This window comes from Vibrio sp. N418 (assembly GCF_000222565.1).
GTDB lineage: Bacteria > Pseudomonadota > Gammaproteobacteria > Enterobacterales > Vibrionaceae > Vibrio > Vibrio scophthalmi.
Map to the genome: position 1 here is coordinate 173,015 of NZ_AFWD01000045.1, position 43,113 is coordinate 216,127.

Below are 43,113 nucleotides of genomic sequence, written 5' to 3' on the forward strand. Positions count from 1 at the left end.
TTGAGTTATTTGAGCTCGCGCCAAATGAACCGCAAGCAGAAGCGATTGTCCAAGCCAGTGCGCAAGCTATTGCCACCTTATGTTGTAACCTTAAAGCAACCCTTGATTTAGATATTATCGTATTAGGTGGTGGGGTCGGTCTTGCCAGTGGGTATTTAGCCCGCGTCGTTGAACATATTGCTCAGCGTCCACACGCATTCCAAGTGCCGATTATTGCCGCTCAAGGTGATTATGACGCCTGCTTGCTCGGCGCTGCTTTCCAATTTAATAAGGACTAATTATGGGAATGAAAGCCATTTCTGCTGCACGTCTTTTTGATGGAACTCATTACCATCACGATGCCGCACTCATTTGGAATAACGATGTGATTGAAGCGATCCTTCCGATTGCCGAATTACCTAGCGACATTGAGCATCAACATTATGCTGATGCCTTAATTGCACCAGGCTTTATTGATTTACAAGTTAACGGTGGCGGCGATGTGATGTTCAACAGCGACATCAGCGCCAGCGCGATTGATACCATTTGCCGCGCACACCGCAAACATGGCACAGCGTACCTATTGCCAACGCTGATCAGCTCTACCCCGCAAGACATTAGCCAAGCATTAACCGCCACCGAACAAGCAATTGAAGCGCATGTGCCGGGCGTGATTGGCGTGCATCTTGAAGGCCCGTGGTTAAGCAAAGAGAAAAAAGGCGCGCATAACGCCGAGCTATTTTACTCTCCTACCATCAACGATCTCGCTGATTTTCCTTGGCCAAAACAGGCCAAAGTATTGGTCACCGCGGCAGTGGAGAACATGAGTGATGAAACGCTCGATTGGCTACAGCAACAAGGTGTAACCCTCTCTTGCGGCCATAGTAATGCCACCGCCGCACAATTAACCCCACGTAAATTAAGCCGCATTGACGGCTTTACGCACCTTTTCAATGCCATGTCGGCGTTTGAGGGGCGCGAACCCGGTGCCATTGGCACGGCACTGCACACCGACCATGCTTGGTGTTCAATCATTACCGACGGTATTCATGTACACCCAAGCAATGTCATGCTGGCGCAAAAAGTAAAACCTGCGGGTAAGCTGTTGATCGTCACCGACGCGATGGCAACGCTGGGCAGCGAAACCAACCGTTTTGAACTGGATGGGCAAATTATCGAAGTGATCGATAATAAACTGGTCAACAGCGAAGGTCGCTTAGCGGGCGCACACATCGGTATGGATGAATCGGTCGCCAATGTGATTGCATGGGGTGTAGAGGAAGCAGAAGCGCTGAGAATGGCTTCGACCTACCCTGCACAAGCGATGAACCTAACTCAACTAGGCCAGCTAAAACCGGGCTACCGTGCCGCAGCAACGGTACTCTCTAACGATTACCAATCACAAGCCGTATTGGTGGATGGTCAGTTGTTGTAAGCCGATTTTGTTTTGGTGAATATGGAAAGGCGCTCATGATGAACGCCTTTTTTGACTCGTTTTAAATCACCGTATGTCAATAATTGAGCTAAATTGACGGCTCGATTTAGACGTTCGCTTGAAACTGTTCAATAAAATAGTTCGTACAAACCTGCTGAGCCTGCTGATTAAATGCAACCTCTTGCAGAGTTCTAAGCTCAAGATAGATCTTAATACACTGTGTCATCGCCTTAATCAATGACTGACGTTCTGGTAATGCCACCGTTTTAGACAACTGCTGAGCAAACTCAGGTAAACGCTTTTCTATTGTTCTCACCCCTGATGGAGTCATTCCAGCTTGTTGTAGCGCAAGCGGTGAAAGGACGTTTTGGCGAAGGAATGAGATAAATTCCAGCGCTTCAAAATACTCTCCGCGTGCGATCTTGGTTGCTGCATAGTGAACCCAAATCCAAAACCTGTCTTCCACCCACTGTAATTCAGGGCAAGGATATTGTGGTTTAGCCTTTGAAAAAATATCAGTCAATACCCCCTCTCTCTCCCACAAAACTTTTGTGTCATCGACTCTTATTGCAGCATCTGGTAGAGACACAAATTTGAAGTCCACATGGACAGCATTCGGCTCAAAAAGAGAAATAATAAGCCTTGGTTCGCCAACATGTTCACCAGTAAAGGCGGCAACATTCCCCTCTACCAATTGGATCAACTCAAATCGATGGGCCATTACCTCAGTAAAGCTCTCAGGCTCGATGGCGATAACAAGGTCTAAGTCGCTGTATTGGTCCATGGAATCTGAAGCATAGGAGCCACTAGCACCGATGCCACACACTCGGGGATCTTGAGAAAATACATCAATAATTTGCTGTAAAAGAACTTGATGAGAATGAGGAAGAGATTGAGGATATTTCATATTTTACCTATTTAGAAAATGGTTGACGATCGCAACTGCTGGTGCGGTAAAATTTACGCAGCATTACAGAATCTCTAAAAACCACCCCAAAAGCAATATCTAAAACACTCTAATTTCTGAGATCATCCCGCAAAGTAATAAAGGGCTTAAAGGGACAGACACCCTAAAACACCCTCACCACCATTATTTTAATAACGTCTGTCCTGTGTATATCCTACGAGGACACACACTCTAAAGTAACCAAAGTATGGTTTGCTGATAACCTCGTGGTAAGTTCGAGCATTGAGTCTTGCCGCTCTCTTTCTGCCTTTTATTCTTGAGAGATTAAACACCACCCGAGAACAATAATGACGACAGCCAGAAGACAACAGATATCCGTCGATGCAACGCCTTATTATCACTGCGTTTCTCGCTGCGTTAGGCGCAGTTTATTGTGTGGTATTGACCCGTTAACAAAGCAAAACTTTGAGCATCGCCGCGAGTGGATCAAAAACAAAATATATGCACTCTCGCAAGTCTACTGCATCGATATTTGTGCTTATGCGATTATGAGCAACCACTATCATCTGGTCGTGCATATCAATCGAGACAAGGCTGCAGCTCTTTCTGACCATGAAGTGGTCGAGCGCTGGCAGCGAGAGCACAAACTTCCAAGTATTGTTTCACGCTGGTTATTGGGGCAATTAACCACTAAGGCGGAAACAGAAGCTTGTCTGTTAATCATTGACTCTTGGCGCTCTCGCTTATGGAGTCTTAGCTGGTTTATGAAAGAGCTCAATTTTGATATTGCTTGCCAAGCCAATAGAGAAGAAGATTGTAAGGGGCATTTTTGGGAAAGCCGCTTTAAAAGTCAGGCATTACTCGATGAACAAGCACTCGCTGCGGCGATGGCTTATGTCGATTTAAACCCATTGAGAGCGGGCATTGCCAAAACGCCAGAAACCTCAGAATTCACTTCGATACAAGCCAGATTGAAAGCATTAAACCATCAACAAGAAACCGCTCCTTGCTTACACCCATTTATCGGCAATCCCACTAATGAAAAACTCGATGGTATTCCCTTTCGACTGATGGATTATCTTGAACTGGTGGATTGGAGTGCGCGCCAATTTCGAGAGGGAAAAGCTTATTTAGGGGCAGGCGTGCCGCCGATACTACAACGGCTCAACCTAAACCAGCGCACTTGGCTCAAAGTCTGCACTGAACTAGAGCGTCATCGTAGTACCGCCGTCGGTTGTCTCTGCACTGTCGAGCTAGCCAGAAGTCACTTAAATAAAAAACGGATACATCTGTTTCGCTTAGATGGTTGAATATCGCCGATTTACTCTCTTCATAACACTGCCAATCCAACGAATAACCACCTTCGTTTATTTCCGTTCGCGCCAACCCAACTCTATTTAACCAATATTGTATTTTTCCACCAGATAAACGCCAAATGAACAATGCATTTTTAGAGTAGCGACAACCTTGAGGCTGCTCGACATATCAGTTTTATAGCGTCTGTCCTTTGTAGTTGTGCTTTGTAGTTGGGGTGTGTGTCCTTATATTAGGGTTAAATTAATCTATCGGCCAAAAACCGAAAAAAGCGCCCGAAGGCGCTTAGTGCTTGATACTTTAATCACGCTTAGCGCGTAAAAATAATCGCGTCAGAAACTTCCCTTTCGCTGGCGTCAGAAGAAGAGCCAGTGCGCTTGCCGTCGATCACCATCATCGAGGAGCCGCCACCATCAAGGTTGATGGCATTCTTCGTGCCAAGGGCTTCCATCACCGCCGCCACATCAGTAATGCTTGCGCCTTCTGTTACCGTTGGCGCACGGCCATACACCACCGCGGCGTATAAAACGTTATTGTCTGTTACGCCTAATGCGGTACGCGGATGACGGCGCAATACCCAACCGTTGTAAAACCCTTCACGGTTTTCCATCGCACCGCTCACACCCAGGCCATCATCATCTTGAGAACCTGCGTGATCGCCCGTTGATGGATAAGGGTTAAAACCTTGCGTGTTGCGAGAGGCAATATCGATGGCGAAATTAGTGACAAGACTAGGGCCTGCGTTGAGCATGGACACGCCTTTACGTAACTCAACCTCTTCACCATCAACCACCACTTTGCTTGCAAGCGTGAGGTTATCACCAAGTTTGACATCCAGCTTTGAATCACCGGTCAGTTGTACGTAGCTAAAATCTGCGTTAATCACGCTGCCGCGCTTTGCTGACACCTCAACCACCTTACCGTTGGCGTCAATCACGATCTCTTGGCCTTCCCCTTGCGGGGTTTGCGCAGCATAGGCCGAGTTGTAAACGATGATTTCGCTGTCGTCAGTACAGACGAAGTCATGTATCGCTTCAGTGGAAGGCGTATCATCAAGCCCACCACAGTTGAGGATCACGCCCGGCTTGCGGTTAATACCATCGATACGAACCGTATTTCCGTTAATGTTAAGCAGTACTTCTGTGGTCACTGAATTACCAATCGACACTTTAGAGTGTTTTCCTGAGTTATCAATGATCAGAACAGGTCGCTGGTTCGCCGCTTCTCGCAGCAATTGACCATCTTTCACGTACAAGCCCGCCGGTGCACCCATATCACCCACTTGATCGTTAAAGGCAAAGAAACCGCCATTGATCGCTGCCAGCGCTTGATTACGCTCCGCCATGCTTGATACGGTTTCTGCTGTGGTGATTTTATCGTTGGCAAGAATACTCTCCACTTTACCTTGATATTGGTTTAGATCGACACGCAACAGGCTAATATCAAACGGCCCTTTGGTGTCGTAACCATCTTGCGCTGAGAATCTTAGAGAGAAGTTCAGGCCATGCTCTTTCAGTACTCTGGCTTGCTTTTCCGCTTCACCCGACGACTCAAATCCTCTTATGCGAAGAATTTTGCCCATTTCCTGCCTATTGGGCGCGGCTTCTGGCGCGGTTTCTAGCTTGTAGGTTAGTTTGAGATCATCCAATTTTGCTGAGTAATCTTTGATGGTCTGCTCGTTCAAAATGCCACTAGAGAGCAGGTAGGCTTCTTCTTGCGACGTGCCACGTTGGATCTGGTAGTAATCGACACCTTTAACCAATGACTGATGCTCGACTGATTGTGGTAGCTCACCACCACCAATCGCTAAATCTGGTACATTCCACTGCGCAGCGTAAGAGCCAAATGCAACACTAGAAACGAGCATTGCTAGAATGGTTTTTTTCATTATTTTATCTCTTTTATTTCACGGATAAAAATAAGTGTATAAGCGCTTGGTTTTACTGTCTGTGAGAATAACCACACGCTTTTTGTCTCACATTTTCAAAGTGTGAAACTCTCCCCTATTTTCAGAAATAACAATAGCGTGATCCCCTATTGCAATGGGGTAACAAGAAACAAGAGCCCCCAACGAAGGCCAAAAATGAGCTATGTCGATTGGCTCAGTTCGATTAATTCCAACTTAGTGAAAAATAACCAAAGATAACAAAATTATTCATCTTCCATTCAGCTAGCGGGCGTTACATTAGCGTCAGTCTCAACACACAGTGGAAAAATAATAATGAAAACCAAATTACTAATAACAACACTTGCTCTTGCTGCTTCAACTTCCGTTTTCGCTCAAGGTTTTAACGGCCCACAAAAAGCATCAGGCTTTAATGGTCCAACTCAAGGTATTTCAACTGTTCAACAGGTGCTAGATGCGGGTATGTTCAGCGATGATATGCCGGTTACGCTAACGGGTAATATCAAAGCCTCACTCGGCGGCGAGATGTATATCTTCACTGATAAAACGGGCGAAATCACGGTTGAAATCGACCACGACAAGTGGTTAAACCAAACCGCAACCCCTGAAACAAAAGTGCAGCTAATCGGCGAGATTGATAAGAACATGTCAGGCACTAAAGTTGATGTGGATGCGTTAAGAGTTCTATAAGTCATTCCCTCACGACAAACTTAAAAAGAAAAAGGCGCTCAAAGCGCCTTTTTTGATAATTACTGATTAGGTTTATAGCCTTTACATACCAAGTGCTTTTTTCAAGCCTTCACCGTAAGCTTGATCGGCTTGGTAAGCGTGGTCAATGTGGCGCTGCTTGATGAACTCAGGCACACCATCCATTGCACGAGCGGTGTTATCAAACAACACTTGTTGCTGATCGGCATTCATTAAACGGAACAGGTCACCCGCTTGGCTAAAGTAATCTTCATCGACACGGTGATCGTAGTTAGCGCCTTGGCCATTAATACGCAGCGGCGGCTCAGAGAAGTCAGGCTGTTCTGCCCACTCCTGCTGTGAGTTTGGCTCGTAGCCGATTGTTGAACCAAAGTTACTATCAACACGCATTGCACCGTCACGGTGGTAGCTGTGTACTGGGCAACGAGGCGCATTCACTGGGATTTGGTGGTGGTTAACCCCTAAACGGTAGCGCTGAGCATCACCGTAAGCAAACAAGCGGCCTTGCAGCATTTTATCTGGCGAGAAGCCAATCCCCGGAACGACAGCAGCTGGGTTAAACGCTGACTGTTCAACTTCTGCGTAGAAGTTTTCAGGGTTACGGTTTAGCTCGAATTCACCCACCGGGATCAATGGGTAATCTTTTTGTGACCATACACGAGTCAAATCAAATGGGTTGAAGCTCACTTCATCCGCTTCTAGCTCAGGCATGATCTGTACGTACATTTTCCATTTAGGGAAATCTTGGCCTTCAATCGCTTCATACAAATCACGGTGGTGGCTTTCACGATCTTTACCACAGATGCTCTCTGCTTCTTGATCAGTAATATTTTTAATGCCTTGCTGAGTTTTAAAGTGGAATTTAACCCAGTAGCGCTCATTATTCGCATTGATGAAGCTAAAGGTGTGACTACCAAAACCATGCATATGACGGTAAGAAGCAGGAATACCACGATCACTCATCACGATGGTCACTTGGTGGAAAGCTTCTGGCAGTGATGTCCAAAAATCCCAGTTGTTGGTCGCGCTGCGCATGTTGGTGCGCGGATCACGCTTAACCGCGTGGTTTAAATCTGGGAATTTTAGCGGATCACGCAAGAAGAAAACCGGCGTGTTGTTACCAACCAAATCCCAGTTACCTTCTTCGGTATAGAATTTTAGTGCGAAGCCGCGAATATCACGCTCCGCATCTGCCGCGCCGCGCTCACCTGCAACCGTGGTAAAACGTGCAAACATCTCGGTTTCTTTGCCGATTTCAGAGAAGATTTTCGCACGGCTGTATTGGCTAATATCGTGAGTAACCGTAAAGGTGCCATAAGCGCCAGAACCTTTGGCGTGCATACGACGCTCAGGGATCACTTCACGATCAAAGTGAGCTAGTTTTTCCAAAAACCAAACATCTTGTAGCAATTGTGGACCACGAGGACCTGCGGTCATTACATTTTGGTTGTGGGCAACCGGACAACCAGCAGCAGTGGTTAATTTCTTACTCATCGTATCTTCCTTCCAGAGATGAATTAGGGATGTTGTTATTGGCGTTGGCCTTGTTTCTGCTATGAAGAGTAATCCTGAAAGTCATTTATTAAAAAACGCTTGTACTTATTAATTCAATAGGTTTTAGCGATGATTTAAACAATTGTGAATACGTGTTACCTATTAAGTAATATCGTATTGATTAGACCTCGGTAAAATGCAGAAAAGATTCAGTGATTAAATCGATGCATAGCAATCAAACCATAAAACGAAATGAGGGCCACTTTTGTGCTCTATGGAATGAATTTACTCACTCATCCCACAAACTCCTTATCCGTGACGATAAAAAATTCAAATCACAACAAACGTACGAAGAAATTTACCCTATGATTTTTTCCTTCTTGCCAAGCTATTTTTGGTGAAAAAAACAACTACACGGATTTATTTCAACTGGTCAGAGCGCCATTTTCTTGCTTAATAAACCATCAAAAGCTCGATATTTCGGGGGTTTCAAGCTTGTTTAGAATATTTATTCCACAAGATAGAAAATTTCTATGCGGTTTTTACTGATTTATTTGTTAGTCTTGGCAAATAAATTTTACACGTTGTTCTGAAATTATTTTCAGTAGGGGTCTTTTCTTTTGAATATGAAACTGTTTGGCAGTTCCTTAATCTTATCAGGAACTGCATTAGGCGCAGGAATGTTGGCAATCCCAATGGTATTGGCGCAATTTGGCTTTTTTGTCAGCGCAGCTTTGATGATCGTCATTTTCCTAGGCACCACATACTCAGCCCTACTGCTGGCTGAAGCATGCACCAAAACCCAAGAAAGCACAGGCATGAGCAGCATTGCTTATTTCACACTGGGTCGTAACGGTAAGCACTTCATCAACATTTTGTTCTACCTCTTACTGGCTTGCTTACTGATCGCTTACATCATCGGTATTGGTGACTTGCTGCACAGCATGCTGCTTGAAATTGGTTTCAACGTATCACCAGTCGTTGGTTACACCCTATTTAGCTTAGTGATGGGCTTGGTGGTGGTTGCTGGTAAGTCGTACATCGACAAGCTAAACCGTGGCCTATTTATCCTGATGATAGTGATGCTATTTGTGGTAATTTTCTCTTTGATGAATAACATTCAATGGGAATACCTCAGCCAAGAGAGCCACTTCACCACCAGCGATGTGGTGCAATACAGTGCAGTTATCTTCACCAGTTTCGCTTCGATGGTGGTGATTCCGTCATTGGTTAGCTACAACCACGATGCATCAGAAAAGCAAATCCGCAACATGGTCTTACTTGGCTCGGTTATCCCACTGGTGTGCTACCTAATTTGGCTATTTGCCGTCATTGGTAACTTAGGGGTGGAAGCGGTCAGTCAGTTTGAAAATATTTCTCAGTTAATTGCAGCCTTCGGTGGTGAAGCAAAACTACTTAAAGGCGTGGTGGCGATCTTCTCCGCTTTAGCACTGATCACCTCATACCTGGGCGTATCCATGGCACTGTATGACCAAAACAAAGACGCCATCACCAACAACACGCCTGCCGCTTATGGTTTAACGTTTGTTTTCCCTCTAGTACTGGCTACGCTGTTCTCTAACCAGTTTGTTAGCATGCTTGACTATGCGGGTATGGTGCTCGTCTTCCTCGCAATTTGGGGGCCGTTAGCCATGGTAGTCAAAGTCCGCCAACCAAATTTTTCCCACGCAAAATTTGAGCAAACCTACACCGCTGGCGGTGGTCAACCTGCGCTTGCTGCCACCTTCATCTTTGGTGCGTTGATTTTTGTTTCATGGTTTATGGGCTAACGTCATAACCACTGCGCAGATTGCTGCTGCGTACTGATTGTTCATTAAAATCAAACACTAGGCTAGCCGACCTTGGCTGGCCTTTTTTGATCTTCCCGCTGCCATTTTTAGAAAACTTTATAAATAAAACTAAATCCTTGAAGGGCTAAAGCGCTTTCTTTGCTAGGCTCGCTCGTCTCTTGTTACACGTCTCATAATAGATTTTAGGTAAGGTGTTTAGTTTTGAATATGAAGTTGTTTGGCAGTTCGTTGATTTTATCAGGAACCGCATTAGGGGCGGGAATGCTGGCCATTCCGATGGTATTAGCACAATTTGGCTTTTACGTCAGTGCTCTCCTAATGCTGGTGATTTTCCTCGGTACAACCTACTCTGCCCTGCTTCTCGCCGAGACATGCACTAAAACCAAAGACAACACTGGGATGAGCAGCATTGCGTACTTAACCTTAGGCTACAAAGGCAAGCACTTTATTAATGCGCTGTTCTACCTTTTACTGGTGTGCATGATGATCGCCTACCTAATTGGTATTGGTGATTTAGTGCATAACTTCTTGCTCGATTTAGGCATGGATGTTCCACCCGCTGTCGGTTATACCCTCTTTAGCTTGCTGACCGGTTTCGTCGTTGTCGCCGGTAAATCCCATGTCGATAAGCTTAATCGTGGACTATTTATCTTAATGGTCGCGATGCTACTCTTGGTGATTGGTTCACTGTTGAGCAATATCCACCTGAGTAATTTGAGCCAAGAAAGCGCCTTTAGTACTCGGGATGTGGTGAAATACAGCGCGGTTATCTTTACCAGTTTTGCCTCAATGGTGGTGATCCCATCATTGGTGATTTATAACCATGAAGCGAGCGACAAACAGATCCGCAATATGATTTTGCTCGGTTCGGTGATCCCACTGCTGTGCTACCTCATTTGGCTGTTTGCCATCATTGGTAACCTCGGTGTAGAAGCAGTCAGCCAGTTTGATAACATCTCACAGTTGATCGCCGCTTTTGGTGCAGAAGCGGGCATGTTAAAAGGGGTAATCGCTCTCTTCTCTGCCCTCGCCCTGATTACCTCTTATCTTGGTGTATCGATGGCATTGTATGACCAAAACAAAGATGCCATCACCAAAGGTAATACAGAAGCATACGGTCTCACTTTTATTCTGCCTTTGGTGCTAGCGACTCTTTTCTCGAACCAATTTGTCAGTATGTTGGATTATGCTGGCATGGTATTGGTGTTCTTAGCGATCTGGGGGCCATTAGCAATGGTTAAGCAGGTACGTAAACCTCACTTCGAACATGCCAAGCTTGATCATACTTACACTGCTGCTGGTGGACAGCCAGCTCTCGTGGCAACGTTTCTCTTTGGCGCGCTGATTTTTGTCTCGTGGTTTATGGGCTAAATGCCCCAAACCAAAAGCATCGTTGGAGAGCTTATTGGCTCTTTTTTATTCGATCGTTTTAATACCAATAACATCAAAGATAAAAAAAGCCCAGTGAAATCACTGGGCAAACGTCTTAAACCACGGCTTTTGAACACACGGGTTTTAAACGACAGATTTGAACTTGGAAAAAACCAAGTAATAGGACGGACTAAATTGAAAACCCTAGTTTAGCGAGACAAAGACCTGCCTATCATTACACGTCTTCACTCGCTATTTTGGGGGGATAAACACTGACCTTAGGAGAGAAAGCCAGTATTTGTTACAACATTTTCTAGGACTAAAACTAGAAGTTGTAAATCAATGCCAGTTCAATACGAGCAATGTCTTTACTATCTGGGCTGACTACGTCATCAGTGTAGTCACTTGCCAGAGCGTAGTAGGTATTTACTTCGCTCTTCAAGTTCGGCGTTAGATAGTTGTGGAATTGCAAGTAGAACTGGGTGTAAGCGTATTTCTCATCTGAGTCTGCGCCATACAATACATCTTGGTTCAAGGTGTAGATTGCATCTTCGGTGTTGGCACGCCAAGTCGACATAAAGCCAGTAATAATGCTCTGTTTTGGCTTGTACTCAATCACAGAGTAGCCACCAAATTGCATCGCGTTACCATAAGCACCATCGTGGGCGAAACCGAGCGGGTCTCCGGTCCACAATGGGTTAAAGGTGTTTACTTTATCGCTGTTCTTATCAGAACCTGACGCGTAATGCAGGTTAATACCCACACGGTAGTTCCAATCCGTTTTCCAGTTGTAGTTTAGGTCAGCGTAAGCCATATATGCTGAGATATCTTTACCGGCTTGATCACCAAACTGGTAGATACCATCAACCATGTACCCAAAGCCTTCGCTAACGAAATCGTGCGCATGTAAGCCCAGCACTTGGATGTCTACGTCACCATGAGGCGCATTAACAAAGCTTGAGTTAGTGAGCTCATTGCTCATCACGTAAGCTTGCATGGCGCCAAAGCTTGTACGCCAGTTGGCAAATAAGCCGGTCGATTTTTTACCGTTGGTTTTATCGTCCCAGTTACCACTCCAATCTTTGTCACCACGAACAGGGAAGATTTCTTCACCGTAGTACGCATCAAAATTGATGCCTGCGACTTTGTACTTAGCTGAAATTGCATTCCAACTGTTTTGTACTGGCGTCGGTTCACGGTTCATCATTTGCCATTCGTTAAGGTAGATCTCTTGGCGACCAAGGCGCGTACTCAGGAACTGCTCACCATCGTCGAGCAGCTTGAATTCAGCAAACAGTTGATGGAAGTCCGTACCAGCATCATCAACTGGGCCTGGGCTATCTAAGTTGGTGTAGTTGGTTCGGATCTCACCATATAGGCGCATCCAATCTTGGTAGGTCACATCGGTAGCAAACTGCAAACGTGAACGGAATTCATTATGTTTGCGCACTTCAGGATCGTACATATGGTTCCAACGGTTATCGAAAGAGGCCTTCACGTTACCCGAGAAAGAAACCTTCCAGTCACCGTCTTCTGAGATATCTAAACGCTTTAATTTCTCAGAGAAGCTTTTGTCATCTTCGGCAATATTATCTACGTATGACCAGTCTTCATTGGCACGGTCGCCCCAGAAAACAATTGGGCTACGCTCAGGCCATGTTGGGGTTGTGTCTGCCGCATGTAGAACACCAGAAACACAGACTGCAAGCAATGATAATGAACACTTTGTAATGGTTTTCATGATTCAATTTTCCATATTTAGGGTACAGAGATCCCGTCCTGTGACTTAACGTCACAGGCGGGTTGCTTTTGTTTTAGTTATGGTTTTTTGTAGGGTGTTGCAGGATGCTTAGTTATTGATCAGCTATGAATCAATACCTAAGGCATCTTTAAGACCTGAAGCGATGGTGATCACGTTCGCGCCGTAGATAACTTGGATACCTTTTGGCATACGAACCACACCGATTGCGTTCAGCTCTTTCTTCCAAACCTCATCGCTTGCAGCAAGAGATTCATCATGCAGTGACACACGTAGACGTGTTGCACAGTTAGAGATGTTTTCAATGTTATCCGCGCCGCCCAATGCATCGATGATTGCCACTGGTAGACCCGCTGTGTCTTGTTTCTGCTTCTTCTTGAAATCGTCTTTTGAGTACAGTGCGATATCAGCGGCATCGTCATCTTCACGGCCCGGCGTTTTCGCATCGAACTTCAAGATGAAGAACTTAAACGTGTAGAAGTAAATCACGAAGTACAGTGGAACAATCCATAGTAGTGCCCATGCGTGTACTTTTTCAGGTTGCAGCAGGTTTGGCACCATGAACAGCAACTGGTTACCGTGGATAGAGACACCAAACATTTCTGTAATCACGTAAGCAAGACCGTTTAGTGGTACGTGCACAGCAAAGAACAAGAATGGTTGAACGAATAGGAACGTGTACTCTAGAGGCTCAGTAATACCGATAACTGCCGCAGTAAAGACTGCGGGTACCATGATTGCCGCAACTTTCTTACGGTTCTGAGTTTTCGCCGTTACATACATTGCGTACGCCGCACCTGTTAGACCACCGATCTGAATTGGAATACGACCGCTAGTAAAGTTGTGCGTAATGTAGCCTGTTGCGTCTGGTGAGCTCATTTGGCCGTTCATGATGTTACGAACACCTTCGTAAACCACACCGTCAATTTCCATTACGCCGCCCACACGAGTGTACTCGATTGGGAATGCGATTAGGTGGTGTAGACCGAACGGTAGTAGGCCTTTATCGAACACACCAAATAGGAATGAACCGAAAATACCAGAGCTAGTGATTAGCGTAGTGATTGACTGCAATCCGCCTGCAATTGGTGGCCATGCGTAGTAAACAAACAAGGCGATTGGCATGATGGCAAAGTAAGCAAAGATCACAACAGCGCGAGGGCCAGAGAAGAAACTTAACAGTGCTGGCATCTCAAATTTGTAGTAACGGTTGTGGATCCACGCGGTGATACAACCAACTAAGATACCGCTGAAGATACCCATGTTGTAAGCGAAGATGCCGAGCGAATCACCCCAAAGTGAATTGAAGTTTTGCGCCGCAACTTTATCGTAGCCCGCTTCCATTAGCGCAGGAACGCTGGTCGTTTCTGCAGTCCAACCGTGGTAAGCGGCAATCGAACCGATCGCTACGTTGAAACACATAAACATGGTGAAACCTGTAAATGCCGCCCAACCTTTTTCCGATTTCGCCAGTGCAAATGCCAAACCAATGGCAAAGAATGGTGGTAGGTTACGCATCACCATCAAACCAAGATCCAACATCAGTTTGAAGAATGCGAAAATAACAGAGTCATGCGATGCCATCTGGTTGACAACGCCCGCGCCTATCCCGATAAAAATACCTGCGATTACTAGGACGATGATCGAAACCATCATACCGCCAGCAAGTGCTTGAACCTTATCTCTCATAATTTACTCCTGAAGTGATATGAGAACTTTCACGTATATCGTTATTGCTTTTATTAGCGACTCTAGATTGAGCTGTTCATTTGGCTCATGAACAAAAGTCGCTTCTCCAGGGAAAGTTGGTCCGAATGCCACTCCATACTCCAACGCGCGCGCATACGAAGCTGCGCCTTTGCTGAAGCACTGTGCGTCCATTCCTGTAACGTCGGAATAAGCTTTCCCCATCGTCTGGATAAGGGCACTTTCGGGTGAGAGGTAAGATAGAGGTAAGTACTGATGCTCGATAAAGTTCACGCCAGCTTGTTGGGATAAAGCGAGCAGTTGGGTACGAACTTGTTCGATTGTCAGGCCTTTAGGAAACCGAAAATCAAAATCCAAATTGTAGCCACGCGAATCCAAGTTAATCGCTGAGACACAACTGGTGGTTGTGCCCATTTCATCATCTTGGTGGCTTAAACCTAATTTCGAACCATCATGACTCTTTGTAAATTGGGAGTTTAACAAAGTGATCAAGTGAGCCGAATTGGCGTCTAAACCCTCGACGTGGCGCATAACTTCAACAAACTTGTCCATACAGTTGTCGACTTTATGCGGATTGCGGGATTTCTCCCACGGCGTTGATAACTCAACGCGACAATGTGATTGGTCATAAATCACATTAGCAAAAGTAGCAAATTGCTCAGCCACCTTTACCGCATCAGCTCCGGCAAGTTCAGCCACTAAGTGGTGACACGTGGATGTTCGGTCACGTTCACTCACTAGGCTTTTGATCTGACAAGAACCGTTATCACTAGAGGCTGGAAATTCCCGCTCCAGTGTTGCATACAGTATGCCTTTTTCACCATTGACGATTGGGAAGTCGCCGTCTGGAGAAAAGCCATAATCTGGCTGCGGATTGTGTTTAAAGTAATGCTCAACACATTCCCAAGTTGTCTCTTCTGCACCACCGATGATCACGCGGATCTTTTTATTCAGTGGCAACTCGAGCTGTTTAAACAACTTGAGGATGTATAAGCTGGCCATTAATGGCCCTTTATTATCGGTGACGCCTCGTCCATAAAGCATATTGCCTTCGCGCGTCATCTGATATGGCGCTGTACGCCATTGGCAATCATCGCCTGCTGGCACCACATCCACATGGTGCAGCAAGGCAATTTCTTGCTCACCTTGGCCGACACTGATATCCAGCGCATAGCCTTGGTGATCGCGCACTTCTAACCCTTGTTTTTCCGCAAATTCAATTAAGTAATCAAATGCTTGGCGAATCGGCTGACCAAAAGGAGCAAGCTCACCTTTGGTCGCTAAATCACGCACAGACGGAATAGCAATCAGACCAGATAAATCATTGAGAAAATCATCAATATGACAATAAAGATACTCGATAAATTCAGCTGAAAACTTGCTATCCATCATATTTATTCCTTAATTCACGCTTTAAAAATGGGGTTATTGATAAAGTTGTAATCAGTGTCTCATTTTAGAGATAACCAACGCACACCAAGGTGGTTAGAGAAAGCCATGTGCTTAGCTGGACACTGCGCAAAGATGCCGTTTTCCACCACACCCGGAATCGCATTTAAGCGCATTTCTAGCTCTGCAGGTTCACTCATATCAAGACCTGCGACATCTAAAATAATGTTGCCGTTATCAGTAACGCACCCATCACGTTGGACCGGTTTACCGCCCATCGCTTGCAGTGCTAATACCACTGGTGTTTTCGCCGCAGGAAGAACCTCGATTGGCAGTGGGAACTTGCCTAAGAACTCCACCAAACGGCCTTCATCAGAGATGGTGATAAAGCAATCTGCCATACACGCAATCACTTTTTCACGACCGAGCGCGGCACCACCACCTTTGATGGTAATGCCATTACTTAGACCTTCATCAATGCCATCAACATAGAAATCGACACGCTCGCAATCTGCCAGAGCGATCTCTTTCAGACCCGCCGCTTGAATCGCTTTGGAAGAGCGCTCAGAGCTCGATACACAGTGTGCAAACTCCACGCCTGATTGTGCCAACAGCTGCACGAACACTTCGGCGGTTGCACCGGTACCAATACCAATAACCGTCTCTGCGGTAATCGTTTGCGTAATATGGTTTAAGGCTGCCGAAGCAGCCTTAACTCTTACGCATTCATCCGCTGTATTTGAGATGAATGATTCCATTTATTTTTGCTCCATCAATTGGTTCGCTGTCTCCACCACGTTCGCCACGGTGAAGCCAAACATTTCAAATAGCTGCTCAGCAGGGGCTGACTCACCGAAGGTCGTCATACCGATGATCTTGCCTTGTAGACCCGCATACTTGTACCAGTAGTCAGCAATGCCCGCTTCAATCGCGATACGCTTAGTTACGTTTGCTGGCAATACTTGTTGTTGGTACTCAGCGCTTTGGGCGTCAAACACATCGGTCGCAGGCATAGACACAACGCGGCAACGAATATGGCTAAGTTGTGCTTGTGCTTCCATCGCTAAGGTCACTTCTGAACCCGTAGCGATCAAAATCAGTTCTGGCTCGCCTTCACAATCAGACAGGATGTAACCACCTTTCGCCACATTCGCCAGTACTGCCTCATCTCGTGGGTATTGCACCAAGTTTTGACGCGAGAAAATCAATGACGTTGGACCATCAGTTCGCTCAACCGCGGCTTTCCATGCCACTGCCGCTTCCACCTGATCACATGGACGCCATGTACTCATATTTGGTGTTAAGCGTAGCGATGCGATTTGCTCAACAGGTTGGTGTGTAGGGCCATCTTCGCCCAAACCAATCGAGTCGTGAGTGTAAACAAAGATGCTGCGTTGCTTCATCAGCGCCGCCATACGCAATGCATTACGCGCGTATTCCATAAACATCAGGAACGTACCGCCGTAAGGAATAAAACCACCATGCAGCGCGATACCATTCATCATCGCCGACATGGCAAATTCACGTACGCCGTAGCTTAGATAGTTTCCAGAAGCATCTTGCGCAGTAATTGCTTTAGAGCCTGACCAATTAGTTAAGTTTGAAGGGGTTAAGTCTGCTGAACCACCTAGGAATTCAGGTAGAGTGGCACCGAATGCTTCAATCGCATTTTGTGACGCTTTACGAGTTGCAATCGTGGCTGGGTTATCTTGCAATGTTTTGATGAAATCATCGCTGATTTGCGCCCAGTTTTCTGGCAATTCACCGTTTACACGACGTTTAAATTCTGCCGCCAACTCCGGGTAAGCACTTTGGTATTCAGCAAAACGGTTATCCCATTGTGCTTCGGCATCTTTGCCCGCTTCTTTGCCATCCCATGCTTGGTAAATGTCATGTGGGATCTCAAATGGAGCGTATTCCCAACCAAGGTTTTCGCGCACTAATGCCACTTCTTCTTCACCCAGTGGTGAGCCGTGGCAATCATGGCTAGCCGCTTTGTTTGGCGAACCGAAACCAATCACGGTTTTACAGCAGATCAACGTTGGTTTGTCGGTTTCCGCTTGCGCAGCCAGAATCGCTTTACGAATCGCTTCAGCATTATGGCCATCAACACCCGCAATCACATGCCAGCCATACGCTTCAAAACGTTTTGGCGTGTCATCGGAGAACCAACCTTCAACATGACCGTCAATTGAAATGCCGTTATCATCCCAAAACGCCACCAGCTTGCCTAAGCCAAGTGTGCCTGCGAGTGAACACGCTTCATGAGAGATACCTTCCATCATGCAGCCGTCACCCATAAACACGTAAGTGTGGTGGTCAACAACGTTATGACCTGGACGGTTAAACTGCTCTGCCAGTACTTTTTCTGCTAGCGCCATGCCGACACCGTTAGTGATGCCTTGGCCTAGCGGACCTGTGGTGGTTTCAATACCCGGCGCGTAACCATATTCAGGGTGACCTGCGGTTTTTGCATGCAGCTGACGGAAAGACTTAATGTCTTCCATGCTAAGATCGTAACCCGTTAAATGCAGCAAGCTGTAGATCAGCATTGAGCCGTGGCCATTAGATAGAATGAAACGGTCGCGATCAGCCCAATTAGGGTTAGTTGGGTTGTGCTTTAGAAAATCGCGCCAAAGCACTTCAGCGATATCTGCCATCCCCATTGGCGCACCTGGGTGGCCAGATGCAGCTTTTTGTACGGCGTCCATGCTAAGAACGCGAATAGTATCGGCCAATTTATTACGTGAAATCATTTGGTTCATATTCCTTACAGACGCGCTTCAATCATGGCTTCAAGTTTGCCTTGGTCCGCAGCAAAGTTACGGATACCTTCAGAGAGCTTTTCCGTTGCCATTGGGTCTTGGTTCATTTCCCAACGGAATTCCACTTCTGTCATCGCCGTTGGTGCAGCTTGAATCGTGTCACGAGCAGCAAATAGCGTTTGTTCAATTTCGCCTTCTTGCGCCGCAAGTTGATCGAGAATCGCAGGGCCAATGGTTAGACGATCACAACCGGTTAGTGCCAACACTTCTTCCGCGTTGCGGAAGCTCGCGCCCATCACGACGGTGTTGTAACCATGGTCTTTGTAATAGTTGTAGATTTGAGAGACTGACACCACGCCTGGATCTTCATGCGGTAGGTACTCTTTTTTATCGGTGTTGGTTTTGAACCAATCAAGAATACGGCCCACGAATGGGGAGATGAGGAATACGCCCGCTTCTGCACATGCTTTGGCTTGGGCAAAGTTAAACAGCAACGTTAGGTTGCAGTTGATGCCTTCTTTTTCTAGCACTTCTGCGGCGCGAATGCCTTCCCATGTTGAAGCCAGTTTGATCAGGATACGCTCTTTGCCAACGCCCGCTTCTTGATACATGGCGATCAATTTGCGCGCTTTTACTAGGCTTGATTCTTTATCGAATGAAAGGCGAGCATCAACTTCGGTTGAAATACGACCCGGAACGGATTTTAAAATTTCCACACCGATGTTGACCGCCAGTTTGTCACCCGCATCAATGATCTGTTGTGCTTTATCTGCGCTTTGCTTTTTCGCCCACTCGATCGCATCAACAATTAAGTGATCATACTGTGGCATTTCCGCCGCTTTAAGTACCAATGAAGGGTTGGTGGTCGCATCTTCCGGTTGGAAGGCAGCAATCGCGTCAATGTCACCGGTATCGGCAACGACTGTCGTGTACTTTTTCAGTTGTTCTAATTTATTCATTGTTCTGTCTCGATAAGTTGAATTATCAATTGCGCTAGCGATAGCTGACTCATCGATGACAACACCAAATTGGCGTGCGATACATCGAGGTGTTGAGTCAGTAGGTTGGTTACCGCAACCGTTGAAATACCTGCCGATCGAGCCGCTGTGATCCCTGGAGGAGAGTCCTCAAAGGCGATGGCTTGATGGGCAGAAACTCCCAGTTTTTTCAGGCTTTCTAAGTAGATATCTGGCTGTGGCTTACGACGTTCTAAAGCAATCTCTTCTGCGCCAGTAAAGCAATCAAAGTAATGTTCGAGCCCGAGGCGCTTTAGAATTGGCATGTAGTGTTCGTATTCAGAACTGGTGGCTAACGCCATCTTAAGCTGTGCTTTTTTGGCGGCATCGAGGTAATCTCGAACGCCGTCTCGCTCGGAGATATGAGCGATGAGTTGGTAGGCAATCTCTAACACTTGATCACGAATTTCGTTATCAGTGCAATCGTTACCAGAGCTTTGACGATAAAGCTGATAAAGGGCGGTTGCTGGCGCTGAGTTCCCAACTAGGCCAGCAACCTGGAGTGGCGAAACATCCACACCGTATGGTTTTAACAAAGCTTCCCAGGCTTTGTACATACAGCTTTCTGTATCGACTAATAGACCATCGAAATCGAAGATTAACGCTCTGATTTTGCCGCAGTTCATGTCCTCTCGTTCCACACTCTCTGCTGCGCATTTCATCAAGCTAACTCCGTTTTCCATGTTCTCATCTCCGTTTCACTCTGTTATGCCAAGCTGGCGCGCAGAATGGTTTTCATTTCGTCACCGCTGGTAAGCGGTAGGTTGAAACAAAATGCAGGCTCAAGAGCTGCCACATCTTCTTCCGTTACGCCAACTTGCGTCAGGTTATGCTCTAAGCCAATTTGCTGTAAGAACGTCACCATGTGTTGTGCCAACGATTGCGCTTTTTCTTCAGTGCTTCCCACGGCACCAAATAATTCCGCTACTTTGGCATAACGCTCTGGCTGTTTACGCCATTGCAGTTGAACATAAGCTGGGTAGACCACCGCCAACGTTAAGCCGTGTGGCAAGTTGGTTTTGCTACTACCTAAAATCTCACCCAGTGGGTGTGGTGCACCTGCACCGCCATTTGCCAGCGAGATCCCGCCCAAAGTATCCGCTGTCGCTAATCGACAACGACCTTCAAGATCAGAACCGTTGGCCACCACATGTGGTAGGTTTTCGACCACCAACTTCATTGCTTCTAGCGCTAGGCTATCCACTAATGGTGATGGTTTTGTTCCAGTGTATGATTCAAACGCATGCGAAAAAGCATCAAAACCGGTCATTGCTGTCATGCGCGGTGGCAGAGTTAGCATCAACTCAGGGTCAATAATCGCTTCACATGGGTAAAACTCTGGATGGAACAAAGTCAGTTTTGAGTGACTTTCTAAATCAGTGATCACCGCTGCATGCGTGACTTGCGAACCCGTACCTGACGTGGTTGGAATCGCAATTAATGGCATCGTTGGAGCTGGTAGCGCTTTAACATCACCAAATGGTGAATCGTAATTAGCAAACCAATGTGCCCAATCGATAGTGTCAACATTCATCGTTGCTGCAATGATTTTCGCCGTATCGATCGATGAACCACCGCCGATAGCAAGTACCACATCACAGCCCGCGGCAACACCAACTTGGCGACCAAGTTCAACAACGGTTGTTGGTGGGTTTGGTACCACGCCATCAAAGTGAGTCACTTCGATTTGTTGCTCAGCAAGTAGCGCAAAAATGCGCTCATAAGCAGGTTTTACTGCATCAAAAATAGGTTCCGATACCACAAGGCAGCGGCGGCCGTATTGTGCAACCATTTGACCAATTTGGTTCACATTGCCCGGGCCAAAGCTCAGCTTAGTCGGTTGGTAGTGATTGAAATGTGTCATGGTAAATCCTTGATTGGTGCCGAGCCGGAGCATATTGAGGGTGATTCAGCTCGACACCGTTTTTAGTTTAATTATGCTTTTTCAGCGGCAACGGCTTCTTCTGCTTTATCTAGTGCTTCACGGAAATCGTGAACACCTGCAGTGATACCGTCTTTGTGACCAAAGATGTTAGTAGAAGCAACCATGACGTCGATGTCTTCTTTTAGTAGCGCTTCTAGGTTGTGGTTACGGATACCACCATCCACACATAGCTCACAGTTCGGGTTACGCTCGTTGATCAACTGACGCGCTTCACGAATCATTTCAATTGCAGATTCACGCCATAGCCACTCATCGTTGTTCACGCCGTGGATAACAATGTGTAGACGGTCTAGGTAGTAAATCGCTTCTTTAACGAAAGAAACAGGGGTGAAACAGCCCACTGTTAGACCAAACTTCATGTTGTAGTCACGGCAGTACTTCATCATGTACGCCAGTGGTGCACCTAGGAAGTTTTCCGCAGGAAGGATCAGCATGTCTGCACCCGCTTTCGCGATTTTCTCTACGAATAGACGGTCACAATCTTTGAAGTAAGCGTGTACTTCGATTGGTTTGTCCGTGTATTGACGAATACCTTCAACGATTTGGTGGCCACCCATTAGCTGCATGTTTTTCAGATCGTGCATATCAGCTGCATCACAGTGGATGTAGTCTGCACCTGCATCAGACACTTCTTTTACGACGTCAGCGATGTGACCGTAATCTACGTGTGCTAGACCTGCTGCAATTTTTACTTTTTTCATGATATTTCCTTAATAGCTAAATGAGTGTTGGCAAGAGTGTTGACCTTCAGACACAACCAGTCTGAGATACTGTCCAATGCCGCAACCGTTATTATCTGTAACAATGAGGTTGGCTAAGCCGCGCAAAGCAGGGCTTGCATTTGCCATCGCTACGGGTTCACCAACAATACGGAACATTTCTGCATCGTTGTCGCCGTCACCAAATGCGATGGTTTGTTTAGGAGCGATATTTTGCTGATTCAACCAGCACAGCGTTGCTTGACCTTTATTGACACCTAAACCGGTAATATCCAGTTTGTTTGGCGCAGAAAGGTCAGCTTGCAGGCTGCTTGTTAGGGTGTCGCGCAATTGACAAAGTGCGATTTTGTCATCACTCGACACTAATACTTTGTACACATCACCACAGTGCGCTGTTAGCGCTTCTACCGCCTTAATGATGGCAATCTCACCTTGTGCATTATTCATCTCCATCTGCTTTTTCAAGCCAAGGAAATGCGCTGACTCTTGCGTGGCATAAATGCCGTTTTGTGCATAGATAGTGAAGTAGAACTGACCAAGATTGAGCATGTCGAGCAATTGAGTAAGTTGCTCGGTTTCAATAATGGTGCTGTGGTTAACACGTTGTTTCACTGGATCATATTGGTAAGCACCGTTGCAACAAATAATGGGAGCAGTCACTCCCAACTGGTTGACATAAGGCAGCATCAAATTATGAGGACGACCACTGGCAAGTGTGACTTGATAACCTTCACGCAGTGCGAGCTTTATCGCATCAATATTATTCGCGTTGATCTGATGTTGGTCGTTCAGTAGCGTTCCATCTAAATCAATAATGATTGCTTGATACTTCACCTTGGCCTCCAATGACTCTTTGTGACTCGAAATGACTATAAATGACCAAATGGCGTCACGTAAAGTCATTTATGACTTTTTATGACTAAAAACCAGCTAAAGATCACAAATTCAGGTCATTTAAAAATCAAAAAACGTCATAATGAATTTTTATTTGCTCAAAACGTCAAATTCGGTCAAAATAAACCAAACATAAAAATCAAGGGCTTAGTTATGAATGAAGTGCAACGTCATAGAAGATTGCTGGAGTATTTAGAAAACCATACTTACATCAGTACTAATGACTATGTTGAAATGCTTGATATCTCTCTTTCTACTGCACGCAGAGATATCACTAAGTTGGCAGAAGAAGGTCGACTGACTAAGATGCGCAATGGTGCCGAAGCAATTCGTCATGATGAGCAAGTAAGCAGCGCCCACGCGACCTCTCACTTCATTCCGGCAGAAATGGACATTGACAACTACGATGCCAAAGTGCGCATCGCGCGTGCAGCAGCCGATCTTTGTGAAGAAAATGACAGTGTGATTGTCAGTGGTAGCAACACCACCTTTTTAATGGGTGAACATTTGGCCGGACATAACATCCAAGTGATCACCAACTTTATGCCGCTTGCTTATCAATTAATTCAAGCCAATCACCCTAGCTTGATCATTTTAGGTGGTCAGTATCTGCCAGAGCGTCACATTACGATTTCACCAGATGCTGAATCAGCCGATGAACACTCCAGCCGCTTTGTTTTCTTTACTGGAACTGGTATCACCAAAGCGGGGGTTTATACCTCTGATATCTTGGTTTATATGGCCGAGAAAAAACTGCTCGAATACGGCGATCGTTTAATTGCTCTCATGGATAGCTCTAAGATTGGCAAACATGGCGGTAAGCTACTGGCATGTGCCTCGCAGCTTGATACGCTGATCACCGATGAGGCTGCAGATAAAGAAACGCTGCAATCGCTGGTAGAAGCAGGGGTGAAAATTATTCTGGTCTAATTTGAGAGACCACCTCCCTCTCTATGCTCAACCCAAAAAGCGCTTATTTCGATAAGCGCTTTTTTGATCTTCGATGATTGGCTCTATTGCGATACCGATGCTCTTGGCAAATGATGAGCGGGAGAAATTCGCTTTAGATTAATCAGTCTCACTTTTGAGAAAGTGAAGGGCTATAAGTATGAAAAAAGTACGTATAGGCAACAGCGTGAAATGCGCTTACGTGCGCTACTTTAATTATTAACCCTATATATCAAGTGGCTAAAACCAAGCCATCGCGATAATTGCTTACTTCCTTTAATTTAAGCGGTAAAAATTCCGTGTACCAACAGTGGCAATAATCCTATTGCTGTCCTATCTAAGAGAGGGACAAATAATAAATAGGGACACAATAATGACAAAACCTCTGATACTTTCGCTGCCATTTCTGCTTTTCTCACCTGACATTTTGGCTGACAATCATCAAGCGCCTGAAGAGGCCAAACGAGCACAAACTGTTGCCGATGTGATTGAACGACCGGGGGTTTTAACGCCAAAAGGACAATTTGGCGTAGAAGCGTCACTCAACTACTCACAAAACTCCTCTAATAAAGTCAATATCATCGGCTACACCGTGCTCCCTACTCTTATTATTGGCCGCATTGAAGTGAGTGATTCCGATCGCACCACCATCACTGCCGGCTTAACAGGGCGTTATGGCTTAACCAACGATACTGAAATAGAAATCCGCCTACCCTTTGTCTATCGCAACGATCAAATATCGGTGAGACCGATTCAAGATGGCGCAGCAGATGAAACCATTAACAGCGATTTAGATGGCGGAGGATTGGGAGATATTGAGTTTGCCATTCGACACCAATTTAACTTTGAGACCACACCTTACTGGGTTGGTAGCCTACGGATAAAATCGGATACGGGTAAGTCCCCTTATGATATCGACGTCGATCCGCGTACCAATGCACTCAAAGACGCCCCAACAGGATCGGGATTTTGGAGTATCGAGCCCGGTATTTCGATGATTTATCCGACCGATCCAGCGGTACTTTTCGCCAGTGCTTCTTATATTTATAACATTAAAGACGATGTAGATTTTGACGGGCAATCGGCAGAAATCGATCTCGGTGACACAATATCTCTTGGCGCTGGGCTCGGGTTTGCGATCAATCCCGATTTATCGCTATCGATCGGCTTTAGCCACCAAACGATCCTCAAGAGTAAAGTCGATGGAAGAACGGATGATGAAGCAAAATTGCTGCAACTTGACTCGATGACTTTTGGCGTAAATTATGCATTTAGCCCGACGAGCTCAGTTAACATCAGCGCGCAAGCAGGCTTAACCGAAGATACGCCCGACTTTCAGCTCAACGTGCGTGTGCCTTTCTCATTTTAAATCATCAATTTCAATCAATATAAAGTGCCAGCCTCATAAGAGAGCTGGCACTTTAAGTGTTCTAACCGTTACTGAAAACTGAATTGAAGCGCTTGTTGTAACTTGTTACTACGCTCAATTTGTTTCATCACTCCCCCAACCTGAGCATCAATATTAATGACGGTATCAAAGCCTAACACGGTATTATCCAACGAATTTTGAATGATACTGGTGATGGATGTTTGATTCACTTGAGGTAATGGTGCAACGACTTGGCTCACATTGACTTGAGGTTCAGGGCTTTGAGGTTCAAGGCTTTGCGATTCATTCGCTTCTAGCCCGTTAACTGGCGATACGTCAACTTGCTGAGCATTCGCTTGCAACGCTTCGGGCTCGTCATTAGCAGGTAATGGTGTGACCGTACTCACCGGCAGTGCTATTGAGTTTCCTCCTCCTACCTGTACAACCGTGGTCGTAGTAGGAGCCACCCTTTGTTGTCGCGCAGTAAGGCGACCGTTTTGAATCGTCAAATTCGCAATGTGATTGGTAAATAACATTTCTCCATTAATGGATGTACGGATGCTTAACCCAATATTGACCATAAAATCATCATTGAATTTAAAACCTCCACGATAGTTCGAGAGCTCGTGCTCTTGTAAAGGTACGAGTTGATTAAGTTGATAGGTCGCAGCATAGGCTTGCCCGCTAAAGCAAACCCCTATTACGCCGACCAACCAAAGTGTTCTAAACATTGTTAATACTCCCCACTTCCGGGCAGTGTAATGCTAAATACGCCTAATGAATCTCGGCTGATTCCCGATTCAACCGGCGAAGGCGCGTACAATGTGTAATTGTCATCAGAAATATAAGTGTTCTGTGCAATGTTGAGATGGTTACGAATAAGCAACACAATACCAGAGTAGTACTGAGAAAATTTCTCATATCTCATCTGTATTGTTCCACGCGAAGGATCACCCAAAATCACTGAGTGATTGTTCATGCCTTTAATCACCACAAAATGCATGTAGCCATCAAAGTTGACCAAGGTAATACCCGGAACACCAAGCTCGCGCATCTTTTCGAGTGGTACATTAAATCCATCCGCTTGATAACCTAGAGATTCCAAGTACAGTTTCATATCTAGTAATGAAAAACCGCTTTTTTTGATCTTACTTTGATCACCTTTCTCAAACATTACTTTGAAAATCGTATTTTCATCTGCTGGGTTATCGTAATGGTAGGTTAGAAGAGATGCGACCGCCGCCGAACCACAGCTAAAATCATACTGTTGGCGAACAACGTCGCCAAACAACATTTCTTTGTAGCTTTTAACCGGCACCGAGAATACACCTCGGCTGGGCATGTAATCTAACGCATGGGAGGATGCGGATAAAACCAGCATCCCCAATATTACTGTTCGCCAAAAAACCATATCATTTCAGTGTCAGGTTAACGACCATTGAGTTTTGGATCAGCACATTATTGCCGGTGTTTTGAATCACGCTGGTGACGCCAGAGCTGGTTGCTAAAGCACCCGCTGCAATGACGTTACCACCGTTGATCGTGTTGTTTGCAATATTGCCTTCACTCAAACCCACAATTTCCGAAGACGCTGTCACACTATCTAAATCTATGGTGTACTGACCACCTCGCGAGCTATCCATAACATCATTGGATAGCTCATAGTCGTCAGCCAGCACAAGATCATCAGCATAAGCGTTGACAGCGAGCAACATACTTAGTGCGATTAGTGCTAAGCGCATGACATTCTCCAGAGTTACTTCGTATGGACAGAAGCGTTAGTCACAACAGATTGTTGCACTAGTGACGCCGCACCCGCATTTTGACCAATGGTGGTAATACCCGCAGCACTTGCAAAACCATCAATTGAGTTTGAATTGCGAACATTCACGCCAGCGCCAGCACATTTACCGCAACCGCGACGATACATTGATCCAGCCTCGCCATACTCAACCGAAACATTTGAGATATGACCATCAAGATCCGATTTCGCCACCACCATATCGACTTCCATGCTTAGCTGATGTTTGTTCAACGTATTGGTTGTCGTAGTAGTTGTTGTGGTATTGGCACTGTTCTTCCACGTTTTATTGTTATCGTCTCCGCCACCGGTCGTTGTTTTAGTTTTCGTATTGCCACTGTTTTTCCACGTTTTGTTGTTATCGTCACCACCACCCTTATTCGATGTCAGCGTATTACCATCATTACCCGCGCCATTACCATTGTTATCATTGCCCGCGCCGATATTAGTATTGTTGTGACTTAAAAAGTCATTATGTTCGGTCGAGTCACCACCACCGCCGTAGCCATAACCAGCCAATGCAGAACCACTCATAACGAACGTTGCAATCGCAATTGCCATACCTGTTTTTTTAAGATTCATAACCTTTCACTCCGTTGTGTATCCGTGTCTGAATTTGATGTTTGTGCTGTGAAGCAACCGAAGTATAGGTAGGAGATTGACGTTGAAATTCTCAAAAATGAGACTTAAAAATTCTAGGCCGCGAAAAGGAGAAAAATCCATGATATGCACCTGATTAATTATGTTTATTAACAATGCATTACAATAAAACGCGAGGGGAAAATGGAATGAAGTATGAAGATGCTTGTGCAATTTGACCTAATTTTAGCCTCATACTTTTTAGGACAATATCAGCAATTTTTAATGCCATTGAGGACAAGATTGACTCCGTTACCTTCACTATCGGCTAATTTCAGCGGCTTATACGTAAAATAATGACAAAAGAATCAATTATTTTTTTATCACCTAAACTTACCTACTAACCGTTCATGGTAGTTTGATGATGACATCGTTTGAATTATCGCTCTCATACTCGGATTTTGAATATACTTGATTTTAAACCTTGCTCAGAACAAGGGCATAATTAGGGTTTACTTAGAAGTTGCGTCGAGGAGCTGTGAGTGATGGCTAAAAAGCACGTGGTGATATTGTCTGATAAAAATCTGCACTCAGGCTTAATGGAACGGCAACTTCATGATGAGTTGGATATCAATGTTTCGACCATTCCCCACCCCTTACTGGCTACGACGACCAATGACCAACAGACCGAGCTAGTTCTGCTTGATTTCGAGCACATAGAACCACTGATGCAAACAAACCAGATGCCTAATTTTGATCTGCTTGGCGTTGGCGTCCTCGTGCACAACACACCTGAAGCGCAACTGGAGCAACCCTTTCTCTACTGGCATTCACTCAAAGGGATTTTGATTAATACCTCACCAATCCATCATTTGCATCAAAGTGTCGGTTATATTCTTAACGGAGGGTTATGGCTACCGAGGAAGTGTTTAGAAAAATTGGTGCAGATAAAGCGTGATCCAAGCCTTTTGCGCTGTGCGATGTACAACAGCTTGACCACTCGAGAGCGTCAAGTCCTTGATCACGTTGCCGCTGGGCTCTCCAACAAACAAATTGCGAAGCAACTGTTTCTATCAGAGAGTACGATTAAATCGCACATTTATCGCGTTTATAAGAAGTTGGATATACATAAACGTAAGGATGCCATGCGTATGACAAAAGCAATCGATAATGAATCACCAAATTCGTCATAAAGCTAACTTTCGATGAAAAAAAAGCGCCTTACTCGGCGCTGTTTTTAGAATTTCTTCGGTGCAAAACCCGTCATCACTTCGATACGAAGCTGTTTACCCATTTTGGTCATCGGGTGAACAAGTACCAGTCCTTTCACTGACTTTTTAAGCTTACCTAAGTCCGCTTGTTCTTCTTTCGTGATTTCACGGTAGAACGGCATATCTTGCAGCTCTTTACGCTCTTTATTAAGATCGTAGGTTTGCTTACCTTTTAGTGATGCCTGCTTCTTCGTTAACGCTTCTAAGTCATCCGTAAATTTACTGATCATAGCTTGATCACCACGAGACTTAGCAGCATCAAGTTTATGGCGGCAAGTATCAATACGGTTAGTTAGCTTCTGGATGTCTTGTTTGATAGTCATGGTGATCAACTCTTCATATTTTGAGGGCGCGGAGTATAGCATAGGTATCACTCCTTCCGTAGAACAAATAATACCAGTGCACGACACGAAAAGAGACAATTTATTGTGCTAGCCTAAAAGCAACACATTTAAGAGACTGAGCCACCTCATGATGAAGAAAAAATATTCTACTTTATTCTTTTCTGTTGCCGTACTTTTCAGCCCACTAAGTTCAGCATTAGAGACGGTTGAATTCCAATACCTTTCGCCCACAAATCCCGCAGCTCGCCAAGCACAATCGGCAATAGAAGAAAGCCAGATAAATCAATTGTTCGCCGAACTTGCCAATCAATACTTTCCATTTAGCCAACGCTTGACGGTGCAATATGGTAGTGAGGAAGGGCCACTCTATGATCCAGACACTCATACAATCCACATACCCTACGAGTTTTACCAGCAGGCTCTGCAATATTTTATCAGCAACAATTATCAAGAAAAGTTTGGCCGTTCTGCCCAACTAGGCACCATCGATACGCTTTTACATACTTTATTGCACGAAGGTGGTCACGCCTATATTGCTGACCGGAATATCCCGATTTTAGGCAAAGAGGAAGATGCGGTCGATAACTTTGCCGCCATCATGATGATTGAATATGTCGAAGGAGGAGATGATGCGGCCATCAGTGCCGCCGATATGTTTGCCTTTGAATCTCAGCAGAGACCGGATTATTACGATTGGGGGGAGTATATTGATGAGCATAGTTTTGATTTACAACGCTACTTTTCTACACTCTGTCTCGTCTACGGCAGCGATACTGAAAAACACGCCGCGCTACTTGATGAAGTTGAAAAGGACTACCTCAGCGAAAGAAAACAATTCTGCCGTTATCAATTCCAAACCATCAGTCACAATTGGCATCGCTATCTGCATCATAGCGATCAAGAATGACGATAAATTGCACAACATTAATTAAACCGTAGATCAACATCAAACAAAGATAATTTACATCAATTATTAAATCTAAAACATTTAAGTTTCACATTTCTTTGCCGATAAATCTGTTAACATCTTTGCTACTTAATAAACAATTACTTACAAATTTGTCTATCAAGTCAAAATGGATTTAAAAAATTAGTGCAGGAAATAGTATGAATCTAACAATAAGAAAACGACTCTATATTTTATCAATTGTTCCCTTGTTGCTGATGGCCATCGGTATGATGAGTGTGGCCTATTATAAAACCACGGCGCTAACAGCGCAGCAAGTCGAAGCGACTCGCAACAATATGATGGAGATGAAACAAAACGAGCTCACCGCATATCTACAAATGGCAAAATCCTCGATTCAACCTTTCCTTGATCGCGGAGCTTCGCTTGAAGAAGCCTTACCAACGCTTAGAGAATTAGAATATGGTCAATCCGGCTACATTTTTGGCTACGACTCTAAAGGGATACGCGTCGTGGTTGGGAAAAACACCGACGGCATTGGTAAAAACTACATCGACCTAAAAGATCAAAAGGGTAATTACTTAATTCGCGATCTGATCAAAAACTCGAAAACAGGCGCCTTCACCACCTACTATTTCCCTAAATTGGGCGAAACCGTCGCACTGCCTAAACTCAGCTATTCGATTTTTATCCCTGAATGGGATTTAATGCTGGGGACGGGTTTTTACACCGACGACATAGATGCCGTTGTCGCTCAGATGAACCAGCGCTCAAATGAAGCGCTGGAAAGCACGCTCACCGCTATTGCTACCTTCTGTTTAGCCATTGCCGCTCTTGTGGCGATTTTCGCCGTTGCTGTCAATCGCACCATCATGAGCCCACTTGAACAGTTTGATCGTTCAATTCAATCCTTTGCCAATGGCGATGCCGATCTCACCGCCCGAATGGAAGCATTCAAAGCCCCTGAGTTTGCCCGCCTAAGCAGTAACTTTAATGCGTTTGTAGTCAGCCTGCAGAACATTATCAGCAGTGTCAGCCAAGTGGGCGTGCAAGTGGTCAGTGAAACCACCAACATGTCAAACCGCGCCGCTCAAGTGGATCAACTGGCAACTGGCCAGCGCGAAGAAACAGAGCAGGTGGCCACCGCGATGACAGAGATGACCACCACCGCTCAAGAGATTTCCAGTAACGCAAGCCAAGCGGCGGATTCTGCGAGAGAAGCCGATGACAATGCCAAAGAAGCGCAGCAAATCGTCAACTCTGCCGCTGCGTCAGTTGAAGCTTTAGCTGATGAAGTGCTAAGAGCGACACAAGTGATTTCTCGTTTAGAAGGCGATGTACAAAATATTTCCTCATCACTGGAAGTCATTCAGGACATTGCAGAGCAAACCAACTTATTGGCCTTAAATGCCGCCATTGAAGCCGCTCGTGCAGGCGAACAAGGACGTGGCTTTGCTGTAGTGGCAGATGAGGTTCGTAATCTGGCCAGCCGCACTCAACAAAGCACAGGTGAGATTCACAAAATGATCGAACAGCTCAAATCTGCGTCTGATGATGCGGTTAAAGCGATGGAATCGAGCCAGTCTCGAAGTTCAGATACTGTTGGAGAAGCCAATGCCGCTGCCGAAGCGTTGGTTAAAATCCAACATTCTATCGATACCATCATGGACATGAACGCACTGATCGCCACAGCCACTGAAGAGCAGAGTTTAGTCGGCCAAGAGATCTCCGAGCGAATCGTCATTATCTCCGATCAGAGCTCTCAATCAGCGAAATTAGCCAACGAAAACCGCGCTGGTAGTCAAACCCTCAATAGCCGTGCAAATGAGTTGTATGACTTGGTTGACCGTTTTACGGTGTAAATGACGCCAACCGATTTAGTCGTGCACTTCAAATGAAAAAGGCGAGCATCAGCTCGCCTTTTTCATACTAATCTATGATGCAAAATCACATAACTAGATAAACATGCCATCCGAACCTTTTGGATTTGGACCGTACTCGTTATGGCCTGGTGCACTGTCGCCCACCATGAAGTAAATCAGAACCACAATACCGATGATTGGGATCAAACTAATCAATAACCACCAGCCTGAGCGTCCAGTATCGTGCAAACGGCGAACACCCACAGCAATACTTGGAATTAGTACCGCTAAGCTATAAACAAAGCCCAATACAACCGTACCTAAAAGTCCATCAACGAACCCTAGTAGTAAGGTAAAAATAAGGTTAATTAAAAAAAACATCCAATATTCTTTACGTCTTGAACGACCACTAAATACGGCATATTTTTTTAATACTGCAAGATACCATTCCATCTATTTACTCCTAGTAACATTAACGTTTTAAACTGATCTTATAAGTATGTAAGCCATGACGAGCGTTGCTTGTTATCGTATGGGTTTTATCACTGATAAGTTGTACTTCTTTGTAGGCCGTAATCTATAGTGAGGCCCAGCTAAATTAAAGCACATCCAACAAAAAACTCGTCTGATATCAACAATATTACCGTCTATGCTGCTTCAATTCAGCACTTCAATTAATATGTGCAAAAATGATAGTTACTATGAGTACATGCCAATTCAATCAACCATCACTTCAACATTTACTGAATCACAATAGGGAAAACATCATGGGCAAGACCACGAAAGGCATCGCTTTTCGGGTACTCGTGTTTTAAACGAGCCCAGCCGAAGAGGTAAACTGGGAGCTGGGCGCTGAGATCAAAAATATCAAAGTAATTTATCAGCAAATCAAAATTTTACTTCACTATGCAACGACATCGTTCAGTCAACCTCTGCATATTCAATAGTGACCGCCTGATAAGCATGAACAATATGAGCAACGTCTTTGCTTTGTTGCATTCGGCGATAGTGCTCGAGAGTCCTAGCCAGATATTTAGTTGCCACAAGAGATTGTTCTTCGCAATGAGGTTGCCAAATGAACTCACCAACAGCATGGATCTTACGTGTCTTATCAGGCGCTGAAGACACTAGCAGGATCTCATAAATACGCTGGTTATCTTCCACTAGCGTTTCTTTATACAAACTAAAATCAAGCTTAATCAACGTTTGTCGTAGCGCGTAATGATGATGAACGGGACACAATAGAAAATCGATTGTCAGCTGGGGGAAAGTCGTATAAATCTGCTCAACAAATTGCATCATCAGATCCCCACCCACTCCAGCAATGATCACCAAGTGTCGGCCTTGATACTGTTGTAATGGCAAGGTAGCAACATCAATACAGTGCGTATGCCATTGGGAGATAGAATGTGGGTAAAAGCGTTGTAGATTCGCGGTAAGCTCTTGCATCAATTTCGGTACGATATCGACAAAATGGACGTGTTCTGCGGCCTGACGCGACAGTAATGTCATACCAAGGAAACCATGATCACAGCAGCAATCCCAAATATGGCTATAACCACTGCCTACCATTTGATCAAGGTGCTTTAATCTTTTGCTCAGTTTCAAGGATCATTCCGCCGTCATTATAAAATCCGGCGTATTGTAATGTTTTTCTGTGTTTTGGCTAATGTTACTTTGCTAATACGTTGTCAATATAACTTCACCCTTTCGAGCCATAGAACACAGGGGCACAGCTCTATCGATGAGACAAGAAAAAAGCAGCCCACAGGCTGCTTTTAAGATTTTATCGTCTATCGAATTTAAGCGATTGAGTGTAATAAAAACACTCGTCAATCACCCATTATTCTTGTTGTACTAATGTGTAATTGTCTGCCATCGGGCCTTCGACTTTATTACCATCAACATCCAGCATCATAAGGGCGTTTTCAGCCACAAAGAACTGTAGTGAGCCATCTTCCTTAGAGAGCGTGACAGTGTCACCCTTACTGTTCCAAATAAACTCACCGCTTGATTTATATTCGCCTTCTTTGCCTTTACCAAGATAGTTTTGATCGTACTCGTACGTACCATCAAAATTAAGCGTTAATGACGTTGCGATACCTGAACAATCTGCGCATGGTAATGTGCCGATGTATAAACCTTCCCAATCAAGAGAATTGCGCGCACTATGCTGCAAACGACCTTCCGCAGAACTGACCGCTTCCTCTGGTCTTACAACGCTGCTACTGGCTTCAGACAAGGTCGAGCTTGCTTGTGATATCGTTTGAACACCATCGGTAACATCAACGGTCACATTTTCCGTCACTTGCTCCGCAGGGGCTTGTGCGAGAGGCTTTTCTGGCGCTTCATCTTGGCAACCCGCTAGAACGAAAACAGCACTGCTTAGAATTAATAGTGTTTTATTCATCTTTCTTCCTTATTCAACGAATCAGATATCGTCTTCTAATATTAGAAGTGTTTGAGCCAATTACGTCAGAACAAACACAATTTATTGATCTGCGTTTGTCAGAAGAGGCTGAATTTAGTGGTTTTTTATAAACCTTACCTTCATATTTCTATCACTTTAACGCTGAAGACAGATGGCATGCAACTAACGATAACTGAATATTATTTTTTATTTTCAGTATGTTAATTACCTTTACACTGTAAACTGACAAACAATTCCATCAAGGTAAGAAGCATGATTAAGCCATTAACGCCCCATATCATTAATCTTAAACAGCCTGGCAATAACTCGCCCCTACTTTTCAAACAAACGCGTGTCTAGGCAAGATTCTAAAACCATCTGCGACGTGACATACTGGAAAATTGAATCGTTTGGCAGTTCATCATAGTGAGCCCATCTCAATCAACATCTTACAAATAAGACTTTTCCAAACATTTGTCTGTAAGTTTTTTGCTTCACTCTAACTTCCATAATCAATATGGCGTGTTCTTACTGATTACATTGAACCGTTATAAAAATAACCATATTTTCTGCCCTATTACACTATTAATAGGATGTCGATATGAATAAGCTCTCTACATTTTTTATATTGTTCCTCGTCGGATGTAATATTGAATCGGAGGAAAAGACTCAGAATCCACAGCCAACGCGTCCAATAGTGATAGATAAAACAGCTGAGCTCATTGAAGAATTGAAATCTCAAGCAACCATCGACGAGCAGTTTAACGTTATCTATGAAAACTTCGATCATCTGCTTGATCGGAATGACTCGTTAGTCGGTCCTGATGAAAACAATGATGGAATACGAGATGACATTGAAGCCTTTATCAACGCTTTGGAGGTCACAGAGCCGATTCGCAATGTACTGAAGCAAAATGCTCGTTATCAACAAGAAAACTTAAATTATGACTTTAGTGATAAGAGTGATGCAAACGCCAGAATAGCTTGGGAAATCAGCCGAAAATATGACAAGGTTATCGCCTGTAAAGCGTTTCTAGGAATGTCAGTTGATGACATAATTGATACATCGAGAACAATTGTTGCGTTTACCTACAACACCAAAGCGCGCACTATGGCATATTTGGCTTATAACCGCCTTCTTGATGGTTCGACGTATACTCCTCTCGAGTATGAGGAGCAATATTGTGAGTAAACTTCGCTCACCAAGGAAATGACTTCAAATAGAAGAATCATTGTCCATATAAGTGCCTTCAAAATCTATTTACAAAAAAGGCTTCGCAGTGCGAAGCCTTTTTTATACCAATTCAGCGCGAAAGATTAAACTTCAGCGTTGTGGTAAACCTGTTGAACGTCATCACAGTCTTCTAGAAGGTCTAGGAACTTCTGGAATTTCTCTTGGTCATCTGCCGAGATTTCTGTGTACGTTTGAGGTACGAACGTGATTTCTTCAACGTCTAGCGTTAGCTCTGGGTATTCAGCTGCTAGTGCTGTTTTCACTTTGAAGAACTCAGTGTTTGGTGCGTAAACTGTGATCACGCCATCTTCTAGTTCGATATCAGCAACATCACAATCCGCCATCATTAGGGCTTCAAGTACTGCTTCTTCATCTTCACCTTTAAACTGGAATACAGCTTGGTGATCGAACATGTGAGATACCGTACCCGCAACACCAATCTTAGCGCCTGTTTTTACGAAGCATTGGCGAACATCTTGGAACGTACGGTTGCCGTTGTCAGTAAGACAGTCAACGATCACGCTAGCGCCACCAGGAGTGAAACCTTCGTAACGAGCTGGTTGGTAATCTTCACCGCCGCCGCCATTTGCTTTATCAAGCGCTTTCTCGATAACGTGCGCAGGAACTTGGTCCTTTTTCGCTTTCGTGATCAAGTGACGTAGTGACAAGTTCATGTCTGGATCTGAACCGCCGTTTTTGGCGCTCATGTAAATTTCTTTACCGTACTTGGAATAAACTTTAATTTTTGCGCCTGCAGTTTTCGCCATAGAGGCTTTGCGCACTTCAAAACTTCTTCCCATTGGGATGTTCTCTCTAATTTCAATTTAACGCGAGGGATTCTAGCAAAAAATGAGGGCTTTTCAATTTCGCCTCATTTGCTTTGGGTCACGCGATGCCCATCATTCGTTTGTATTTCTCAACACTTTGCATAAACCAAGTGCGTTCTGCTTCATCAACCAGTTGGTTCGCCTGTTGTACTATCTCTTCAGGGCCAGATTTCGCCTCTCGAAGCTTCCACACTAAAAATGAGGCTTGCTTATCTAGCTCAACCTTATTTTTTTCATCTGCGGGTAGCAGCGACAAATTCACCGACATAGTAAGATCTCGAACAAAAAAAAATACAAAGCGGAAATATAGCACATAAGAGCGCAATGTTGAGAGAAGAAAACAGTGGTCAGATCAAAAACAACAAAGGGTGGCTTATAGATTAGCCACCCTGTTTACAAGTATATGCAATTAACGACTTAGTGAAGTAAGCCCAGTTCCTTTGCTTCTTCAATGGTTAAGCCACTTTCACGAATCTCACGCAACATTTCGATGCGGCGACGCGCTTGGGCAGTTTTGACAACTGTCACTGGCTTTAACGATTCAACTTCTTCCGTGAAGTCCCACTTATTTGCAATACTTGTCATTTCATCATGGTCGATAGAATTGATGGACATAGGAAACCTCCGAACAAACCATGCTAGGGACGCCCTAATCTTTAGCAAACTGAACCCTAGCTTGTTAAGTAGATTCGTTCGGGAATGTGATATCGCTAATAGTTCAAAACAGAGATATGAAAATCGGCTTTTTTTATTTTGCGCCTAATGAAATTGCGCAGTACAGTTAAAGGCTCCGCTGAAAATACTCCCTTTGTTCTAGATCATCTCAAGCACAAATAATCACCATTACTTCGATTAAATCCTTTCGTTCTTCCCAAGGGTTTTTGCGACTATTTTACGACCAGCTTCACTCTTTTATACCAGACTTCTTTTCTCGATCGAATTAAGAGTTAATGATAATCATTATCTTTATCATATGAGAATCGTTATGAGTGACCAAGCTCTTCAGCATGCTTTTCATGCTGACCCCATCATTAAAATTCGCAACTTATGCGTTGACTACATTACCGATACTGGCGATTTTAACGCCGTAAAATCGGTCAGTTTTGATATTGGCAAAGGTGAAATCTTTGGCCTAGCGGGTGAATCAGGCTGTGGTAAGAGTACCATTGCTTTTGCCATTAACCGTTTACATAAGCCGCCAGCCTTTATCTCAGCAGGACAAATACACTTTGAAGGTCGTGATCTGCTGAAACTTTCGGATAAAGAGATTGGTGCAATCCGCTGGAGTGAGATCGCCATGGTTTTCCAAAGCGCCATGAACTCTCTCAACCCTGTGCTTCCAATCAAAGAACAATTTGCTGACGTACTTCGTCATCACCGTGGCATGAACGAAGAGCAAGCGACCAAACGCGCCGAGCAATTGCTCGATTTGGTCAATATTCCTCGTGATCGTCTGTCTGAATATCCCCATCAATTCAGTGGTGGCATGCGCCAACGCTTAGTGATTGCGATCGCGTTATCGCTCAATCCCAAGCTGATCGTCATGGACGAACCCACGACCGCATTGGATGTGGTGGTACAACGTGAGATTTTGCAGCAAATCTATCAACTGCGTGAAGAATTTGGTTTCTCAGTCCTGTTTATCACCCACGACTTGGCGCTGATGAGCCAATTGTGTAACCGTATCGCGATCATGCGCCATGGCGAAATCGTTGAAGTGAACAGCTCAAAACAGATCCGCAATAACCCACAACATCCGTATACCCAAAAATTATGGGCCTCTTTCCCGAACATCCATGAAGGGAAGCACTCGACTGAAGGAGCAATGGCATGAGCGAACCAATCATTCAACTCAACAACGTCGTGAAGGAGTTCACCATTGGCGGTGGTTTCTCTTCTGTTGAGCGCTTTAAAGCCTTACAAGGCGTCAGCTTTGACATCCACAAAGGCCGCACGCTCGCTTTAGTGGGCGAATCAGGCTGTGGTAAAAGTACCTGTGCCCGCTTAATGACTAAGGTCTACCCTGCGACAAGTGGTGAGATCCTCTATCGTGGCAAAAATATCAATGACATCCACAGTCGTAAAGAATTACTCGATTATCGCAGTAAAGTTCAAATGGTCTTTCAAGATCCGTTTGGTTCACTTAACCCAACTCATACCATCGAGCATCACTTAACTCGTCCTTTGAAGATCCATAAACAAGTAAAGCGCGATAGTGATATCCCTGCACGCCTGCAAGAATTGCTTGAGCTGGTGGAACTCGCGCCGGACACCTTAGGTAAATATCCTCATGAGCTGAGTGGCGGCCAGCGCCAACGTGTGAATTTAGCGCGCGCCCTCGCAGTCGGCTCAGAAGTGATACTGGCAGACGAGCCAACCTCTATGTTGGATGTCTCAATCCGCCTAGGTGTACTGAATCTGATGCAACGAATGAAAAAAGATCTTGGTATCGGTTTTCTCTACATCACTCATGATCTTGCGACCGCGCACTACATCGCAGAAGAAACTGCAGTGATGTACAAAGGCCAAATAGTTGAATGGGGAGACACTCAAGCGATCCTCACCAACCCACAACATCCTTATACCAAGCTGTTGATCTCTGCGGTACCAGATCCCGATCTTCCATTTGGTCATTTGGTCGAAACTGAACCAAACTATTCAGTAGAGGCCGATCAAATTCGCGCAACCAGTGCGATTGTCACCCAAGGCGTGAACCAAGTCGGACCGAATCACTTTGTAAAACAGTTGGTTGAAGCTGCATGATGAAACTAGATACGTGGGTAAACGAGATCAGCGATTGGCATCAAAACCGAAAGCATGATCAAGAGAAACATCTTCAAGTATTGATCCTCAATGTACCCGATGCGGTATGGGGGCCATCGATCACCGAGCTCCAAAGTAAGGCGATCGCGTGTTGGCTCGACGGTTGCCTACGAATCTTTCATGCTTTTCGTTATCAGGATCCAAAGCTGGCTTACCAATACCTTCAATTGGCATATGCCAAGCTACAAGCCACTGTTTGCCAGCCCCTAGCAGATATTGAGCTCAAAGATTGGTCAATGAAGCGCATGCAGCACTTAACGGTGCTGTCTTTAGAGTTTTGTAATCAGCAACAACAGCATCAGTGGCAGCTTGAATCGAATAAGATTGTCGAGACACATGTGGAGTTCATGGCAGCTCATGCCTGGAATGAAGAACGAAAGCATGATCAAGGATCGCAACGGTTGCATTAACTTATCGCTAAATGATCGAATGTTACCTTGATCATCGTTCCGTTTTTTCCATTATGCTTCCGAGAGTTTAAAGGGCTAGAAGTCATTGAGTTAGACATCTCACTTTTTCATGCAAATCAAAGGTAGAGCAAAAGCAAAGGCCGAAGAAATCATCGCCAACCTTAAACGTGATCGCGCTTATAGTTGGCTATTAAAGCCAAATTATTGTGGTAGTCCTTCACTCACTGAGCTGATATTATCCAAGTCAATAGTCGGGGGGCCATTGCAATGGCTGAGATCGAAATTCGAGACCCGTTGAACCTGATTCAGTTAACACTGACGTAGGGAACTATCAACACTTTGCTACTAGCTCTGAAATATCAGTTAGCCTCGACGGTTTCGGTCCCAAGATTTTACCGTCGTTCAGTCAGTGTCAGTTCCTATACGTTATGTCATAGGAGCAACCATGGCACCATCACCATCAATTCCATCACATTTATCGTCATCATACATTCCAATCGTATTAACCATCGCGGGCTCAGACAGTGGTGGTGGCGCAGGCATCCAAGCCGATATCAAAGCGATCTCGGCAACCGGTAGCTTCGCCTGTTCAGTCATCACAGCCATCACCTCACAAAATACCCAAGGTGTCAGTGCTATTTTTCCAATTCCACTGACCCATGTAGAAAGCCAACTTGATGCGGTCTTTTCTGACCTAAATATTGTCGCCGTCAAAGTCGGTATGTTGGCCGATGCTAGTATCATCCGTGTGGTCGCCAATAAGCTGCGCCAATACGCTCCTAAATACTTAGTGATTGATCCTGTCATGGTCGCCACCAGCGGTGATCTACTGCTTGAGCAGTCAGCCATTAGCACTTTAAAGCAAGAGCTTATCCCACTGGCGAACATCATTACGCCCAATTTACCAGAAGGCGCAGCACTGACCGGTCTGCCGATCCCAAAAACAGAAACTGAAATGAACGCTATGATTTCGAGCCTTCAGGCACTCGACGCACAAGCGGTATTATTAAAAGGTGGCCATTTGCAAGACTCTGAAAACAGTAATGATCTACTGATCATGCCGGGTTGTTGCGAATTGATCAGTGCGAAACGTTTTCCGACCAACAATACACATGGCACGGGCTGTACCCTTTCGTCCGCCATTGCTTCGTATCTTGCTCAAGGTCATGCCATGCAAAACGCTGTGCATCTAGCTAAAGCCTATATCACTCAAGCCATTGCTCATGCCGATAGACTGAATATTGGTCAAGGACACGGGCCTGTTCATCATTTTTACGCCAGTGCGCATTTAGGAAAATATAACGATGAGTGCTAATGCGCTTGGCGTTCAACTCATTAATACCAGTTTGCAATACAAAGACAGCTCAACCCCAACCCTAGCCCAAGTGAACCTCACCATACCGGCCGGAAAATGGACCGTATTACTTGGCCGCAGTGGCTGTGGTAAAACTACGATTCTGCGTTATCTCGCCGGTTTATTGGACGACAAAGTCCATTGGCAAGGCGAGTTGCTGACCAGTGATAACCTAGTGCTTGATCAGCGAATTGCTTATATGGCACAACAAGATCTGTTATTACCTTGGCTAAATGTGCTCGACAACGTGTGCCTCAGCACGCGCTTTTCTGCCACACCAAGCAGCAATACGTTTCAAGGTTCCAATACGCAACACTGCAACAATACACATCAACGAGCGTTGCAACTGCTTGAGCTGGTTGGGCTAGGAGATCAAGCTGAAACAAGACCAGACCAACTCTCAGGCGGTATGCGTCAGCGAGTTGCGCTAGCGCGTACCTTGATGCAAGACAAGCCTCTCGTTCTGATGGACGAGCCTTTCTCCGCCCTAGATGCCGTAACACGCCACAAATTACAGAACTTAGCCGCTTCCTTACTCGCAGACAAAACCGTAGTACTGATCACTCACGATCCCCAAGAAGCGGTGCGATTAGCGGATCAACTTTGTGTTTTGCAAGGCACGCCCGCTCAAGCACAAGAGCTTCACGTACCTAAATCGCCACCGCCACGCACACTGGATGGTGAGTGCGCTCAACTGCAACAGGCAATCTTAGATCAACTGGAGAAAGATTATGGATGAGATAAGCCGATACCATGCAGCCAAGCAATACGTGAACAACAAAGAACGTGAAACGCCTCCAGCTCTGCGTATCACCATCAGTATTGCGGTTATTTTGGGCCTCTGGCAGTTAGTGGTGATGGTTTTTAATATGCCGAGCTTCATCTTGCCCGCCCCAATAGAGGTGCTGAGCAAGCTATTTTCACGCTATGACGTATTACTCAAACACTCTTGGGTCACTGCGCAAGAAATTTTGCTTGGCTTGCTACTTGGCCTTTCTATGGGGCTACTGTTTGCGTTGCAAATGCTGCTTTTTGAGCCACTCAAACGCTGGTTGTTACCAATATTAATTGCCAGCCAAGCCATTCCTGTATTCGCCATTGCCCCCGTCTTGATGCTGTGGCTCGGCTACGGTATTGCATCAAAAGTGGTGATGGCCGCGATCATTATTTTTTTTCCAGTGACCACCTGTTGCTATGACGGTCTGCGCAATACCCCAACCGGGTATCTCGATCTTGCGAAAACAATGGGCGCATCAAAATGGCAGCTCCTGCGTCATATACAGCTGCCCGCGGCATTACCAACCTTGGCGTCAGGTATTCGTGTTGCCGTCGTGATTGCACCAATTGGTGCCGTTGTTGGCGAATGGGTCGGCTCTAGTGCTGGCTTGGGCTACCTCATGCTGCAAGCCAATGCACGCATGATCATCGACGAGATGTTCGCTGCGCTTTTTATTCTCGCTCTACTCTCGATCGCGCTCTATTTCACCACCGATAAATTACTCAAAAAAGTCATCCCTTGGGAAAACAAATAGGATATTGAAAAGGAAGAAACCGATGATAAATAAGAAACTATTTTCTACCACAGCGCTGCTTGCTTCGCTGTTTTCAACTCATGCTCTCGCCCAAGAAAAAGAGTTAACGCTCATGCTAGATTGGTTCGTAAACCCGAATCACGGACCAATTATCATCGCGCAAGAACGTGGCTACTTCAAAGATCATGGATTACAGATCAATATTCAAGAACCGGCCGATCCAAGTACCCCTCCCAAGCTGGTGGCTGCGGGTAAGATCGATCTTGCCATCTCCTATCAACCAAACCTAACGATTGATGTTGCGGCAGGTCTACCATTGATCC

The 43,113-nt window shown here is 45.1% G+C and carries 43 protein-coding genes and 1 riboswitch (1 of these 44 running past the window's edge); of the genes, 19 read left to right on the plus strand and 24 right to left on the minus strand.

Going from position 1 to position 43,113, the window contains the following annotated elements; translation table 11 throughout:
- Together RH86_RS09260 and nagA are read left to right on the plus strand one after the other, a co-directional pair.
- A protein-coding gene (locus tag RH86_RS09260) for an N-acetylmannosamine kinase (RefSeq protein WP_009733769.1) crosses the window boundary here: on the plus strand, positions 1-278 show its 3' end. Its footprint begins 604 nt before the window's first position; the window shows 278 of its 882 coding nt (coding positions 605-882); the start codon falls outside the window, past its left edge; the stop codon is at positions 276-278.
- A gap of 2 nt (positions 279-280) precedes the next feature.
- Positions 281-1,414 carry an N-acetylglucosamine-6-phosphate deacetylase gene (gene nagA / locus RH86_RS09265; protein WP_009733770.1) on the plus strand — a complete coding sequence of 378 codons (1,134 nt, stop codon included), beginning with the start codon at positions 281-283 and terminating at the stop codon, positions 1,412-1,414.
- A 106-nt stretch (positions 1,415-1,520) separates the two neighbouring features.
- Here the strand turns inward: nagA and RH86_RS09270 are convergent, their stop codons facing one another.
- Positions 1,521-2,321, minus strand: coding sequence for an aminoglycoside 6-adenylyltransferase (locus RH86_RS09270; RefSeq protein WP_009733771.1), 801 nt, complete (start codon positions 2,319-2,321; stop codon positions 1,521-1,523).
- A 431-nt stretch (positions 2,322-2,752) separates the two neighbouring features.
- Between RH86_RS09270 and RH86_RS09275 the strand changes: the two genes are divergently transcribed.
- Entirely contained in the window at positions 2,753-3,631 is an 879-nt protein-coding gene (locus RH86_RS09275; protein ID WP_009733772.1) for a hypothetical protein, read from the plus strand.
- A gap of 314 nt (positions 3,632-3,945) precedes the next feature.
- Here the strand turns inward: RH86_RS09275 and RH86_RS09280 are convergent, their stop codons facing one another.
- Positions 3,946-5,523 carry a phosphodiester glycosidase family protein gene (locus tag RH86_RS09280; RefSeq protein ID WP_009733773.1) on the minus strand — a complete coding sequence of 526 codons (1,578 nt, stop codon included), beginning with the start codon at positions 5,521-5,523 and terminating at the stop codon, positions 3,946-3,948.
- Positions 5,524-5,856: 333 nt separating this feature from the next.
- On the opposite strand from RH86_RS09280, the gene RH86_RS09285 reads away from it, so the two are divergent.
- The gene (locus tag RH86_RS09285; RefSeq protein WP_005595664.1) at positions 5,857-6,231 is read left to right on the plus strand and encodes a NirD/YgiW/YdeI family stress tolerance protein; all 375 of its coding nucleotides are present in this window, start codon (positions 5,857-5,859) and stop codon (positions 6,229-6,231) included.
- Between the two features lie 81 nt (positions 6,232-6,312).
- Here the strand turns inward: RH86_RS09285 and RH86_RS09290 are convergent, their stop codons facing one another.
- Positions 6,313-7,743 (minus strand): catalase, encoded by a 1,431-nt coding sequence (locus RH86_RS09290; RefSeq protein ID WP_009733774.1) that lies wholly within the window; start codon positions 7,741-7,743, stop codon positions 6,313-6,315.
- A 626-nt stretch (positions 7,744-8,369) separates the two neighbouring features.
- Between RH86_RS09290 and RH86_RS09295 the strand changes: the two genes are divergently transcribed.
- Both RH86_RS09295 and RH86_RS09300 read left to right on the plus strand, forming a co-directional pair.
- Positions 8,370-9,533: an amino acid permease gene (locus tag RH86_RS09295; RefSeq protein ID WP_009733775.1), complete on the plus strand. Its 1,164-nt coding sequence runs from the start codon at positions 8,370-8,372 to the stop codon at positions 9,531-9,533.
- Positions 9,534-9,761: 228 nt separating this feature from the next.
- Positions 9,762-10,925 carry an amino acid permease gene (locus tag RH86_RS09300; protein WP_009733776.1) on the plus strand — a complete coding sequence of 388 codons (1,164 nt, stop codon included), beginning with the start codon at positions 9,762-9,764 and terminating at the stop codon, positions 10,923-10,925.
- Between the two features lie 325 nt (positions 10,926-11,250).
- Here the strand turns inward: RH86_RS09300 and RH86_RS09310 are convergent, their stop codons facing one another.
- From RH86_RS09310 to RH86_RS09355, 10 genes are all read right to left on the minus strand, one after another.
- Positions 11,251-12,666: an alginate export family protein gene (locus tag RH86_RS09310; protein WP_009733778.1), complete on the minus strand. Its 1,416-nt coding sequence runs from the start codon at positions 12,664-12,666 to the stop codon at positions 11,251-11,253.
- A 123-nt stretch (positions 12,667-12,789) separates the two neighbouring features.
- On the minus strand, positions 12,790-14,373 hold the full coding sequence (locus RH86_RS09315) for a PTS transporter subunit EIIC (protein ID WP_009733779.1): 1,584 nt from the start codon (positions 14,371-14,373) through the stop codon (positions 12,790-12,792).
- Between the two features lie 3 nt (positions 14,374-14,376).
- Complete coding sequence (locus RH86_RS09320; protein WP_190275903.1) at positions 14,377-15,783, minus strand: Sapep family Mn(2+)-dependent dipeptidase; 1,407 nt, start codon at positions 15,781-15,783, stop codon at positions 14,377-14,379.
- 59 nt (positions 15,784-15,842) lie between these two features.
- A complete protein-coding gene (gene rpiA / locus RH86_RS20285; RefSeq protein WP_009733781.1) occupies positions 15,843-16,538 on the minus strand; it encodes a ribose-5-phosphate isomerase RpiA in 696 nt (231 codons plus the stop codon).
- Positions 16,539-18,536: a transketolase gene (gene tkt, locus RH86_RS09330; RefSeq protein WP_009733782.1), complete on the minus strand. Its 1,998-nt coding sequence runs from the start codon at positions 18,534-18,536 to the stop codon at positions 16,539-16,541.
- A 14-nt stretch (positions 18,537-18,550) separates the two neighbouring features.
- Positions 18,551-19,504: a transaldolase gene (gene tal, locus RH86_RS09335; RefSeq protein ID WP_009733783.1), complete on the minus strand. Its 954-nt coding sequence runs from the start codon at positions 19,502-19,504 to the stop codon at positions 18,551-18,553.
- Positions 19,501-20,244, minus strand: a complete 744-nt coding sequence (locus RH86_RS09340; protein WP_009733784.1) for an HAD family hydrolase — start codon at positions 20,242-20,244, stop codon at positions 19,501-19,503. The genes tal and RH86_RS09340 overlap by 4 nt, the downstream gene beginning before the upstream one ends.
- A 23-nt stretch (positions 20,245-20,267) precedes the next feature.
- Positions 20,268-21,425, minus strand: coding sequence for an iron-containing alcohol dehydrogenase (locus tag RH86_RS09345; RefSeq protein WP_009733785.1), 1,158 nt, complete (start codon positions 21,423-21,425; stop codon positions 20,268-20,270).
- A 71-nt stretch (positions 21,426-21,496) separates the two neighbouring features.
- Positions 21,497-22,207, minus strand: a complete 711-nt coding sequence (locus RH86_RS09350) for a ribulose-phosphate 3-epimerase (RefSeq protein ID WP_005596232.1) — start codon at positions 22,205-22,207, stop codon at positions 21,497-21,499.
- A gap of 9 nt (positions 22,208-22,216) precedes the next feature.
- Positions 22,217-23,059 carry a Cof-type HAD-IIB family hydrolase gene (locus tag RH86_RS09355; RefSeq protein ID WP_038219486.1) on the minus strand — a complete coding sequence of 281 codons (843 nt, stop codon included), beginning with the start codon at positions 23,057-23,059 and terminating at the stop codon, positions 22,217-22,219.
- 213 nt (positions 23,060-23,272) lie between these two features.
- Here RH86_RS09355 and ulaR point away from each other — a divergent pair, with 213 nt between their 5' ends.
- Positions 23,273-24,049, plus strand: coding sequence for an HTH-type transcriptional regulator UlaR (gene ulaR / locus RH86_RS09360; RefSeq protein WP_174269648.1), 777 nt, complete (start codon positions 23,273-23,275; stop codon positions 24,047-24,049).
- Between the two features lie 391 nt (positions 24,050-24,440).
- Positions 24,441-25,436 carry a transporter gene (locus RH86_RS09365; protein ID WP_009733787.1) on the plus strand — a complete coding sequence of 332 codons (996 nt, stop codon included), beginning with the start codon at positions 24,441-24,443 and terminating at the stop codon, positions 25,434-25,436.
- Positions 25,437-25,504: 68 nt separating this feature from the next.
- On the opposite strand, the gene RH86_RS09370 is transcribed toward RH86_RS09365, so the two are convergent.
- Genes RH86_RS09370 through RH86_RS09385 form a run of 4 tightly spaced genes read right to left on the minus strand, consistent with a single transcriptional unit; the run spans position 25,505 to position 27,819 of the window.
- The gene (locus RH86_RS09370) at positions 25,505-26,167 is read right to left on the minus strand and encodes a hypothetical protein (protein WP_009733788.1); all 663 of its coding nucleotides are present in this window, start codon (positions 26,165-26,167) and stop codon (positions 25,505-25,507) included.
- A gap of 2 nt (positions 26,168-26,169) precedes the next feature.
- Positions 26,170-26,847, minus strand: a complete 678-nt coding sequence (locus RH86_RS09375) for a C39 family peptidase (RefSeq protein WP_411572004.1) — start codon at positions 26,845-26,847, stop codon at positions 26,170-26,172.
- Position 26,848: 1 nt separating this feature from the next.
- Positions 26,849-27,178: a hypothetical protein gene (locus RH86_RS09380; protein ID WP_005596242.1), complete on the minus strand. Its 330-nt coding sequence runs from the start codon at positions 27,176-27,178 to the stop codon at positions 26,849-26,851.
- A gap of 14 nt (positions 27,179-27,192) precedes the next feature.
- Entirely contained in the window at positions 27,193-27,819 is a 627-nt protein-coding gene (locus RH86_RS09385) for a hypothetical protein (RefSeq protein WP_009733790.1), read from the minus strand.
- Positions 27,820-28,361: 542 nt separating this feature from the next.
- Between RH86_RS09385 and RH86_RS09390 the strand changes: the two genes are divergently transcribed.
- Positions 28,362-29,009, plus strand: a complete 648-nt coding sequence (locus RH86_RS09390) for a helix-turn-helix transcriptional regulator (protein ID WP_009733791.1) — start codon at positions 28,362-28,364, stop codon at positions 29,007-29,009.
- A gap of 44 nt (positions 29,010-29,053) precedes the next feature.
- Here RH86_RS09390 and RH86_RS09395 read toward each other — a convergent pair whose 3' ends face one another.
- On the minus strand, positions 29,054-29,410 hold the full coding sequence (locus RH86_RS09395; protein WP_038219507.1) for a YibL family ribosome-associated protein: 357 nt from the start codon (positions 29,408-29,410) through the stop codon (positions 29,054-29,056).
- A gap of 148 nt (positions 29,411-29,558) precedes the next feature.
- On the opposite strand from RH86_RS09395, the gene RH86_RS09400 reads away from it, so the two are divergent.
- Together RH86_RS09400 and RH86_RS09405 are read left to right on the plus strand one after the other, a co-directional pair.
- A complete protein-coding gene (locus RH86_RS09400; RefSeq protein ID WP_009733792.1) occupies positions 29,559-30,338 on the plus strand; it encodes a DUF4344 domain-containing metallopeptidase in 780 nt (259 codons plus the stop codon).
- Between the two features lie 200 nt (positions 30,339-30,538).
- Positions 30,539-32,200 (plus strand): methyl-accepting chemotaxis protein, encoded by a 1,662-nt coding sequence (locus tag RH86_RS09405; RefSeq protein WP_009733793.1) that lies wholly within the window; start codon positions 30,539-30,541, stop codon positions 32,198-32,200.
- A gap of 93 nt (positions 32,201-32,293) precedes the next feature.
- On the opposite strand, the gene RH86_RS09410 is transcribed toward RH86_RS09405, so the two are convergent.
- The 3 genes from RH86_RS09410 to RH86_RS09420 form a co-directional block, all read right to left on the minus strand.
- Complete coding sequence (locus RH86_RS09410) at positions 32,294-32,653, minus strand: DUF805 domain-containing protein (protein ID WP_009733794.1); 360 nt, start codon at positions 32,651-32,653, stop codon at positions 32,294-32,296.
- Between the two features lie 468 nt (positions 32,654-33,121).
- Positions 33,122-33,808 (minus strand): tRNA (adenine(22)-N(1))-methyltransferase, encoded by a 687-nt coding sequence (locus RH86_RS09415; RefSeq protein ID WP_009733795.1) that lies wholly within the window; start codon positions 33,806-33,808, stop codon positions 33,122-33,124.
- Positions 33,809-34,043: 235 nt separating this feature from the next.
- The gene (locus RH86_RS09420) at positions 34,044-34,610 is read right to left on the minus strand and encodes a copper resistance protein NlpE (RefSeq protein WP_009733796.1); all 567 of its coding nucleotides are present in this window, start codon (positions 34,608-34,610) and stop codon (positions 34,044-34,046) included.
- Between the two features lie 601 nt (positions 34,611-35,211).
- On the opposite strand from RH86_RS09420, the gene RH86_RS09425 reads away from it, so the two are divergent.
- A complete protein-coding gene (locus RH86_RS09425; RefSeq protein WP_009733797.1) occupies positions 35,212-35,802 on the plus strand; it encodes a hypothetical protein in 591 nt (196 codons plus the stop codon).
- A gap of 125 nt (positions 35,803-35,927) precedes the next feature.
- Here RH86_RS09425 and RH86_RS09430 read toward each other — a convergent pair whose 3' ends face one another.
- The 3 genes from RH86_RS09430 to RH86_RS09440 form a co-directional block, all read right to left on the minus strand.
- Positions 35,928-36,644: a YebC/PmpR family DNA-binding transcriptional regulator gene (locus RH86_RS09430; RefSeq protein WP_005600314.1), complete on the minus strand. Its 717-nt coding sequence runs from the start codon at positions 36,642-36,644 to the stop codon at positions 35,928-35,930.
- Between the two features lie 85 nt (positions 36,645-36,729).
- Complete coding sequence (locus RH86_RS09435; RefSeq protein WP_006711103.1) at positions 36,730-36,939, minus strand: DUF3283 family protein; 210 nt, start codon at positions 36,937-36,939, stop codon at positions 36,730-36,732.
- Between the two features lie 149 nt (positions 36,940-37,088).
- Positions 37,089-37,286, minus strand: coding sequence for a hypothetical protein (locus tag RH86_RS09440; protein WP_005600316.1), 198 nt, complete (start codon positions 37,284-37,286; stop codon positions 37,089-37,091).
- A gap of 370 nt (positions 37,287-37,656) precedes the next feature.
- Between RH86_RS09440 and RH86_RS09445 the strand changes: the two genes are divergently transcribed.
- From RH86_RS09445 to RH86_RS09475, 7 genes are all read left to right on the plus strand, one after another.
- Positions 37,657-38,505: an ABC transporter ATP-binding protein gene (locus RH86_RS09445; protein ID WP_009733798.1), complete on the plus strand. Its 849-nt coding sequence runs from the start codon at positions 37,657-37,659 to the stop codon at positions 38,503-38,505.
- Positions 38,502-39,434, plus strand: a complete 933-nt coding sequence (locus tag RH86_RS09450; protein WP_009733799.1) for an ATP-binding cassette domain-containing protein — start codon at positions 38,502-38,504, stop codon at positions 39,432-39,434. The genes RH86_RS09445 and RH86_RS09450 overlap by 4 nt, the downstream gene beginning before the upstream one ends.
- Positions 39,431-39,904 carry a transcriptional regulator gene (locus RH86_RS09455; protein WP_190275904.1) on the plus strand — a complete coding sequence of 158 codons (474 nt, stop codon included), beginning with the start codon at positions 39,431-39,433 and terminating at the stop codon, positions 39,902-39,904. Before RH86_RS09450 ends, RH86_RS09455 begins: the two co-directional genes overlap by 4 nt.
- A gap of 242 nt (positions 39,905-40,146) precedes the next feature.
- A riboswitch (TPP riboswitch) is annotated at positions 40,147-40,248 on the plus strand.
- A gap of 101 nt (positions 40,249-40,349) precedes the next feature.
- Positions 40,350-41,219 (plus strand): bifunctional hydroxymethylpyrimidine kinase/phosphomethylpyrimidine kinase, encoded by an 870-nt coding sequence (gene thiD / locus RH86_RS09460; protein ID WP_009733801.1) that lies wholly within the window; start codon positions 40,350-40,352, stop codon positions 41,217-41,219.
- A complete protein-coding gene (locus RH86_RS09465; protein ID WP_009733802.1) occupies positions 41,209-41,997 on the plus strand; it encodes an ABC transporter ATP-binding protein in 789 nt (262 codons plus the stop codon). The genes thiD and RH86_RS09465 overlap by 11 nt, the downstream gene beginning before the upstream one ends.
- A complete protein-coding gene (locus tag RH86_RS09470; RefSeq protein ID WP_009733803.1) occupies positions 41,990-42,790 on the plus strand; it encodes an ABC transporter permease in 801 nt (266 codons plus the stop codon). Before RH86_RS09465 ends, RH86_RS09470 begins: the two co-directional genes overlap by 8 nt.
- 22 nt (positions 42,791-42,812) lie before the next feature.
- Positions 42,813-43,113: ABC transporter substrate-binding protein (locus RH86_RS09475; RefSeq protein ID WP_009733804.1), on the plus strand; the 301-nt coding region annotated here is incomplete at its 3' end.

Excerpts from the sequence above, each read along its gene's own strand:
- RH86_RS09365 (WP_009733787.1), top strand. The coding sequence starts at position 24,441 with ATGACAAAACCTCTGATACTTTCGCTGCCATTTCTGCTTTTCTCACCT.
- RH86_RS09315 (WP_009733779.1), bottom strand. The coding sequence starts at position 14,373 with ATGAGAGATAAGGTTCAAGCACTTGCTGGCGGTATGATGGTTTCGATC.
- ulaR (WP_174269648.1), top strand. The coding sequence starts at position 23,273 with ATGAATGAAGTGCAACGTCATAGAAGATTGCTGGAGTATTTAGAAAAC.
- RH86_RS09285 (WP_005595664.1), top strand. The coding sequence starts at position 5,857 with ATGAAAACCAAATTACTAATAACAACACTTGCTCTTGCTGCTTCAACT.
- RH86_RS09430 (WP_005600314.1), bottom strand. The coding sequence starts at position 36,644 with ATGGGAAGAAGTTTTGAAGTGCGCAAAGCCTCTATGGCGAAAACTGCA.
- RH86_RS09425 (WP_009733797.1), top strand. The coding sequence starts at position 35,212 with ATGAATAAGCTCTCTACATTTTTTATATTGTTCCTCGTCGGATGTAAT.
- RH86_RS09390 (WP_009733791.1), top strand. The coding sequence starts at position 28,362 with ATGGCTAAAAAGCACGTGGTGATATTGTCTGATAAAAATCTGCACTCA.
- RH86_RS09455 (WP_190275904.1), top strand. The coding sequence starts at position 39,431 with ATGATGAAACTAGATACGTGGGTAAACGAGATCAGCGATTGGCATCAA.
- thiD (WP_009733801.1), top strand. The coding sequence starts at position 40,350 with ATGGCACCATCACCATCAATTCCATCACATTTATCGTCATCATACATT.
- RH86_RS09375 (WP_411572004.1), bottom strand. The coding sequence starts at position 26,847 with ATGGTTTTTTGGCGAACAGTAATATTGGGGATGCTGGTTTTATCCGCA.
- RH86_RS09440 (WP_005600316.1), bottom strand. The coding sequence starts at position 37,286 with ATGTCCATCAATTCTATCGACCATGATGAAATGACAAGTATTGCAAAT.
- RH86_RS09310 (WP_009733778.1), bottom strand. The coding sequence starts at position 12,666 with ATGAAAACCATTACAAAGTGTTCATTATCATTGCTTGCAGTCTGTGTT.
- RH86_RS09280 (WP_009733773.1), bottom strand. The coding sequence starts at position 5,523 with ATGAAAAAAACCATTCTAGCAATGCTCGTTTCTAGTGTTGCATTTGGC.
- RH86_RS09385 (WP_009733790.1), bottom strand. The coding sequence starts at position 27,819 with ATGAATCTTAAAAAAACAGGTATGGCAATTGCGATTGCAACGTTCGTT.
- tkt (WP_009733782.1), bottom strand. The coding sequence starts at position 18,536 with ATGATTTCACGTAATAAATTGGCCGATACTATTCGCGTTCTTAGCATG.
- RH86_RS09380 (WP_005596242.1), bottom strand. The coding sequence starts at position 27,178 with ATGCGCTTAGCACTAATCGCACTAAGTATGTTGCTCGCTGTCAACGCT.
- RH86_RS09350 (WP_005596232.1), bottom strand. The coding sequence starts at position 22,207 with ATGAAAAAAGTAAAAATTGCAGCAGGTCTAGCACACGTAGATTACGGT.
- RH86_RS09320 (WP_190275903.1), bottom strand. The coding sequence starts at position 15,783 with ATGATGGATAGCAAGTTTTCAGCTGAATTTATCGAGTATCTTTATTGT.
- RH86_RS09345 (WP_009733785.1), bottom strand. The coding sequence starts at position 21,425 with ATGACACATTTCAATCACTACCAACCGACTAAGCTGAGCTTTGGCCCG.
- rpiA (WP_009733781.1), bottom strand. The coding sequence starts at position 16,538 with ATGGAATCATTCATCTCAAATACAGCGGATGAATGCGTAAGAGTTAAG.
- RH86_RS09465 (WP_009733802.1), top strand. The coding sequence starts at position 41,209 with ATGAGTGCTAATGCGCTTGGCGTTCAACTCATTAATACCAGTTTGCAA.
- RH86_RS09400 (WP_009733792.1), top strand. The coding sequence starts at position 29,559 with ATGATGAAGAAAAAATATTCTACTTTATTCTTTTCTGTTGCCGTACTT.
- RH86_RS09395 (WP_038219507.1), bottom strand. The coding sequence starts at position 29,410 with ATGACTATCAAACAAGACATCCAGAAGCTAACTAACCGTATTGATACT.
- RH86_RS09295 (WP_009733775.1), top strand. The coding sequence starts at position 8,370 with ATGAAACTGTTTGGCAGTTCCTTAATCTTATCAGGAACTGCATTAGGC.
- nagA (WP_009733770.1), top strand. The coding sequence starts at position 281 with ATGGGAATGAAAGCCATTTCTGCTGCACGTCTTTTTGATGGAACTCAT.
- RH86_RS09340 (WP_009733784.1), bottom strand. The coding sequence starts at position 20,244 with ATGGAAAACGGAGTTAGCTTGATGAAATGCGCAGCAGAGAGTGTGGAA.
- tal (WP_009733783.1), bottom strand. The coding sequence starts at position 19,504 with ATGAATAAATTAGAACAACTGAAAAAGTACACGACAGTCGTTGCCGAT.
- RH86_RS09410 (WP_009733794.1), bottom strand. The coding sequence starts at position 32,653 with ATGGAATGGTATCTTGCAGTATTAAAAAAATATGCCGTATTTAGTGGT.
- RH86_RS09470 (WP_009733803.1), top strand. The coding sequence starts at position 41,990 with ATGGATGAGATAAGCCGATACCATGCAGCCAAGCAATACGTGAACAAC.
- RH86_RS09435 (WP_006711103.1), bottom strand. The coding sequence starts at position 36,939 with ATGTCGGTGAATTTGTCGCTGCTACCCGCAGATGAAAAAAATAAGGTT.
- RH86_RS09450 (WP_009733799.1), top strand. The coding sequence starts at position 38,502 with ATGAGCGAACCAATCATTCAACTCAACAACGTCGTGAAGGAGTTCACC.
- RH86_RS09405 (WP_009733793.1), top strand. The coding sequence starts at position 30,539 with ATGAATCTAACAATAAGAAAACGACTCTATATTTTATCAATTGTTCCC.
- RH86_RS09370 (WP_009733788.1), bottom strand. The coding sequence starts at position 26,167 with ATGTTTAGAACACTTTGGTTGGTCGGCGTAATAGGGGTTTGCTTTAGC.
- RH86_RS09420 (WP_009733796.1), bottom strand. The coding sequence starts at position 34,610 with ATGAATAAAACACTATTAATTCTAAGCAGTGCTGTTTTCGTTCTAGCG.
- RH86_RS09270 (WP_009733771.1), bottom strand. The coding sequence starts at position 2,321 with ATGAAATATCCTCAATCTCTTCCTCATTCTCATCAAGTTCTTTTACAG.
- RH86_RS09300 (WP_009733776.1), top strand. The coding sequence starts at position 9,762 with ATGAAGTTGTTTGGCAGTTCGTTGATTTTATCAGGAACCGCATTAGGG.
- RH86_RS09290 (WP_009733774.1), bottom strand. The coding sequence starts at position 7,743 with ATGAGTAAGAAATTAACCACTGCTGCTGGTTGTCCGGTTGCCCACAAC.
- RH86_RS09445 (WP_009733798.1), top strand. The coding sequence starts at position 37,657 with ATGAGTGACCAAGCTCTTCAGCATGCTTTTCATGCTGACCCCATCATT.